Raw genomic sequence first — 54724 nt, forward strand, 5'->3', positions numbered from 1 at the left:
TCCGGCGCAGGTGCCGGCCGTGCTCCAAGAGCTCGCCTAGCGGGCGACGAGGTGCAGACCTTCCTGCCCTACCCCGACTTCGAGCGCTCGGCGCGCGTCCTGGACACCTCGCGGTTGGGCAAGCAGCGGGTCGAGACGATCCAGGTGGTGCGCGCCCTGACCCGGCCGGGCTACGGCTGGGCCCACCACCCCGCGGTGCTGATGTGGAAGGGCCACGAGGAGGCGCTGGGCCGCTACGGCCTGGTCTGCTGCGCCGCGTGGACCGAGCGCGGCTACGGCGACACGTGCGCCGCGACCATCGCGGCCGACCTGGCCGAGGCGGGGGTGACCACGCTGCGCACGCAGGCCGAGCTCGCGGCCGCCGGCGCCCTGCCCGGCTGGCTCGGCGACGACGCCGTCCACCTCAGCCACCGGTCGTCGCTGGTGCGCAAGGAGCCCGACCACTACCGGCCGCTCTTCCCCGACGTGCCCGACGACCTGCCCTACCACTGGCCGGTCCGCTCCGAGGCGGTGCTCGAGGCCGAGCGGCGCCGGGCCGACAACGCGGTCAGGCGCCGGGAGCGCGCGCTCGAGCTGCGGCTGCTCGAGGCCGAGCGGGCCCGCCGGCGTCGCAGCCGTGCGGCCAAGAAGGCGTGGCGCACCCGGCGGGCGAACGCCGCCGCCGTCCGACCGGCCGAGCCGCCGCCGGACCAGCGCCCGGACTAGGGAGCGTCGGCCCTGGGCCCGTGCGTCTCGCCGCGGTCGCCAGCGTCCACGGTCTCCCTGGCCGGCTCGATCGCCTCGTCGGCCGCGGGGCCGGGACGTCGCCGCTCCCAGGCCGCGGCGACCAGCATCACCGCCCCGGCGAGCGCGGCGCCGGCGATCTCGTCGATCACGTAGTGCTCGGCGAAGTAGACCAGGCCGACGCACATGGTCAGCGGGTAGACGAGCAGCACCCAGCGCCACTGCGAGCGGAGCCGCCAGATCCCGTACATCGCCACCAGGAACGCGGTGCCGGCGTGCAGGGAGGGCATCGCCGCGACCGGGTTGCCGACGCCGTTGAGCAGCACGTTGACCCGCTCGACACCGAGCTCGGACCATCCCCGCCCCGTGAGCCGCGGCAGCTCCTCGACGTAGCCCTTGTCGGAGGCCAGCCACGGCGGCGCCATCGGGTAGGCGATGTAGATGACGAGCCCGGCGAAGTTGAGGCCGATGTAGCGGCGCATCCACACCAGCCACTCGGCGCGGTTGCGCGCCCACAGCACCACCGCCAGGGTCAGGCCCACGATGAAGTGGGTGGCGTAGACGACGGCGAGCACGACGTCGTACCAGCGCGCCGGCCCGTCCCAGCGGCACGGGTCGCCGCACCAGGCCTGCTGGAGGGTCGTGGTCGGCAGCTCGCCGCCGAACAGCCACCGGTCGACGTCGACCGGCATCGTCCAGTGGACGTCGACGTCGAACTCGTCGATGAACCCGCGGCTGTAGAAGTAGATCGCGAGCAGCAGGGCCGGCACCGACCAGTCCCGGAGGAACCGGAGGTGGTGGCGCCACGGGGCCTCCACGTTCCAGGCGATGGTCAGCAGCCACAGGGTGGCGAGCCAGGACCAGGCGTCGGCCGGGATCCCGAAGCGGGACGACCAGGCGAGGAACGCCACCACCCAGGCGCCGACCGCGACCCAGCGCGCCGCCGGCCTGGTGACCGGCTGCTCCCGCTGCCGTCCTGGTTCGAGCGTGGCGGTCACCCGCACGCACCACACTCGGTCGCCACGATCAGGGTCCTCCAGCGAGCCCACCGGGCACCTCGCGTACCAGGTCTCGAACGGCAGGTTACGCGAAGATGAAAAATCACCCGGAGGGGCGGTACCCGCGCGCGTCCTCGTGTGGGCGCGGGCCTCGTGCGTGGGTGGACGCGCTAGTCGGTGCGGACCCGCGCGTACCCGTGCTGGAGGAAGTCGGCCGCGGCCGTGACGGTGCCCAGCGCGGCCCAGGCGCGGGCCGCCCGTGGCGCGAACGCCAGCGCGGCGACGTACGCCGTGCCGACCCAGACGCCCAGGCAGAACGGGCAGGTGAGCAGCTCGCCGATCGTGTGGCGCACGCCGGAGCCGTCGCGCGGGGTCTCGTCGTGCTCGGAGGACCCGGCCGGACCCTCGAAGGTGGTGAACGGGGCGCGCACGGGGCTGGTCACGGCGCCCTTGGACAGCAGCCGGGTGAACTTGTGGGTCGCCACGCCGCCGAGCACCAGGTCGACGGCCTCGAACCGCTCGGGCAGCCGGTCGGCGGCGCCGCCACGGGCCAGCGCGACCAGGGCGCCGCAGGCGACGGTGTAGACAGCCATGCTGCCGGTGAACCCGTGGAGGTTGACCTGGTCGTCGGGGTCGTAGTCGCTCATGTCCCCAGGTACCCCGCTGACGGCGGCCGAACGCCGTCCGCCGGGGTGGGCACCAGCGACAGGCGATGCCTTGCCCGGGAGGTTCAGAGCTCCCCGGTCCACCGGTGAGACCTCGCCCCCGCCCGGCACGCCCCGGACGTCACACCCGTCAGGCCATGACCCCCAGCGCCGCCGTCGGCGCCAGGCCGGGGAACACCGTGGCGCGCTGCCCCGAGATCGCCGGGAAGCGCTGGGCGAGCACCTCCCACAGCACGTCGCGGAAGTCGTGGCGCATCGCGAGGTCGCCGTCCTCGAGGTCGGCGGCCGCGAGGCCTGGCCACTGGCCGCGGACGGCGCCGCCGTCGACGCCGGCACCGAGCAGCATCATCGCGTTGCCGTACCCGTGGTCGACGCCGCCGCTGCCGTTCTCCTCGACACGGCGGCCGAACTCGCTGATGGTGACGACGGTGACCCGCGACGCGTCGGTCCCGAGGTCGGTGAAGAACGCCGCGAGCGCCTGGGCGAAGTGGGTGAGGTGGTCGTACATCCAGCCGCCGTCGACCTCGCCGAGGCCCTCGTGCATGTCCCAGTCGCCGTAGTCGATGGCGACCATCGAGGTGCCGAGGTCCTCGCGGATCAGCGCGGCGGTGTTGGCCAGCACGCCCTGCAGGGGGCCGGCGGGATAGCTGTCGACGTGGACCTTGGACTCCGCGCCGTCGACCAGCGGCGCGAACTTCTGCGCCGAGCCGACCGCCACCCGCACACCGCCGCCGAGCGGGCCGCCGGTGCGCTTCCACATCGTGGCCAGGGAGGCGCGCCGCAGCGCGCCGGAGGCACCGAGGTCAGCGACGCCGAAGTCGCTGACCTGGTAGGCGCCGAGCGAGGCGGCCGGGCCGACCATCGACGTCGGCAGCAGCGTGCCGCCGAGCGAGACCGCGGTCTCCGGTCCGCCGCGGAGCGCGTCGAGGCCGATCACCCGGTTGATCCAGCCGACCCGCGCCGAGGAGCCGGGGTCGGCGTCCTCGACCTCCTCCATGGCGTCGAAGTGGCTGCGGTTGGGTGCCGGCAGGCCGACGGCGTGCACGGCGCCCATCCGGCCGCCGTCCCACATCGGCAGCAGCGGCGACAGCGCCGGGTGCAGGCCGAAGCGCGGGTCGGCGCCGAGGAGGGTGGACTCGGGCACCACGATCCCGCGGCGGTACGCCGCCAGCCGGTCGTGGTCGTCACCGCGCGGCACCACGATCGACAGGCCGTCGGCGCCGCCGCGCAGGCTGAGCACGACCACGACGTTGCCGCCGGGCTCGGCGCCGTACGCGACCTGCCGGAAGGCGTCGCCGAACAGCTGTCCGGCGGCGAGCAGGCCGCCGCCGGCCATCGAGGTGCCGAGCATCCGGCGCCGGCTGAGCCGGTAGTCGGGGCAGCCGCAGGCGGAGGTGGGGGGATTCATCAGGGGGTCCTCAGCGGTGCAGGTGGATCGGGGAGTCGAGCAGGGACGCCTGGATGCGGCGCAGGAGCCAATAGTCGTCCAGCACGTCGCTGCGCGACAGCCGTCTGGAGCGACTCATCCCGAGCAGCTGCGCGATGCCGATGCTGACCTGGGCACCGGGCTTCTGGCCGAGCATCCGCAGGCCGACGTGGTCGATCACCTCCTGCAGGGTCGCCGGCATCGGCGGCAGCAGCGAGGCCTCGGCGGGGAAGGAGGCCTGTGCGGTGGGCCACCAGCGGGCGGCGAGGTCCTGGTGGTGCCCGAAGCTGGTCAGCACCCGGCCCGCACCGGCCCACGCGGCGCCCACCTCGGGGTAGCCGTTGGGCGCGGGCCACTCGTACGGCGCCTGGCCGTTGCTGGAGTACTGCCAGTAGTAGGCCCGGGCGAAGGAGTCGTCGGAGCTGGGGCGCTGCAGCTTGATGCCGAGCGCGCGGACCGAGGCGATGTAGTCCTCCATCGGCATCCGCACCTTGCTCATCGGCGCGGCGTCGAAGTCGGGGTGGTCGACCATCGCCCGCAGGGTCGGCTTGATGGCCGTCTTGTTCCGCAGGTACGCCGTCGCGACCGCCTTGACGATCCGCGGCGACGGGTTGTCGGAGACGAACTTGACGCACAGCCGCCGCGCCAGCCGCTGGGCGGTCTTGGGGTGGTTGGCCAGGTAGGTGAGGTACGCCGCGGTCGCGGCCCGGCCGTCGGCGGCGCTGTTGGCGTGCCGGAAGCCGAGCACCCGGACCGGCGACCGGTCGTGGTCCTCGGGGCTGTAGAACGCCCGGAACTCCGGCCACCACAGGTCGACGCGGTAGCCGGTGAGCATCCGCGCCGAGGCCTTGACGTCGGCCTCGGTGTAGCCGCCGTCGACGCCCACGGTGTGCAGCTCGAGCAGCTCGCGCCCGAGGTTCTCGTTGGGCGCCTCCTTGGTGGAGACGGCGTTGTCGAGGAAGAGGCCCATCGCGGGGTGGGTGGTCGCGGCGCGCAGCAGCAGGTCGAAGCTGCTCAGCGCGTGGCGGCGGATCACCCGGTCGTAGTCCATCCGCCAGAACACCGCGTCGTCGTGGAAGAGCGCGACGTTGAGCAGGTTGGACCAGAAGTCGGTCATCACCTCGTGCACCTGGCGCTTGCTGTGGATGCGCCGGGCGACGGTCCACCGGCTGAGGTCGACCGCGACCTCCCAGGAGCCCTGCACCTCGTCGACCTGGTTCTGGAAGATCCGCGCCGGGGCCTGGCGCACCGAGGGGTACCAGCCGTCGATGGCGGTGCCGGCGGGATCGGCCACCCGCGACGGCTCGAGCTGCTTCTCGAACCACGTGCGCGCACCGCCGGCCCGGCGGACGTCGGCGACCAGCTCGGGCGTGATGCCGTGGCTGAACCGGCGGGCCAGGTGGCGCTCGCGCGGCGGCAACGGAGTGGGAGCGGCTGCGGCCCGGTAGTCGGTGACCGTCCTGCCCCGTCGGCGTACGGGGGCGGCCTCGACTGGACTCTGGCTCACGCTGGCTCCGTGCCTCTCCGGGCGTCGGTGGGGGGATCGACGCGCTCCGCCCACCGTAGGCCCCGCAGGCCTCTGCCCTCTAGGGCATGTGACGAAATGTGACCGTTCGGGGCGTCCGTCCTGGTCACAACGAGCCATCCCGTCGCACACCCGAACTTTGAACATGTTCAAAAAGTGTCCTATCCTGGTCCGGTGAAGGTGGTGCTGCCCGGTGGGACCGGCCAGGTCGGATGCGTGCTCAGCCGCGCGCTCGTGGCCCACGGGCACGAGGTGGTGGTGCTCAGCAGGCGACCCCAGGCTGCGACGGCCGGCGTCCGGTACGTCGCGTGGGACGGCCGCACCCTCGGCCCGTGGGCGCAGGAGCTCGAGGGTGCCGACGTGGTGGTCAACCTCGCCGGCCGGAGCGTGAGCTGCCGCTACACCGAGGCCAACCTCCGCCAGATGATGGATTCCCGCGTCGAGTCGACCCGGGCCGTCGGCGAGGCGCTGTCGCGGGCCGAGCGGCCCCCGCGGGTGTGGCTGCAGATGAGCACCGCCACCATCTACGCCCACAGCCCGGGACCCGGCGGGCCCGCACACGACGAGGCGAGCGGGGTGCTCGGTGGCGACGAGCCGGACGTGCCGTCGTACTGGGAGTACAGCGTGCGGATCGCCCGGCACTGGGAGGCCGCCCAGGCCGAGGCCGACCTGCCACACACGCGTCGGGTAGCGCTGCGCACGGCCATGGTGATGAGCCCCGACCGCGGCGGCGTCCTCGACTACCTGCTGTGGCTCGCCCGGCTCGGCCTCGGCGGCCCCGTCGCCGGCGGTCGGCAGCACGTCTCGTGGATCCACGCCGACGACCTCGTGCGCGCCGTGCTGTTCCTGGTCGAGCGCGACGACCTCGACGGACCGGTCAACCTCGCCTCGCCCGGACCGCTCCCGCAGCAGGACCTGATGCGGGTCCTGCGCCGGGCCTGGGGCCGGCGACCCGGCCTGCCGGCGACGAGGTCGATGGCCGAGATCGGCGCGTGGGCCCTGCGCACCGACACCGAGCTCCTGCTCAAGAGCCGCCGGGTGGTGCCGGGGCGCCTGCTCGACGCCGGCTTCGTCTTCGCGCACCCCACGTGGGAGACGGCTGCCCGCGACCTGGTGGCGCAGGTGCGCCAGCGGCGGAACCGGTGGCGGTGGTCTCGAGACAGGCGCTAGCGCGTCTTCCTCGACCACCGTGGGTCACCGATGTGCGCAGGCTCGAGGCCTCCGACGCACCCGGCCGGTCCGTAGCCTCGAACCCATGGGCACCCCTGTCATCCTCGACCACCGGTTCGCCGACGCGCTGCCCGAGCTCGCCCTCCCGCGCCAGGCCGAGGAGGCGCCCGACCCCCGCCTGCTGGTGCTCAACGAGCCGCTCGCCGCCGAGCTCGGCCTCGACCCCGACTGGCTGCGCAGCGACGACGGCGTCCGGTTCCTGGTCGGCAACCTCGTGCCCGAGGGAGCCGAGCCGGTGGCCCAGGCCTACGCCGGCCACCAGTTCGGGGGCTACAGCCCGCGGCTCGGTGACGGCCGAGCCCTGCTGCTCGGCGAGCTCACCGACACCGACGGCGGGCTGCGCGACCTGCACCTGAAGGGCTCGGGCCGGACGCCGTTCGCCCGCGGGGGCGACGGCCGTGCGGTGGTCGGCCCGATGCTGCGCGAGTACGTCGTCAGCGAGGCCATGCACGCGCTCGGCATCCCCACCACCCGGTCGCTCGCCGTCGTCGCGACCGGCCGCACGGTCCAGCGCGAGGTGCCGCTGCCCGGCGCCGTGCTGTCCCGGGTCGCGTCGAGCCACCTGCGGGTCGGCAGCTTCCAGTACGCCCGCGCGCTGCACGCCCAGGAGCCGGGGGCCGACCTGCTGCGCCGCCTCACCGACCACGCGATCGCCCGGCACCACCCGCACGCCGCGCAGGCCGACGTCCCGGCGCTGGCGCTGTTCGAGTCCGTGGTCGCGGCGCAGGCCGAGCTGGTCTCGCGCTGGATGCTGGTCGGCTTCGTGCACGGCGTGATGAACACCGACAACATGACGATCTCGGGCGAGACCATCGACTACGGACCCTGCGCGTTCCTCGACGCCTACGACCTCTCGACCGTCTTCAGCTCGATCGACGAGGGCGGTCGCTACGCCTTCGGCAACCAGCCGCCGGTGGCGGAGTGGAACCTCGCGCGGCTCGCCGAGGCACTGCTGCCCCTGGTCGACGACGACCAGGACCGGGCGATCGAGATGGTCACCGAGGCGCTCGGTGGGTTCCGCGAGCAGTGGGCCCGCGCCCAGGGCGCCGGCTGGCGCACCAAGCTGGGCCTGTCCGGGGCGGCAGCCGACGACCCGGCGGCCGAGCAGGTGGTGGCCGACCTCCAGCAGCTCCTGCAGGCAGCCCGGGCCGACCTCACGTCGTTCCTGGTGGCCCTGGCCGGGGGCACCGCGCGCGACCACGTGCTCGACCTCGCCGCCTTCGACGACTGGCACCAGCGGTGGCAGGCGCTCGGGCCCGACGTCGAGCTGGTGCGGCGCACCAACCCGGTGCGGATCCCCCGCAACCACCGGGTCCAGGAGGCCCTGGACGCCGCCGACGCCGGCGACCTCGCGCTGCTCGGGCCGCTGCTGCAGGCCGTCACGACCCCGTACGGCGACCGGCCCGACCTGGCCGGCTACGCCGAGCCCGCCCCCGAGGGGGCCGGCCACTACACGACCTACTGCGGGACCTGACGTCCGAGCAGCACCGCCACCTCGTAGTGGTCGGTGTGCGGGAACATGTCGAGCACCCGCGCCTCGCGCGGGACCCACGACGGCAGGGCGGCGAGGTCGCGGGCCAGCGACCCGACGTGGCAGCTGGAGTAGACCAGCGTCGTCGCGGACGACGCGTCCAGGGCCGCGCACAGCTCGGGGCCGAGCCCGCGCCGGGGCGGGTTGACGACGACGAGGTCGGCGTCGAGGGCCCCGACGGCGGTGGCGTCGCCGACGGCGAAGGTGGCCTCGAGGCCGAGCTCGGCGGCCGTCGTCCGCGCGCTCGCCACGGCCTGCTCGCTCACCTCGACGCCGTGCACCCGGCGTCCGGGCGCGGCGAGGTGCAGCGCGAACCCGCCGACGCCGCAGTAGAGGTCGAGCACGCTGGCGGGCGCCACCCGGTCGGCCCACGTCCGCGCCTGGCCGTAGAGCGCAGCCGCGACCGCGGTGTTGGTCTGGAAGAAGCTGCGCGGGCCCAGGTGCAGCCCGACCCCGCCGACGTCGACCCGCAGCGTCGCCTGCTCGGTGAGCAGCACCTCGTCGGCGCCCTCGAGCACCGCCTTGTGCTCGGGCTGGAGGTTGGCGCTGACCACGACCACCTCGGGATGCTCGGCGAGCAGCGCGGGCAGGTGCTTGCGCAGCCGGGGCAGGCCCTCGGTCGTGCGCAGCACCCAGCGCACGAGCAGCTCGCCCGCCGGCGACTCGGTGACCAGCAGGTGCTTGAGCTCACCGCGCCGGGTCGGGACGTCGTACGGCGTGAGGCGGGCGGCGGTGACCAGCCGCGCGAGCGCCGGCAGCACGGCGTGCATCCGCGGGGAGTAGAGGGCGCAGCCACGCAGGTCGACGCCCCGGCCGTCGGTGTCGAGGATCCCCAGCGTCGGCGCCTCGACCGTGCCGCCGACGACCATCTTGGCCTTGTTGCGGAAGCCTGCCTCGGCGCTGGCGACGGGCGGCAGCCAGGCGAGGTCGGGCCGGTCGGCGAGCGCGGCGCGGGCGTGGGCGGCCTTGGCGGCGAGCTGGTCGCCGTACGGCATCAGCAGGTGGGTGCAGGAACGGCACAGACCCGCCTCGAAGTAGCCGCACCGCACCGACCCAGGCTAGCGACCGCCCGCACGGGTTGACGCGTGTCAAATTCGGCGTAGGGTCCGCGGCGTGACCTGGACCACAGCCACTCCCCCCACCGTCGCCGTCATCGGCGCCGGCATCAGCGGCCTCACCTCGGCCAAGATGCTCGCCGACTACGGCGTCCCGTTCACCGTCTTCGAGACCTCCGACCGGGTCGGGGGCAACTGGGCGTTCGGCAACCCCAACGGCCACAGCAGCGCCTACCGCTCGCTGCACATCGACACCTCCAAGCACCGGCTGTCGTTCAAGGACTTCCCGATGCCGGCCGACTACCCCGACTTCCCGCACCACACCCAGATCAAGGCCTACCTCGACTCCTACTGCGACGCCTTCGGGCTGCGTCAGCACATCGAGTTCGAGAACGGCGTGCAGCACGCGGCCAAGATCCCGGCGGCGGACGGCGGCGGCTGGGCGATCACCGACCAGCGCGGCGACGTACGCCGCTTCGACCTGCTCGTGGTCGCCAACGGCCACCACTGGGACCCGCGGACCGCCGAGTTCCCCGGGGAGTTCACCGGCGAGGCGATCCACTCCCACCACTACATCGACCCCCAGACGCCGCTCGCGCTCAGCGGCAAGCGCATCCTGGTCGTCGGGCTCGGCAACAGCGCCGCCGACATCTCGGTCGAGCTGTCCAGCAAGTCGCTGCAGAACGAGGTCACGCTCTCCACCCGCAGCAGCGCGTGGATCGTGCCCAAGTACGTCTACGGCCTGCCGGCCGACAAGTACTTCGTCACCTCGCCGCACGTCCCGCTGCACTGGCAGCGCTGGGTGATCCAGAAGATGCAGTTCATGACCGGGTCCAACCCCGAGCTCTACGGCCTGCCCCCGGCCAACCACAAGTTCTTCGAGGCCCACCCCACGCAGTCGGTCGAGCTGCCGCTGCGGCTCGGCTCGGGCGACATCACGCCGAAGGGCGACATCGCGCGGCTCGACGGCCGCACCGTGCACTTCGAGGACGGCACGTCGAGCGAGTTCGACGTGATCGTCTACGCCACCGGCTACAACATCACGTTCCCGTTCTTCGACCCCGAGCGGGTCAGCGCGCCCGGCAACCGCATCCGCCTGTTCAAGCGGATGTTCAAGCCCGGCACGGACGACCTGGTGTTCATGGGGTTCGCCCAGGCGACGCCGACGCTGTTCCCGTTCGTCGAGGCGCAGGCCCGGCTGCTGGCGGCGTACGCCGTCGGGGCCTACGTGCCGCCGGACCCCGAGGAGATGGAGCGGGTGATCGACTCCGACCAGCAGAAGTTCACCGGCCACGTGCTCGACCGGCCACGCCACACCCAGCAGCTCGACTACTTCGTCTACGAGCACGACCTGCGGGCCAAGGAGATCCCCGCGGGTCTGGCCCGGGCACGCCGATGACCAAGGGCGACGAGCGCCGTACGGCGCTGCTCGAGGCGCTCGACCTCGAGCTCCAGGAGTCGAGCCTGGAGTCGATCACCATCGCCGACATCTCGCGGCGCGCCGGCGTCACGCGCTCGGCGTTCTACTTCTACTTCGAGAACAAGGCGCTCGCGACCGCCGCCCTGATGGAGCAGCTGTACGACGACTCGATGGCCGCCGCCGCCCTCCTCACCGCCGGCGACGGCCCGCCGGCCGCGCGGGTGGAGGCGATGGTGCGTGCGCTGTTCGGGGCGTGGGACCGCCACCAGCACCTGTTCCGGGCGATGCTCGACGCCCGGGCCTCCAGCACCGCCGTCCGCGAGATGTGGGACGCCGACCGCACCTCGTTCGTGCCGACGGTCGCGGCGGTCGTCGCGGCCGAGCGCCCCGACCTCGACGAGGCCGGCGCCGCCGCGCTGGCCTCGGTGCTCCTCGAGCTCAACGACCGGATGCTCGAGCGGCTCGCGCTCGGCGGCGACCTCACCCACGAGCAGCTGGTCGACACGGTCGTGTCGATCTGGCTGCGCAGCATCTACGGAGACCGCGCATGAGCCCGACCACCGTCACCTTCCTCTCCGGCGGCGACACCCTCGACGCCTGGCACTTCCCGGGTGCCCCCGACCGTCCGGTCGTCGTGATGGCGCACGGGCTGGCCGGCACCAAGGACTCCGGGCTCGCCGCGTTCGCCGAGCCGCTCGCCGCCGCTGGCTACCACGTGCTCGCCTTCGACTACCGCGGGTTCGGCGCCTCCGGGGGCACCCCGCGGCAGACCGTGTCGATGAGCGCCCAGCAGGCCGACTACCGCGCGGCGGTCGACGCCGCCCGCAAGCTGGCGGGCGTCGACCCCGCCCGCGTGGTGCTGTGGGGCGTCTCCCTCGCCGGCGGGCACGTGCTCGCGGTCGCCGCCGGCCGCGACGACGTCGCCGCCGTCGTGTCGCTGACCCCGCTCGTCGACGGCCTCGCCGCCGGACGGCTGGCCCTGCAGCACCACTCGCTGGCGTCGATCGCGCGCAGTACCGCGCTCGGGCTGCGCAGCCGGGTGGGCAGCCGGGTGCGCGGGCCGCGGATGATGCCGGTCGTCGCCCGCCCCGGCGAGCTCGGCGCGCTCACGCTCGACGGCTGCCTCGAGGACTACCAGGCCATCGCCGGACCCACCTGGGTCAACGAGGTCGACGCCGCCGTCGGCCTCGAGCTCGGCCGGCACCGTCCGGCCAGGGTGGCCTCGAAGGTGACCGCCCCCACCCTCGTGCAGATCACCGACTTCGACCGCAGCGCTCCCCCGCACGCCGCGGCCAAGGCGGCCTTCGCCGCGCGGGCCCTGGTGCGCCACTACCCCGGCGACCACTTCGACGTGTACGCCGGCAAGCCCTGCCACGACGCGGTGGTGCGGCACCAGGTGGCCTTCCTCGACCGGACCTTCGCCTGACGGCGCGCCTGTAGATGGGCGGCGTCGCGCGCTACGGGGCACTGACCTCGGTCGTGACCCGGTCGGACCTCGACGCAGCGGTCGCGGCCGGCGAGGTGGTGCGGGACGCCCGCGGCGTCTACGCCCTGCCCGAGGCCGACGAGGCCGTCCGGATCGCGGCCCGGCTCGGCGGCGCGCTGTCCCTGACCAGTGCGGCCCTGCGCCACGGCTGGGGCGTCAAGATGGTGCCCCGGAAGCGCCACGTCGCCGTGCGGCGCGGGCGCAGGCCCGGCGCGCGGGCGAGGCTGGCCCACGTGCACTGGATCGACCTCGGACCTGCCGACGTCGTCGACGGGGTGACCGCGCCCGGCGTCACGCTGCTGCAGTGCTTGCGCACCCTCCCGGAGGCCGACTCCTTCGAGTGGCACGGCAGCCGTGCTGCCCTCGCGCGACTGCCGCCGCTACAACCGGGTGGTCGTCGGCGGGTGGATGGTCCTGCGGTTCACCTACGAGGACGTCATGTGCCACCCGGACGAGGTGCGCGAGGTGCTCCTCGAGGCGGTGGCCCTCGCCGAGCTCCTGGCGGGCGGACGGCCCGGCCGCGCGGCGTGAGTGCCTCCCGCACGACGACGACCAGAGGTCGGTGTCGCGACGCTGTCCAGGCGGGGCCGGCCGCCGCGCGCGGCACCTCTGGTCGTCGCTGTGCGGCCACCACCGGGACCGGACACCTGTCTTGACGGGTGTCAGGACACCGGCTCCAATGGGTCGGTGACCTACGACACCATCATCCGCGGCGGCCGCTGGTTCGACGGGACCGGCGCACCGTCCGCGGTGCGGCAACTCGGCGTCCGCGGCGGGGTCGTCGTCGCCGTCTCGACCGAGCCGCTCGAGCCGGGACCCGACACCCGCGTCGTCGACGCCGAGGGCCGCTGGGTGATGCCGGGCATGGTCGACATCCACACCCACTACGACGTCGAGGTGCTGGAGGGCCCGGGCCTGTCCGAGTCGGTGCGCCACGGCATGACCACGATCCTGCTCGGGTCGTGCTCGCTGTCGACGGTGCACGTGGGCGGCGTCGACGCCGGCGACCTCTTCGGCCGCGTGGAGGCGATCCCGCGCCAGCACGTCATCGCCGCGGTCGAGAAGCACCAGGACTGGTCGACCCCCACCGAGTACGTCGCCGCCCTCGAGCGGCTGCCGCTGGGCCCGCACCTGGCGGCGTTCCTGGGTCACTCCGACATCCGCACGGCGACCATGGGGCTCGACCGCGCGACCCGTCCCGAGGTCCGCCCGACCGCGGCCGAGCAGGCGCGGATGGAGCAGCTGCTCACCGACGCCCTCGATGCCGGGTTCGTCGGGATGTCGGCCCAGCAGCTGCTCTTCGACAAGCTCGACGGCGACACCTGCCGGTCCCGCACGCTGCCGTCGACGTACGCCAGGGGCAGGGAGATGCGGCGGCTCAACGGCATCCTGCGGCGCCGCGGTCGCGCCCTGCAGGCCGGGCCCGACGCGAGCCACCCGCACACGATCGTCACCCAGGCGCTCGGCTCCATCGGGCTGGGGCGCAAGCCGCTCAAGACCAGCCTGCTCTCGGCCGCCGACATCAAGGCGATCCCGTTCGTCATCCACCTGATGAACGGCCTGGCCGGCGCCGTCAACCGTGCCGGCGCCGACTTCCGGTGGCAGCACCTGCCGGTGCCGTTCGAGGTCTACGCCGACGGCATCGACCTGGTCATCTTCGAGGAGTTCGGCTCCGGCGCCGCGGCGCTGCACCTGAACGAGAAGATCGCCCGCGACGACCTGCTCCGCGATCCGGTCTACCGCGCCTGGTTCCGCAAGGACTACGAGAGCAAGTACGGCCCGCGGGTGTGGCACCGCGACCTCTTCGACGCCGAGATCGTGGCGTGCCCCGACGCGTCGATGATCGGGAAGTCGTTCGGTCAGGTCGGCCTGGAGCGGGGAGCCGCCGGTGGGTCGAGCCACCCCGTCGACGCCTTCCTCGACCTCGTGCTCGAGCACGGCACCGACGTCCGCTGGCGCACCACGATCAGCAACCACCGCCCCGCGGTGCTGCGGAAGATGGCGCAGAGCCCCCACGTGCAGATGGGGTTCTCCGACGCCGGCGCCCACCTGCGCAACATGGCCTTCTACAACTTCGGCCTGCGCCTGCTGCGCCACGTGCACGACGCCGAGGTCGCCGGCACGCCGTTCCTCTCCGTCGAGCAGGCCGTGCACCGCCTCACCGGCGAGCTCGCCGACTGGTACGGCCTCGACGCCGGCCACCTGCGCGAGGGCGACCGCGCCGACCTGGTCGTCGTCGACCCCGCGGCCCTCGACGACCGCCTCGACGGCTACCACGAGTCGCCGGTCGACCAGTACGACGGGCTGTCCCGCATGGTCAACCGCAACGACGCCGCCGTCCCGCTGGTGATGGTCTCCGGCCGCGTCGTCGTCGAGGACGGCATCCCCACCGACCTCCTCGGCACCGAGCGCACCGGCGCCTTCCTCCGGGCCGGCCAGAAGGTGGCCCCGGTGGTCCCGTCGGTGTCGCCGGCGACGACGGCGCTGGCGGCGGGATAGTCCCGGCGGGAAGCCGTGCGACGACGGTCACGGGACCGGCGCCTCGGGGTTGACCTCGATGAGGTTGACGTGGACGCCGCGCGGTGAGTCGACGACGTAGGCGATGGCGTCGGCGAGCGCCTGCGGCTTCAGGAAGTGCGGGTGCCGGGCCAACCCGAACCGCTCCCAGTGCGTCAGCACGGACGCCGCCTCGTCGACGTTCCAGTCGGCGCCCATCTCGCTCCAGGTCGGCCCGGGACGCACGATCGAGGCGCGGACGCCGGTGCCCTCCAGCTCCATCTGCATCGCGTGCACCATGCCCTCCAGGCCCCACTTGCCCGCGGCGTACGCCGACATGAACGGCCGCGCGCGCACCGCGACGTCGGACGACACGAAGACCACGTCGCCGCGGCGGCGCCCGACCATGGCGGGCACGAACGCGCGCACCAGCCGGTGGGCGCCGGTGATCGCGAGGTCGACCTCGCTCGCGAACCGGTCGCTGTCGACCTCGTGGATCGTGCCCGGGGCGACGGCGCCGGCGTTGGAGACGACGGTCTCGACGACGCCCAGCACGGCGGTGACCCCGGCGGCGAACGCCGTGACGGAGTCGGGGTCGGTGACGTCGAGGGGTCGGACGACGACCTCGCCGCCGCTCTCGCGGATGGAGGCGGCGAGGTCGTCGAGCCGGTCGACCCGGCGGGCGCCGAGCGCCACCGGGTGGCCGGCCGCGGCCAGGGTCAGCGCGGTCGCCGCACCGATGCCGGACGAGGCGCCGGTGACGACGGCGGGCCGGCGCGCGGGGCGGTCGTACCTGCCGCTCACGTGTTGCCGCGCAGGATCGTCGCGACGACCGTGTCGAGCCGGTCGCCCAGCTCGGCGTAGGTGAGCACGCCCATCCCGGCCTGCAGCAGGGCACCGGAGAACGCCAGGGTGAGTGCGTCCAGCAGCGCGGGCGTGCTGCGCGCCGCGAGCGCCTCGTCGAACCGACGCACGAACACCGCTCCGATCCGCACCCGCAGCTGCTCGACGTCGGGGTCGGAGCTCAGCAGGGCCGGGGTGACCGCGGCCGCGAGCGCGGGTGCGGCGGCGAGCCGCTCGGCCATCCGGCGGGTCACGCTCTGCACCCGGGCGGTGGGCGTGCGGCCGGTGGGCTCGAAGGCGTCGTCGTCGGTCAGGTAGCCGAGGAAGAGCTCGGCGAAGAGATGGTTCTTCGACGCCAGGTAGGTGTACGCCGTCGCCGGCGAGACCCCCGCGCGTGCGGCCACGGTGCGGACCGTGAGAGCCTCGTGCCCGACGGCCCGCAGCTCCTCGTCGCCGGCCACCAGCAGCTTGGTCAGGGTCTCGGCCTGGCGGCTGCGCAACCCGGAGCGCGACGACTTGAACACCTGACTGGACATGTGTCCAGAATAGGTCGCGGCCGCTGCCCGCGGCAAGCGCCGGAGCCGGGTGCCGACGCCGCTGCCTACGCTGGCTGCATGGCACCCCAGGACGAGACGCCGGTCGAGGTCGTCGACAACCCGGCCGAGCACCGGTTCGAGATCCGGTACGGCGACCGGACGGCCGGCTTCACCGTCTACCAGGAGCGCGCCGAGGGCTGGGCGTTCGTGCACACCGAGGTCGCCGACGACCTCGAGGGCCACGGCCTGGCGGCCCGCCTGGTCCGCGAGGCGATGGACGCCATGGCCGAGCGCGGCACGCGGGTGGTCCCGGTGTGCTCCTACGTGCGGTCCTGGCTGGACAGGCACCCCGACCACCCCGTCGCCCGCTAGCGCCGACCCGGTGACCGGCGTGTCGACCGGCGTGCCGTCCGGCCTCCGGGCCGCGGCGCTCGTGCTCGAGCGGGCCGCCCGGCGCCTGCCGGACGAGCTGGTCCACGTGGTCGCCGAGGTCGCCCGCGAGGTGTGGTCGGCCGGTGAGGTCGTGCTCCTCGTCGCCACGCACGAGCAGACCGAGCTGGTGCGGCTCGGGTCGTCGGTCCGCGCCGCCGTCCCCCTCGACGACGGCGCGGCCGCACGCTGCTGGTGCGACGGCGTGCCGGTGCTCGACGGGACGACGACCTGGGTGCCGGTCACGCACCGTGGCGACCGGCTCGGGGTGCTCGGTGTCGGGGCGGCGGCCGCGCCGCCCGTCGCCGACGTCGCGGCGTGCGCCGACGCGGTCGCCCTGCACCTGGCCGCGAGCCGCGGCTACAGCGACGGCGTCGAGGCCGCGCGGCGCACGCAGGAGATGACGACGGGCGCCGAGCTGCTCGCCTCGCTGGTGCCGCCGCTCGGCTACACCGACGAACGCGTCTCGCTCGCGGCGGCGCTGGAGCCGACGTACTCCTCCGGCGGCGACGCCCTCGACCACGCGGTCGACGGCGACGTGCTGCGCACGATGATCCTCGACGCCACCGGCCATGGCTTCCCGGCGGCGCTGGTCAGCGCGGTGGCGACGGCGGCCTACCGCAGCGCCCGCCGCGCCGGCGAGGACCTGATCGGCACCTGGACCGCGATGGACCGGTACGTCGGCGACAGCGGCCACGACGACGACCACGTCCGCTACGCCACCGCGCTCCTGGTCGAGCTGCACCTCGGCACCGGGCGGCTGGCGTGGGTCAGCGCCGGGCACCCGCCGCCGGTGGTGCTGCGCGCCGACGGCGAGGTCACGCTGCCCGAGGCCGACGTCGCACCCCCGCTCGGCACCGGCCTCGGCGGCGCGCCCGAGGTCGCCGAGGAGTACCTCGAGCCCGGCGACCTCCTGCTCCTGCACACCGACGGCATCACCGAGGCCCGCGCCCTCGACGGCACGATGCTCGGCCTCGACGGCCTGCTGGCGATGCTGCGCGCCGAGCGCGACCGCGGCGGACTGCTCGCCGAGCAGCTGCGCCGGATCCGCCTCGCCCTCCTCGCCCGCGACGACGCCTGGCTCAGCGACGACGCCACCGCCGTGCTGGTGCAGTGGCACGGCTGAGCGCGTACGCCGGTCGGGTGGTTTCGAGACGGTTGCTAGCGCAACCTCCTCAACCACCGGCGGTCGGTGACCCACGCTGGTCGAGGAGGCCGGCCACGGCCGTCTCGAGACCACTCCCCCACGCTGGTCGAGCCCCGCGGCACGACCGCCGTCAACCGGCGGCGTAGCGGCGGCCGCGCTCCTCGCGGGTCCACAGGACGCCGTTGCCGGGGGTGGGGCCCTGGGCGGCGAGCTCGCGCTTGATCACCTTGTTGGTGGCGGTGGAGGGCAGGGAGGGGGCGATGCGGACGAAGCGGGGCCAGGCCTTGGCCGGCAGGTCGGCCTGCTCGGCGAGGAACTGCTCGAGCTCTGCCGGCGTCAGCTCGGCGCCGTCGGCGAGGACGATCGCGGCCATCACCTGGTCGCCGACGTTGCCGTCGGGGACGGCGTACACCGCGACCTGCGAGACCACCGGGAGGCGCCCCAGGATGCGCTCGATCGGGGCGGCGGCGAGGTTCTCGCCGTCGACGCGCATCCAGTCGGCGGTGCGGCCGGCGAGGTAGATCCAGCCGTCGGCGTCGCGGTAGGCCAGGTCGCCCGACCAGTACATGCCGTGCCGCATCCGCTCCTCGTTGGCCGACTCGTCGTTGTAGTAGCCCTGGAAGTAGCCGGCGCCGTTGACGTTGACGAGCTGCCCGACCGCACGGTCGGCGTTGACCAGCCGGCCGCTCTCGTCGAACTCGGCCACCTCGCACTCGGTGACCGTCTCGGCGTCGTAGATCGCCACGCCCTCCATCCCCTGGCCGATCGAGCCGGGGGGCGTGCCGGGCGCGCGGGTCACGATGATCGCCAGCTCGGTCGAGCCGAAGCCGTCCATCACCTGGCAGTCGAAGCGACGCGAGAACTCCGCGATGTCGCGGTCGCTCGCCTCGTTGCCGAAGGCGACGCGCAGGGTGTTGTCGGCGTCGTCGGGCTGCTCGGGCGTGGCGAGCACGTAGGCCAGCGGCTTGCCGACGTAGTTCAGGTACGTCGCGCCGTAGCGCCGCACGTCGGCGAGGAACCCCGAGGCGGAGAACCGCGCCGGCACCATCGTCGCCGCGGCGCCGACCGCGACCGCCCACCCGGCGACGACCGCGTTGGAGTGGAACAGCGGCATCGAGATGTAGCAGACGTCGTCGGCGGTCACCGAGAACCGCTCGACCAGGTTGAGCCCCGAGAACAGCACCATCAGGTGGGCCACCTGGACCGCCTTGGGCTCCCCGCTGGTGCCCGAGGTGAAGATCATCATGAAGGTGTCCATCGCCTCGACCTCGCGGTAGGGGACGAGGTCGCCGACCGTGGTGGGCGCGGTGCGCAGCTCGTCGACGTCGAGCACGCGCACGCCCGCCAGGTCGAGGCCGTCGAGCAGCTCGCGGTGCTCGGCGTCGACGACGAGCAACCGGCAGTCGGAGCGGCGTACGTCGGCCAGCAGCGCGTCGCCACGGCGGGTGGTGTTGAGCCCGACGAGCACGTAGCCACCCAGGGCGGCCGCGGCCATCGCCCGCAGCATGTCGGGGGTGTTGCCGAGCAGGACGCCGACGTGCAGCGGCCGGTCGGGATCGGCGAGACGGGCCAGCGCGGCGGCCTCGGTGGCCGCCTCGTCGAGGTGCTCGCGCCAGGTCAGGGACAGGTCACCGGAGCGCACGGCGACCCGGTCGGCGTGCTCGCCGGCGGCGAGCTCGCGCAGCAGCTGCTGGACGTTGTCGGCCACCTCAGGCACCCAGCCCGAGTCGGCCCGCGAGCCGGTCGAGGTAGGCGACCACCTCGTCGGCGGGCTTGTCGGGCACGCCCCAGATCAGGTCGGTCGCCCCGGCCGCCGCCCACGACCCGAGGTCCTCCGGCGAGGGCCGGGTCGCGATCAGCACGTGGACCTGCGGCTCGCCGGTGCGCCCGGCGTCCTTCCACGCGGCCCGCAGGTCGTCGCACTTGGCGCCGATGTCGGACTCGACCGGGGTGGTCATCCAGCCGTCGGCGGTGCGCGCGATCCAGGCGAACGTCCGGGGCCCGCCTCCGGCCCCGATCACCAGCGGCACGTGCTCCTGCGTCGGCTTGGGGTAGGCCCACGACGGCCCGAACGAGACGAACTCGCCGTCGTAGGCCGCCTCCTCCTGCGTCCACAGGGCGCGCATCGCCTCGACGTACTCGCGCAGCACGGTGCGCCGCCGGTCCGCCGGGACGTGGTGGTCCTGCAGCTCGTCGGTGTTCCAGCCGAACCCGGCCCCGAGGGTGACCCGGCCGCCGGAGAGGTGGTCGAGGGTCGCGACCTGCTTGGCCAGGGTGATCGGGTCGGACTCGACCGGGAGCGCCACCGCGGTCGCGAGCCGGATCCGCGAGGTGACCGCGGCCGCCGTGGCCAGCGAGATCCACGGGTCGAGGGTGCGCGTGTAGCGGTCGTCGGGCAGCGTCTCGCCCCCGGTCGGGTGGGCGGCGTCGCGCCGCACCGGGATGTGGGTGTGCTCGGGCACGTAGATCGTGTCGAACCCCCGCTCCTCGGCGGCGACGGCGAGCGCGGCCGGGGTGATGCCGCGGTCGGAGGTGAAGAGGACGAGGCCGTTGCGCATGCCTGAATAGAACAGGTTCTACTTCCCGGCGTCCAGTGGTCCGTCCGGCAGGCTGCTACTCCTGCGGGTCGGCGGCGAACCCGTGCTGGAGGCACCAGACGACCGCCTGCGACCGGCTGGTCACGCCGATCCGGCGGTAGGCGCTGCGGATGTAGGTCTTGACCGAGTTGATCGACAGGTAGCTGCGCTCGGCGATCTCCTGGTTGCTCAGGCCCTGCGTGATCAGGGTGAGGACGTCGACCTCGCGCGGCGTGAGCCCGACGTCGTGGCCCAGGCGCAGCTCGACCTCCGCCTCGGACGCGAGGTGGTCGGCGTCGCCCGGCTCGAGGTGGCCCGCCGCGAGGACCGCCTTGAGCAGCTCCTCGTCGTCGACGCCGAGGGAGAAGTAGCCGTCGGCGCCACGGGCCAGGGCGCGCGAGGCGAGGTCGGGGCGCAGGTCCTGGGAGACGACGAGGACGGCGGCCTCGGTCTCCTTGACGAAGAACTCCAGGTCGGCGCCGTCGCGCTCGTGCAGCCCGATCGCGTCGTAGAGGATCACGTCGGGGTCGGTCGCACCGAACCCGGTCTCCATCTCCACCACCGCCACCTCCACCGGGTGGTGGCCGAGCATCGCCGAGAGGCCGGTGGCCACCACGTCGAGCGGACTGACCACGGCGACCCGGCACGGCCGGTCGACGGCGAGGGGTTCGGACATGCCCATTGTCTAGCGGAGGGGCCGTGCCCAAGCCAGAATGCTCACCCCTACGGGTGACGGACCCGTCCGTCGGCGCAGCACGGCGGCCTGCGGGGGTCTCGAGACGGCCGTGGCCGGCCTCCTCGACCGCCGTCGGTGACGGTGGTCGGCCGTCGTACGACGGCGACGGACGCTGGTCGAGCCGGGCGAGCGCCGGCGAGCCCGAGTCGAGACCCGGCGAGGTCGGGCACCCCGCGGGGTGGGCGGCACGCCTCTTAGGGGTGAAGGCGGTCACCCGTGCGGATGGACGGCTCCCTTGGGGCGCTGCGCCACGATCAAGCAGTGCTTCTTCCTCGTGCTCGCGGCGCCCTGAGCGCCTGGCTCATCGACGTGCTCCGGGGCCCTGCCGCCTCGTCGCTGTCGCCCGCGGTCCCGCCCGTCTCCGACGGTCGCGACGACGACGCGATCTCGTTGTGGCTGCTGCAGGAGCTGCACTACCGCGGCTTCGACGACGTCGACGACCGCTGGGAGTGGTCGCCGACGACGTTGCAGGTGCGGGCCCGGCTCGAACGGTCGCTCGAGGCCACGCTGCGCGAGCGGTACGACGCCGCCGGGCTCGACGCCACCACCGACGTCGTGGCCGACCTGCAGTCCATCGCGGCCGGTGACCACGGCCCGTCCCTGGCCCGCCACGTGCAGCAGCACAGCTCGCGCGAGCAGACCGAGTCGCTGCTGCGGCAGCGCTCGATCTACCACCTCAAGGAGGCCGACCCCACGAGCTGGGTGGTGCCGCGGCTCACGGCCCGGCCCAAGGCGGCGCTCCTCGAGGTGCAGTTCGACGAGTACGGCAACGGCGACCCCGCCCGGCTGCACCACGCGCTCTTCGAGCAGGGCCTGGAGTCGTGCGGCCTGTCGCCGGCGTACGGCGCGTACGTCGACGAGACCCTCCCCGAGGTGCTGGAGCAGAACAACGCGCTCTCGATGTTCGGCCTGCACCGGCGGCTCCGCGGCGCCGCCCTCGGCCACCTCGCGGCCTTCGAGGCGACGAGCTCGATCCCGTCGCGCCAGCTCGCCCAGGGTCTGCGCCGCCTGGACTTCCCGGACCCGATGGCGGCCTACTACGACGAGCACGTCGAGGCCGACGCCGTCCACGAGCAGGTGGCGCTGCGCGACATCTGCCTGGCGCTGGTCGAGGAGGAGCCCGAGATGGCCGACGAGGTGCGGTTCGGCGCCTGGTCGTGCATGGACCTCGAGGCCCGCACCGCTTCGGCGCTGTTCGGCCTGTGGGCGGTGGCGTGACCGAGGCGCCCGACGCCTTCCCCGGCGACCCGTACGACTACGAGGTCCGCACGGCCGACGGCATCCTCGTCGAGGGCGTCGTGTGCCCCGGCGGACCGGTGCTGGTGCGGGGAGACGTGGTCGTCGAGGACGAGGCCGGCACCCGCCACGCGAGCCACCGGCCGGTGTCCGCCGTCTGCCGGTGCGGCAAGTCGTCGCTCGCGCCGTGGTGCGACGGCACCCACAAGCTGTTGCCGGGCGGCCGCTGACTCAGGCGCGCACGAGCCTCAGCACCAGGCCGCGCGCCGACGTACGCCGCCCGCCGTCGTGCCACGAGGCGCCGTCGACGACCCGGGCCACCACCGCGTCGGCCTGCTCGTCGTCGCCGAGCTGCAGCAGCAGGCTGCCGTCGCGCACCAGGCACGACCGGGCCGCGTCGACGCAGGCGAAGGCGATGTCGAGCCCGTGCGGGCCGCCGTCGATCGCGATCGTGGGGTCGGCGGGGAAGCGGCCGATGTCGGCCGTCGGCACCCAGGGCGGGTCGGCCAGCACGAGCGCGAACTGCTCCCCGGCCTCCACCGCCGTCTCCAGCCGCGCCTCGCGCACGTCGACCCGGTGGTCGAGGCCGGCGCCGACGGCGTTGAGCCGCGCGAAGTCGCAGGCGGCCGGGTTGAGGTCGACGGCGACGAGCCGGCGATCGGTGGCGGCCACCACGAGCAGCCCGATGTGCCCCGCGCCGGTGCACAGCTCGAGCACCGGCCCCGGGGGCGCCTGGGCCAGCAGCTCGGCGGCCCACTCCGACTGCAGCGCCGTCCACGGGCGGGGCTCGAGCACCCGGTCGTCGTACTCGAACACGAGCCCGGAGATGCGCGTCGATCGGCGCTCGTAGGTGGTCACGGGCCCACCCTGCCCGCCGCGTCACCTGCAGGCTCCCTGCCGAGGGGTGAACGGGCGAAGCGTGCCCCTCACCCCCGTGGGCTCGGTACGATGCTCGAATGCCCGCCAAGCCTGTGCGCGTCGCCATCGTCAACGACTACGACATCGTGGTCGCGGGGACGGCGGCCGTGCTGGCGCCGTACGACGACCGGGTGCACGTGGTCGAGCTCGACACCAGCGTCCCGGTCGTGAGCGACGTCGACGTCGTCCTCTACGACTCCTTCGGGCAGGTGCAGGGCGACTCGATCGACATCAGCACGCTGATCGCCGGCTCGCCGGCCAAGCTCGTGGTGTTCAGCTGGAACACCGAGCCCGAGCTGGTCGCCCGGGCGATCAAGGGCGGCGCCGCGGGCTACGTCTCCAAGGGTCTCGAGGCCGCCGACCTCGTCGCGGCGATCGAGCGGGTCCACGCGGGTGAGCAGGTGATCACCGACGGCGACGGCGGCGAGGAGTTCGGCCGGTGGCCCGGTGACGAGCTCGGGCTGAGTGCCCGCGAGGCCGAGGTGCTGGCACTGATCTGCCAGGGGCTCAGCAACCACGACATCGCCCAGCGCGCCTTCATCGGCATCAACACCGTCAAGACCTACATCCGCACGCTCTACCGCAAGATCGGCGTCGCCAGCCGTACCCAGGCCGTGCTGTGGGGCATCGAGCACGGGTTCGAGCCCGACCGGTCCCGGATCATCGTCGACCGCCTCAACTGACCCAGCCCCAGCAGCTCAGCGCGGCAGCAGCGAGCCGGTCGTCCGGAGGTGCTCGGCCAGCGCCGCCGGGGTCTCGTGCACCGCGACGGCCCCGGCGTCGCGCAGGTCGGCCTCGGTGGTGCCACCGGTCAGCAGCCCGATGCAGGGCACGCCGGCGTCGCTCGCGGCGAGGACGTCCCACACGGCGTCGCCCACCATCACCGCACGGTCGGCCTCGACGGACTCCAGCGCCACCGACACCAGGTCGCCGGCCGGCTTGCTCGCGCCGGCGTCGGCGCCGCTCACCAGGTCGTCGAGGAGGTGCCGGGACCCCTCGAGCACGTCGAGCAGCCGGTCGGTCAGGTCGCGCTCGCTCGAGGTCGCGAGCACGATGTCGAGGTTCTTGTCGTGCAGTGTCTGCAGCAGGTCGGCCGCGCCCTCGGTGGGGACGATGCGCGGGAAGAGGTCGTCGAGCCGCCGCGGGTGGCGCGCCCGCAGCTCGTCGCCGAGGGCACGCTCGACCTGCTCGCCCGCTGCCTCGGCCACCAGGCGGTCGCCGCCCATGCCGATGAGGCGCTGCAGGCGGTGCGAGGGGACGCGCAGGCCGACGTCGCGGAACGCCGCCTGCCACGCGAGCACGTGCACGGGCACCGAGTCGACCAGGGTGCCGTCGAGGTCGAGGACGACGGTGTGCGGCTGGGCGGTCACTCCCGCACCTCCCGCAGCCTGGCCAGCGCGGCGACGAACCCGTCGACGTCCCGCAGGGTCAGCGTCGCCCCCGGGTGGCGCAGCCGGCCGGTGGGGTCGAGGACCCGGACGGGTTCGTGGAAGGTGAAGCACACGGCGTCGTCGGCGTTGGTGGCGAAGGTGACGCCCCGGTCGGAGAACGACAGGTGCGGTGGCCCGGCGGTCTTGAGGTAGGAGAAGCCGCCGGTCCGGTGCACCTGGTCGAGGTTGGCCAACGGTGTGCGGAGCCGCCACCAGCCGAACCGCACCCGGAGCCCGTCGGGGTCGACCTCGACCCAGGCCGTCGACCCGGTGACCCCGGCCAGGAGTGCCGGCGCCCGGTAGGACCGGGCGAACGCGAAGTCGAAGCGGGTGGTCCCGAGCGCCATGCGACGAACCTAGGCGCCCCGCTCCGCGGACGATCCCCCTGAGCGGGTGAGCGGCCGTCCTAGAAGCCGTGCTCGATGCCCCAGAGCACGGCCTGCGACCGGCTGGCGACGTTCATCTTGCGGTAGGCGGTCCGGACGTAGGTCTTGACCGAGTTGATCGACAAGAAGAGCTGGCCGGCGATCTCCTCGTTGCTCAGCCCCCGGCAGATGCCCCTGATCACGTCGGCCTCGCGGGGCGACAGGAGGTCGTCGGGTCCGTGCGGGCGCTGCCGGCTGCCGGCGCGCCCGCGGTCGCCCCGCCGGAGGAAGGCGTCGTCGATCGCCTCGAGGAGCACGCGCACCTCGACGCTGAGCGGGAGCACCCGCACCGCGCCGAGGTCACGGGCCCGGGTCTCCGTGCGGGGGCTGAGGTCCCAGGCGAGGGCGATCCGCGGGACGCCCGGCGCGGGCTGCGGCGGTCGCCGGTCCTCGAGGTCGAACACGTCGACGTGGGCACGGGAACGCTGGGTGTCGGGCAGCAGCTCGACGCGGTCGGCCTCGTCCCCCAGGAGGGCGTCGAGGCCGGCGCGCACGAGCACGGCGACGTGGAGGGACACGCGGACGGGCCGCGAGACCTCGACGGTGGGCACGGCACGCAGCCGCGTCGGCGGCTGCTCCGTGCGAGCAACCGGCGGGAACGGGGGGGAGACGGGACGGTAGGCGGTGGCCATGACGGACCCTTTTCATCACACCGACGAGAGAGGTCCGGGTTTGGGACCGACGTCGACGGACCCATGTTACTCCCCCGTCAGGCCGGCCCCGACCGCGTGCCGCGCCGCAGTCGTGCGTTGGCCTGGCGCAGCCGGACCACCTCGGCCTCGAGCGCCACCACCCGCGCGACGCCGGCCAGGTTGAGCCCCTCGGCCAGCAGCTCCCGCACCCGGTGCAACCGGTCGATGTCCGCCGCCGAGTAGAGCCGGGTGCCGCCTGGCGTGCGGTCGGGGTTGACCAGGCCGCGGCGCTCGTAGACCCGGAGGTTCTGGATCTCCATCGACACCATCTCGGCCGCGACCGAGATCGCGTAGACGCCCTGGGAGGTTGCTGGCACGAGGTTGACAATGCCTGATCCGAAGAATACAAACAACCTGTAACCGTTGATACAGATCGGAGCCCGGCGACGTGCCGGACCCGACTCGATCCAGTACAGGAGGACACCATGCTGCTGCGCAACACCGACCCGTTCCGCGACCTCGACCGCCTCACCCAGCAGCTGCTGGGCACCTCCGTCGGCACCTCGAGCCGCCCGGCTGTCATGCCCATGGACGCCTGGCGCGAGGGCGACCGCTTCGTCATCGAGTTCGACCTGCCGGGGGTCGCGCCCGAGACCATCGACCTCGACGTCGAGCGCAACGTGCTGACGGTGCGCGCCGAGCGGCTGGCCCTCGGCGGCGACTGGCAGCTGCTGGCCAACGAGCGCACGCGCGGCGCCTTCAGCCGTCAGCTCGTCCTCGGTGACAACCTCGACCTCGAGAAGATCGAGGCGTCCTACGACGCCGGCGTCCTGCGCCTCGTCGTCCCGGTCGCCGAGCGGGCCAAGCCCCGCAAGATCGAGGTGGCCACCGGCGGGCGCGAGCCGGCCGCCATCCGGGCCTGACCGACCGCTCGACGACGCAGGGCCGGGAGACACGCTCTCCCGGCCCTGCGGCACGTGTGGCCGGTCGCCGGCCGGCGGCTCAGGGAGCGGCGGCGCGGAGCTTGTCGAGGAGCGGCTCGGCCGCCTCGTCGAGGAACCGCTGCTGGTGCCGGTCGCCGACCTGCACCAGGGCGACGTCGGTGAAGCCGGCCTCCCAGAACGGCGCCACGGCCGCCACGATCGCGTCGAGGTCGGGCCCGCAGGGGATCTGGTCGGCCACGTCCTCGGGCCGCACGAACTGCGAGGCGCCGGCGAACCCGGCCGGCGTCGGCAGGTCGGCGTTGACCTTCCAACCGCCGGCGAACCAGCGGAACTGCTCGTGCGCCAACGCCGTCGCCTCCTCGACGTCCGGCGCCCAGCAGATCGGGATCTGCCCCACCGCGCGCGCACCGTCGCCGATCCGCGTCGTCCCGTCGGTCGCGTTCCACTGCTCCACGAGGTCGGCGCGCGGCTCGACGGCCACCAGGTGGTCGACCAGCGGCCCGAACGCCTCGATCGAGCGCTCGCCGGAGACGGCGACGCCGATCTCCACCGGCTGCTCGGGCAGGTCCCAGATGCGGGCCGACTCGACGTCGAAGTACTCCCCGCGGTGGTCGACGAGGTCGCCGCCGTGCAGGGCCCGGATGATCTCGATCGCCTCGACGAGCATCTCCTGCCGGGCGCCGACCGCCGGCCACCGCTCGCCGACGACGTGCTCGTTGAGGTTCTCACCGCTGCCCAGGCCGAGCGTGAACCGTCCCTCGGCCAGGATCTGCAGCGTCGCCGCCTTCTGCGCCACCACGGCCGGGTGGTAGCGCATCGTCGGGCAGGTCACGTAGGTCATCAGCCCCACGCGCTCGGTCGCCTGGGCCACCGCACCCAGCACCGTCCACGCGTACGACGCGTGGCCCTGCTCGACCAGCCACGGGGAGTAGTGGTCGCTCGACACCTCGAAGTCGAACCCCGCACGCTCGGCGTGCTGGGCGTAGGAGACGAGCTCCCGCGGGCCGCTCTGCTCGGTCATCAACGTGTAGCCGAAGCGCGTCATGGAGCGACGCTCGCAGGCGCCCCCGGCACCAACATCACCCCTTGGCGTGAGGGTGCCGACCCGACGACCTCACCGCGGTTCTGGGAGGCTTCCGCTCCGTGACCACCGCAGGACCGGACGCCGCGCGACCCCTGCGGATCGCCGTCGTCAACGACTACGAGATCGTCGTCGCCGGCATCGCCGCCGTGCTCGAGCCGTTCGCCGACCGGGTGCGCGTGGTCGAGCTGGCCGCCGGGCTCCCCGTGGTCAGCGAGGTCGACCTGGTCCTCCACGACACCTTTGCGCAGCGCCAGGGCGGCGGGACGACGCTGGCCGACGTGGCCGCCGGCGGCGCCCGCGTCGTGGTCTTCAGCTGGAGCGACGACCCCGACCAGGTCGCGTCGGCGCTGGCGGCGGGCGCCTGCGGCTTCGTCTCCAAGGGGACGACGGCGGCGGCCCTCGTCGAGGCGCTCGAACGGGTCCACGCCGGCGAGCGGGTCGTCCCCGACGACGTGGGGGCGGTGCAGGAGGTCGGCCGCTGGCCCGGCGACGACGACGGCCTCAGCGCGCGGGAGGCCGAGGTGCTCGCCCTCATCTGCCGCGGCCTGAGCAACGAGGAGATCTCGGCCCGCGCGTACATCGGGATCAACACCGTCAAGACCCACATCCGCACGCTCTACCGCAAGATCGGGGTCACCCGCCGCACCCAGGCCGTGCTCTGGGGCTACGCGCACGGGTTCGAGCCCGACCGCGCCCGCGACCTCGCCCCGTGACCGGGGTGAGCCGTCAGAGCTGCTCGAGCGAGTCCTGCAGGCTCTCGGCCGCGACGTCGCCGAGGGCCGTCAGCGAGGGGAGCTCGAAGTTCTCCTGGCGGGGCGTGAACCGCACCTCGTAGGTGACCCGGCTCCCCCCGGTCGGCGTCCGCTGGACCGTGAACGTGTCGACCAGCTCCAGCCCGGTGGCCGCCCCCCGCAGCTGCAGGCAGCTCCCCTCGACGTACTGGGTGACGACGTAGTCGACCTCGGTCCGGAGCCCGCGGTACTTGGCGACGTTGTGGTACGTCGTACCGACCCCGCCGTCGCCGCTCGTGCGCTCGGTGGACACGGTCGGCGGGTCCCACTCCTCGGTGGTGGTGAAGTCCGCGAGGAACTCCCACACCGCCTCGGGCGGTCGGTCGACCGTGATCGTGCGCGCCACGACAGGCACGACGGCTCCCCCTCCCCATGGCTGCGGTTGAGCTTCGGCTGTGGCCCCGACCATCACCCGCCGACCCGTCCGCCAACCACACTCGCAGGGGTGGGTCGGAAGCGGGCGCCGCTCACCATCGGGACGTCGTACGACGGCCGATCGCCGACGGTGGTCGAGGAGGTTGCGCTGGCAACCGTCTCGAGACCACCCGACGACGGGCACCTCGCCGGGCCTCGACCCGGTCGGCGCGGGGGTCGTCCCGAGACGGGTCGGCGACCCGCCTCGACCAACGTCGGTCACCGCCCGGTGCGAGCGGTGACCCCGCTGGTCGAGGAAGGCGCGCTGGCGCCTGTCTCGAGACCACCTCTTGGCGCGCAGCTCCTCAGGCGGCCGCCGTCGCGACCTCGGCGGCCGGCTCCAGGGCACCGCGGACGACGTCGAGGACGTCGCCGACGACGTGCACGGTGAGGGCCTCGAGCACCTCGGCCGGGACGTCGTCGAGGTCGGGCTCGTTGCGCAGCGGGACGAACACCTCGGTGAGGCCGGCGCGCTGGGCGGCGAGCAGCTTCTGCTTGAGCCCGCCGATCGGGAGGACCCGCCCGTTGAGGGTGACCTCGCCGGTCATGCCCACCACGGCGCGCACCGGGCGGCCGGTGGCCATGGAGGTGAGGGCGGTGACCATGGTGATGCCTGCCGAGGGGCCGTCCTTGGGCACCGCGCCGGCCGGGACGTGCAGGTGGATCGACCGGTCGAGCACGGCCGGGTCGACGCCCAGCTCGCTCGCGTGGGAGCGCACGAAGGTCAGCGCGATGCGGGCCGACTCCTTCATCACGTCGCCCAGCTGGCCGGTGATGGTCAGCTCGGCCGGACCATCGTGCGCGGTGGCCTCGATGAACAGCACGTCGCCGCCGAGGCCGGTGACGGCCAGCCCGGTCGCGACGCCGGGCACCGCCGTCCGCTCCGCCGACTCGGGGAGGAAGCGCGGCCGACCCACCAGGTCGCGGAGGTCGGCGACGTCGATGTCGACACGCTCGGCGCCGGTGGCGAGCCGGGTGGCGGCCTTGCGCAGCGCCTTGGCCAGCAGCCGCTCGACCTGGCGGACGCCGGCCTCGCGGGTGTGGTTGGCGGCGAGCTCGCGCAGCGCCTCGTCGGTGATCGTCAGCTCCTCGGGCGTCAGCGCCGCCCGCTCCAGCTGCCGCGGCAGCAGGAAGTCACGGGCGATCGCGACCTTGTCGTCCTCGGTGTAGCCGTCGATGGTGACCAGCTCCATCCGGTCGAGCAGCGGGCCCGGGATCTCCTCGACGACGTTGGCCGTGGCGATGAACAGCACGTCGGACAGGTCGAGGTCGAGCTCGAGGTAGTGGTCGCGGAAGGTGTGGTTCTGCGCCGGGTCGAGCACCTCGAGCAGCGCCGCCGACGGGTCGCCGCGGTAGTCGGAGCCGACCTTGTCGACCTCGTCGAGGAGGACGACGGGGTTCATCGAGCCGGCCTCCTTGATCGCCCGCACGATCCGGCCCGGGAGGGCGCCGACGTACGTGCGACGGTGGCCACGGATCTCGGCCTCGTCGCGGACGCCGCCGAGCGCGACCCGCACGAACTCGCGGCCGAGCGCCCGGGCCACGGACTCGCCCAGGGAGGTCTTGCCGACGCCGGGAGGCCCGGCGAGCAGCACGACCGCGCCGGAGCCGCGACCGCCGACGACCTGCATCCCGCGCTCGATCCGGCGCGAACGGACGGCCAGGTGCTCGACGATCCGGTCCTTGACCTCCTCGAGGCCGTGGTGGTCGGCGTCGAGCACGGCCCGGGCAGCGACGAGGTCGGTGCTGTCGTCGGTGGTCGTGCCCCACGGCAGGTCGAGGACGGTGTCGAGCCAGGTGCGGATCCAGCCGGCCTCGGGGTTCTGCTCGCTCGAGCGCTCGAGCTTGTCGACCTCGCGCAGCGCGGCCTCGCGGACGGCGTCGGGCAGGCCCGGGTGCTCCTCGACGCGGGCGCGGTAGTCGTCGGAGCCGTCGGGCTCCCCCTCGCCGAGCTCCTTGCGGATCGCGGCGAGCTGCTGGCGCAGCAGGTACTCGCGCTGCTGCTGCTCCATGCCCTCGCGCACGTCCTCGCCGATCTTGTCGGTGAGCTCGACCTCGGCGAGGTGCTCGCGGGTCCAGGCGGTCAGCAGCTCGAGCCGCTGCTCGACGTCGGGCGTCTCGAGCAGCTCGCGCTTGCGCTCGTCCGCGAGGTACGGCGCCCAGCCGGCCGTGTCGGCCAGCGCGCCGGGGTCGGTGAGCCGCTGCACGGTGTCGACGACCTGCCAGGCCTCGCGGCGCTGCAGCAGCGCGACGACGAGCCGGCGGTAGTCGTCGGCCAGCTCGCGGGCCCGCTCGGTGGCGGGCTCGTCGGCGACGGGCTCGACGTCGACCCACAGGGCGGCGCCCGGGCCCGTCGTACCGCTGCCGATGCGGGCGCGGCGACCCGCGCGGATCACGGCGGCCGGGCCGCCGGAGCTGAGGCGGCCGGTGCGCTCGACGGTGGCCAGCACGCCGTAGGAGGCGTAGCGGTCGTCCAGGCGCGGGGCCAGGAGCAGGGTGCCGTCGCTGCCGGCGGTGGCGGCGTCGATGGCGGCCTGTGCGGCGTCGTCCAGCTCGACCGGCACCACCATGCCGGGCAGGACGACGAGGTCGGTGACGAAGAGGACAGGAAGGGAACGACTCATGCCGGCACAACGGCGTACCCCCGTGGGGTGTTCCGGTGTTCGTCGTGGGCGAACGGGGGTGCCCGAGGAGACGTAGGGCCCCGTCACCGAGGCATGGTCTCGAGACGGTTGCCAGCGCAACCTCCTCGACCAGCGACGGTCCACGTGGCCTCAGGACCCCACGATCGCCCGACCCAGCGCCCGGCCGGAGAGCCAGGCCGCCTCGACCTTGGGCGTCGGGCCCCACCCGTCGCCGCAGGCCCCGACGCGGCGGCCGTCCGGCAGCTCCTCGAGCAGGAACGGCGCGGTGCGCTCGCCCGTCGGGCGTGCGACCGACCAGCGGTGCAGGTGGGTGTGGGTGGGGTCGGGGAGGCCGAGCAGGTCGCGCAGCGCCTCGGTCATCGGTCGCGCCGCCGCCTGCGGGTCGGCCAGGAAGGGGCGGGCGAAGGCGGGGGTGGAGTGGGCCACCAGCACCGGCGCCCCGTCGCCGCGACGACGGCCGTCGTCGGCCACCCAGCCGAGGACGTCGTGGCCGTTGACGAATGCGCCGTCGAGGTCCCAGGCCCGCTCGGGCCACCGGGCCGCGAGCGCGAGGACCGGGTCGAAGGCGCGGTCGAGCCCCGCCCGCACCCCGTCGTACGACGCGTCGTCCGGCAGCAGCCGAAGCGCTTGCGGGTCGGGCATCGCGAGCACCACCACCGGCGCGTCGGGCAGTGCCTCCACGTGCTCGCCGAGCCCGACGTCGAGCCCGGTGGCCAGGTCCTCGACCAGCGACCGCAGGCCGCCGGGGGCGCCCCACCGCACCGGGCCGCTGGTGGCGCGCGGGTCGGCGCCGGCCTCCAGCACGGTCAGGGTGTCGGTCCACGGCGTCGCGAGCCCGCGCCGCTCCCAGTCGTCGACGACCGCGGCGAAGTCGTCGTCCCCGACGGTCAGGTAGGACGCGCCCAGGTCGACCGGCCGTCCCTCGAGCCGCCGCGACGCCATCCGGCCGCCCACCCGGCGACCGCGGTCGACCAGGCGCACCGGCACCCCGGCCGCGACCAGCTCGCGCGCGCACGCCACCCCGGACAGTCCGGCACCCACGACCACGACCGGTTCCATGCCGTGATCCTGCCAGGGCCCGGACACCCCGGTGGGTGGTCAGGCCACGTCGCGCCGCGGCCCGAGCCAGGCCTCGAAGCCGTCGGTCGCGGCCGCCCACGGGCCCCGCTCGGCGGGCCGCAGCAGCATCTCCTCGAAGGCCGGCCCGAGGTGGGCGGGCGGCGTGCCGGTGCCGCTGAGGACGAGCCGCGTGAGCCGCCCGCGCCGTCCCCAGGACCCGCCGCGGCCGATGCTGAGCTGGCCGCCGGCGCCGTCCCAGACCAGGACGTCGTCGGGGCGCGTCGGCAGCCAGAAGCAACCGCGCGAGCGGTGCCGGCCGCCGCCGAGCCGCTCGAGCCGGTCGAGGAGCCGCTCGGGGTGCAGGGCCCGGTGGGAGCGCAGGTCGACGCGCCACGAGACCGCCGGGGCGGGCGGTAGGTCGAGGGTGCGCACGGGGTCGACCCAGGCGCGGGTGCGGGCGTGGTCGTGCAGCCCCTCGACCAGCCGGGCGCCGTCGAGGTCCGCGGTGGCGACGACGACGGCGTCGGGGCGCGCGAGGTCGGCGAGCAGCGACCGGGCCGCGTCGTCGGCGTCGCCGTGCACCGCGACCGCGTCGGCGGACTCGACGAGCCCGCAGCCGACCTCGCCGACGCCGCGGTGGTCGTCGAGCGCGGCGTGCACGCCGCGCTCGACCAGCAGGTCGTCACCGAGGAGGTCGTCGGCGACCGTCGGGCCGGCGACGGCGGCGACCACGGCCGCGACCCGCAGGTGCCGGGCCAGGCGCGGGTCGCCCGCGACGGCGGCACAGACCTGCTCGCCGCTCGCGCCGAACGGGAGGTGCGCGACGACGCTGGCCCAGCGGCCGTCGGTGGCCAGGCGGTCGAGGGTGGGCAGCACGTCCTCGCGGATCGCGCAGCTCACGCAGGCGTGGTCGAGCTCGACCTCGTGCCGCTCGAGCACCCCGGTGACGTCGCTGACGGTGCGCCGCAGCACCGACCGGTCGTCGTCGAGGTGTCGGACCCGGTGCCGCACGGCGACGGCGCGCGGCAGGTCGAACTGCAGCGAGACCATCGCCGTCGCCATCGCCTCGGGGTCGACGCCGGTGAGCAGGACGACGGGTGTCCGCATGTGCACCTCCACGTGCAGGTCGAGAACGGTGAGTTGAGAATCGTTCTCATCTTTGCACGACGGCCACCGCGGCCGCCACCGCGCCGGCGACCGCGAGACCGCAGCGCACCCGGTCGACGACGACCAGGCGGCGCCGGAGGTCGTCGGTGTCCGCACCGAGCCGGCCGTGCAGCGGCGCCGCGACGGCCGCCGTGACGCCGAGCGCCCCGGCCGTGGCGGCCAGCGCCACCCAGCCGACCGGGTCCGGGCCGGCCACGACGTACGCCGCGCCCGCGGCGAGCAGGACGGCGTACACGAACCCGACGAGCGGCACGATGCGGCGGGAGTGCCGGGCGTGGGCGGCCTCCCAGCCGGCCCGCGGCACCTCGACGAGCGCCGGGTAGACCAGCAGGGTCACCGTCACCTGGAAGCCGGCGTGCAGCGCCGCGGCCATCGCGAACGCGATCACGCACGCACTGTGGCAGCCGGAGGGCCGGCGGGGCTCACCCCCGGGCGAGGACCTTCTGGCAGGCAGGGCAGGTGCCGAACAGCTCGACGGTGTGGCTGACCTCGGAGTAGTCGTGCTCCTCGGCCTTGGCGCTCGCCCAGCGCTCGACGGCCGGACCGGCGATCTCGACGGTGCGACCGCAGTGGCGGCAGACCAGGTGGTGGTGGTGGGTGGGGCTGCAGCGGCGGTAGACGGCCTCGCCGCCGTCGGTCTTGACCATGTCGACCTCACCGCCGTCGGTGAGCGCCTGCAGCGTGCGGTAGACCGTGGCGAGCCCGACCGGGTCGCCAGCACGGCGCAGCGCCTCGTGGATCTCCTGGGCGGTGCGGAAGTCGTCGCTGGAGCTGAGCGCGGCCTCGACCGCGCGCTTCTGGCGGGTCGAGCGCGTGCCCACGGGCCGCGCGACGCTCTGGTCGTTCAAGGAGGTCCTCCGCGGTCGAGGGGGGCGGCAGTGCCACCACGTTACCGGTCCGTACCGCGACCCGCGCCGGTCGTCGTCCCCGGACGCGCCCCGGATGTATCGATAATGGTGTTCACTACCCCCAGCAGTCGTCCGCTCCCGTCGAGAGGCACCACCCGTGAGCATCCCTGCCCCGGCCGGAGGGACCGACGTACGCCGACGCCCCGTCGGCCAGGTCGAGGTCGTCGCCCTGGCGATCCTGGTGATCCTGGTCAGCGGCCGCTGGCTCGTCCCGCTGCTCGACCACCCGTCCCTGGCGACGTGGAGCACGATCTTCGTCGCGATCGTCATCCAGTCGACGCCGTTCCTCGTCGTCGGCGTGATCCTCTCGGCCGTCATCTCGGCGCTGCTGTCGGAGAAGGTGCTCGACCGGATCGTGCCCAAGAACGCGGCGCTCGGGGTGCCCGTGGCCGGCATCGCGGGCGTGGGCCTGCCCGGCTGTGAGTGCGCGGCCGTCCCGATCGCCGGCAGCCTCATCCGGCGCGGCATCGCGCCAGCCGTCGCCCTGACGTTCCTGCTCGCCGCGCCGGCCATCAACCCGGCCGTCATGGTCTCCACGGCCGTGGCGTTCCCCGGGCAGCCGAGCATGGTCGTGGCCCGCTTCCTCGCCTCGCTCGTGACCGCGGTGCTCGTCGGGTGGTGGGTGCTGTCCCGGGGCGCCCGGCTCCCGATCACCAAGCGCCTCGAGGCGTTCGACGAGGGCATGACCAAGCGCGAGAAGTTCGTCGAGACGGTGCGCCACGACTTCCTGCACGCCTCGGGCTTCCTGGTCATCGGCGCCATCCTGGCCGCCGGCATCAACACGTTCGTGCCGTCGTCGATCGTCGGCACCGTGGCCGGCCAGGCCGTCCTCGGCGTGCTCACGCTCGCCCTGTTCGCGTTCCTGGTGGCGCTGTGCTCGGAGTCCGACGCGTTCGTGGCCGCGAGCTTCACGGCGTTCTCCGACACCGCCAAGCTCGTCTTCCTCGTCGTCGGCCCCGCGATGGATGTCAAGCTGGCGGCCATGGAGGCCGGCACCTTCGGCGGGCCGTTCGCCCGGCAGTTCGTCCCGGTGGTGATCGGGACGGCGATCCTCTCGGCGGTCACGGTCGGGTGGTGGCTGCTGTGAGCCGCGCGAGCTCGGTGCGCGAGCGCCTGTCCCGCGGGACCATGTCCCGCCCGACCCAGGGCCTGCTGATGGCCTTCCTCGGCGCCGTGCTGGTGCGGCTGTCGCTCACCGACGCCTACCTCCGCTTCGTCACCTCGTGGATGAAGTGGCCGCTGCTGGCCAGCGGCGTCCTCCTGATCGGCCTCGCCGTCGGGCTCGTGGTCTCCGAGCGCGGCGCCCGCGACGAGCGCGACCACGACGAGCACGACGACGGGCACGGGCACGGCCCGGTCCCGCTGGTCACCTGGCTGCTGGTGCTGCCCGGCCTGGTCACCTTCGTGATCAGCCCGCCCCAGCTCGGCTCCTACCTGGCCGAGCGCCGCTCCGGCGAGGCCCAGACCGTGGCCGAGCCCGCCGCGCTCAGCGACCTCGGCGGCGGCGAGGTGGTCGCGGTCGACGTCACCGAGTTCATCTGGCGCGCCCAGGACGGCGGCACGACCCTCGAGGACCAGCCCGTCGAGCTGACGGGCTTCGTGTCCTACGACAAGGACGACCACTGGTACGTGACCCGGATGACGATCGGGTGCTGCGCCGCCGACGCGATCGGCTACCAGGTGCAGGTCGACGGCGCCGAGGCCCCGCCGCGCGACCAGTGGGTCACCGTGACCGGCACGTACGCCGCCGGCACCGGCACCGACGGCAAGGCTCCGCCGGTGATCACCGCGACCGGGGTCGAGGAGATCTCGGCCCCGGCCCAGACGTACGAGTGAGCAGGCTGCGACCGCTCGGCGGGGCCGCCCTCGTGGCAGCGGTGGTCGCGACGGCGTTCCTGGTGGGGGACGGCGACGACGCCCCGGCGACGCCCGACGAGCCCACGCCCACCGTCTCGGCCGAGGAGTTCTGCGCCGGGTTCGGCGACCTGGCCGCCGCCCGGGAGGCACAGCTGCAGTCGGCGTCGCCGATCGCGGTGGCCGAGCTGAGGTCGGCCGTCGCCCGGGTCGGCGAGCTGACCGCCGGGACGGAGATGTCCGAGACTGCACGCGCCGGCGTCGAGTTCCTGGTCGCGGCATTCGGGTCGCTGCCTGACGACGCCACCGTCGACGACGTCGCGGAGGCCGACGCCCGGTCGACGGTCGCGGACGACGTGCACGCCCAGGCGCTGGAGTCGTACATCGGCGAGAGCTGTGGCGAGGATGCCGCTCCCTAAATGCGAACGGTTCTCATTCTGATGTAGCCTCCTCGGCATGAAGGCCCACCTCTTCCTCCCCGTCTCCCTGCTCGCCCTCACGTCCGTCGCCGCGTGCGGTTCCGAGTCCGACTCCGCGGGCGACGGGCCCGACGGCGCCGACGGCGCCGTCACGGTCGTCGCCTCGACCAACGTGTGGGGCGACGTCGCCGCCGCGGTCGGCGGCGACCTGGTCGAGGTCACGTCGGTGATCACCGACAGCTCCCAGGACCCCCACGGGTTCGAGGCCGATGCCGACACGCTCCTCACCGTCTCGCGGGCCGACCTGGTGGTGGCCAACGGCGGCGGCTACGACGACTTCGTCGGCACGATGGTCTCCTCCAGCGAATCCGACGCGCCCGTGGTCGACGCCTTCGAGGTCTCCGGGCTCGATGACGACGCACCCGAGGGCGAGGAGGTCAACGAGCACGTCTGGTACGACGTCCCGAGCGTCGCCGAGGTGGCCGCGGAGATCGCGACCCGGCTCGGCGAGGTCGACCCCGACAACGCCGACGCCTACACGGCCAATGCCGAGACGTTCACCGCCGGCCTCGACGAGCTGACGACCGCGACCGAGGAGCTGCGGCCGAGCGTCGAGGGCACGCCCATCGCGATCACCGAGCCGTTGCCGGTCTACCTCGCCGAGGCACTCGGCCTGGAGGACCGCACGCCCGCCGAGCTGGCCGAGGCGATCGAGGAGGGCGAGGACGTGCCGGTCGCGGTGGTCCAGGAGACCCTCGCCCTGTTCGAGGACGGCGAGGTCGACGTGCTGCTCTACAACGACCAGACGACCAGCCCGGTCACCGACGAGGTGCGCACCGCGGCCGAGGACGCGGACGTGCCGGTCGTGCCGGTCACCGAGCTGCTGCCCGAGGGCACCGACTACCTGACCTGGATGCGCGGCAACATCGACGCCGTCGGCGCCGCGCTGAGCGGTCAGTGACGCGCCGCGGATGAGCACGGTCCTCTCGCTGCGCGGCGCCGGTCTCGAGCTCGGCGGTCGTGAGCTGTGGCGCGACCTCGACCTCGACGTCGCCCCCGGCACCTTCCTCACCGTCCTGGGCCCCAACGGCTCGGGCAAGTCGAGCCTGCTCAAGGTGGTGCTCGGGATGCGGGCGCTGACCCGGGGCGAGGCGCGCGTCGGTGGGCGCGTCGTACGTCGTGGTGACCGGCGGGTGGGTTACGTGCCGCAGCACCAGGGGTACGACGCCGACACCCCGCTGCGCGGTCGCGACCTCGTGCAGCTGGGGGTCGACGGGCACCGCTGGGGCCTGCCCGCGTGGCGGCGCTCCGACGTCGTCGCCGACCGGCTCCGCCAGGTCGAGGCCGAGCACCTCGGCGGCGTCCGGCTCGGCCGGATGTCGGGCGGTGAGCAGCAGCGGGTGCGGATCGCGCAGGCCCTGGCCACCGACCCCGACCTCCTCCTGTGCGACGAGCCGCTGATCTCGCTCGACCCGCGCCACCAGGCCCGCGTCGTCGACCTGCTCGACCGGCGGCGCCACGAGCACGGGACGGCGGTGGTCTTCGTGACCCACGAGATCAACCCGGTGCTCGGCGCCACCGACCTCGTCCTCTACCTGATGGCCGGCCGGTTCGTGCTGGGGCCGCCCGACGAGGTGCTGCGCAGCGACGTCCTGTCGTCGCTCTACGGCACCACCGTCGAGGTCGTGCGCCGGCACGACCGGGTCGCGGTCCTCTCGGACCTGTCGGCCTGATGGACCTCCACTTCTCCGACTTCGTCGACTTCTCGAACTACGGCGAGCTCGTCCCGCTCGTCCAGAACTCCCTGTACGCCGGCGCCGCACTGGGCCTGCTCGGCGGGCTGGTCGGGGTGTTCGTGATCGCGCGCGACCTGCCGTTCGCGGTGCACGGGATCAGCGAGATGTCGTTCGCCGGGGCCGCGGCGGCGCTGCTGCTCGGGGGCAGCGTCGTCGCCGGCTCCTTCGCCGGCTCGGTCGTGGCGGCCGGCCTGATCGCCGCGCTCGGCGCCCGGGCGCGCGAGCGCAGCTCGGTCATCGGGGTGCTGATGCCCTTCGGCCTGGGCCTCGGGATCCTGTTCCTCGCGCTCCACGACGGCCGCTCGGCCAACAAGTTCGGGCTGCTGACCGGCCAGATCGTCGCGGTCGACGACGACCGGCTGGCGCTGATGTCGACCACGGCGGCGGCGGTCGCGCTGGTGCTCGCGCTGATCTGGCGGCCGTTGATGTTCGCCAGCGTCGACCCCGACGTCGCCGCGGCCCGCGGCGTGCCGGTCGGGCTGCTGCACTGGACCTTCATGCTCCTGCTGGGCTGCACGATCGCCGTGGCGGTGCAGGTGGTCGGGGCCCTGCTCGTGCTGGCGCTGCTGTGCACCCCCACCGCCGCCGCGATCCGGCTGACGTCGTCGCCGGTGCTGCTGCCGCTGGTCTCGGCCGCGTTCGCGCTGACCGCGATGCTCGGCGGCACGTTCCTGGCCCTCGGCACCGCGATCCCGATCAGCCCCTACGTCACCACCATCTCGTTCCTGATCTACCTGGTCGCACGGCTGGTCGGCCGCCCCGACCGGCGCGGCGTACCGGCGCCACGCACCGTCGACGCGCACGGGTAGCCCGGGCGGCGGTGAGCCAGCGACCGTTCCCGGACCAGGACGGTCCCCAGGTCACCGCTCCCCGCGCCGACCCCCGGCGGCGGTGGGACAGAGGCCGTTCGACGACCAGGACGGTCCCTGGCTCACCACTCCTCCTGGGGCGTCGCCGAGATGCGCAGGCCGGCGGCGGCGGTCGTCCGGGTCCGCGCCGGCCCGACGTCGCCGCGGCCCAGGCGGGTCAGCTCGTAGTCCACCTCGAGCTGCATGCGGTGGACGTCGCGCGCTGCCGACACCTGCCACACCAGCCGCCGGCTGTCCGGACCCGTAGGCGCGCCCTTGGTCTCCAACCGGGTCAGCGGCGCGAGACCGTCGACCGTGACCTGCCAGTCCGTCTGGCGAGCGGTGTAGTGGACGACCGTGTCGTCGCCCGGCAGGTAGACCGGGGCGATGACCGACACGTCGACGTCGGCGACCAGCCAGGACTTCCCCTCGGGGGCCCAGCCGAGCCCCCAGACGTAGGGCACCGACCAGACCTGGCGCACCCCGCAGTAGAACGACAGGTCGAGGCCGCGCTCGACCCGCGGCTGCGGCGGGCAGGTGGCGTCGGTGGTGCCGTAGCCGAACTGGTCGCGCTCGAGGTCGGCGGCCAGGTCGTGGAGCGGGGCCGCGGCACCGGGGTCGGGCTCGCCGGCGCCGGTGTGGGCCAGCGGCACGGTCTGCGAGACACCGTCGAAGGTGACCTCCGCCGTCAACCGGGCGCCCTCGGGGACGACGACCCAGACGCTGCCGTCGTCGCCGATCACGCCGAGGTGGTCGGCGCCCAGGTCGAGCTCGCGGACCGCCTCGTCCGCACCGGACGCCCTGACCTGCAGGGCGAGCGAGGCCGGCAGCCGCTCCATGTCCTCGGGGAACTTCGCGAGCACGTCGCCCCGCATGATCTGGTCGAGGTCGAGGCTCCACGCGGGGACCCCCTCCCAGAGGACGCCGACGAACTCGAAGCCGTCGGGGGCGACCAAGTCGGCGATGCCGCGGTAGTCGTCGACGTCGAGGAAGTCGAGCCGAGACCGCGGCTGGGTCACGGCCAGCTCGACCCGGCCGTCGGGGACGTAGGCGACCTGCTCGGTGCCACCCGAGCCCGGGTCGCCCTCGAGCACGGCGTACTCGTCGGCGACCACGTCCTGCGGGTCGTCGTCACCCAGCGCGTCGCACCCGGTCAGGGCGAGCGCGACCGCGGCAGCCGTGGCGATCCGGAGCAGAGGACGTCGTCGGTTCATGTCGGCAGCCTTCCCCGTTCTCGCGCGACGTAGCCTCACGGCCGTGACGTCGTCCTCCTGGTCGCCCGGTGATCGCCGGCTGGTCACGGGGTTCCTGGCCGGACTGGTCGTCCTGGTGGTGCTCGTCGGCGACCCCCGGGCCGGCACCGACCGCGACGACGGCGGGACCGCCTCGGTGCCGGCCGGTCGGTTGTGCCGCTCACTGGACCGGATGGCGGTGCTCCGCGACGAAGTGGTCGAGGGCACCTACGAGACCACGATGACCGACCTGCGCGCGGCGGCGACCCGGACCCGGGAGGTGGGCGAGCGCACGACCGGCCTCGACGGACAGGCCCTGGCCGGGCTCGTCTTCTTCACCGACCTGTTCCTCGCCCTGCCCGACGAGCCGACGCCCCAGCAGCTGCTGAGCGCCGGCCGCCCGGCCTCGGTCACCGACCAGGCGCACGCCGACGCCCTCGTCTCCTGGCTCGACGACCACTGCGGACGGGACGCCAGGGGCGCTCGATAGCCTCGGGACGTGGCCAAGCTCCAGGGACGTGCCGTGGCGACCGTGCTGGTACCACTCGTCCTGGTCGCCGGGGTCGTCGTGGCCGTCCTGGCCCTCGGCACCGCCGACGACGGCCGGACGCCCACCGACGACGCGACGACCCCGAGCCTCGCCATCACGACCACCCCCTCCGTCCGGCCCGATCCCCAGACGTGGTGCCTGCAGTTCCGGGCGTTCGTCGAGGCCAACACCCAGTACGTCGCCGGGCCAGGCGACGCGACCGCCGACGTGCTGGTGCGCGAGGGGGTCGCGCTGCTCGAGCTGGGTCAGCCGCTCGGCCTCGACGACAGCGGCCTGACCAGCCTGCGGGAGCTCGTGTCGGGCGCCCTGGCCGGGGCCGGCGGGCCCACCGAGGTGCCCTCGGGCGCGCCGGGCGACCCGGCGGTGCTCGACGGCTACCTCGCGACCACCTGTCCCGCCTGAGGACGCGCGGCGGGTGCGCGCCGCCACGACCGGGTGCACGGCCGCAGCGGCGCGACGACCTATGTCTATCGGTCTAGGCGACTTGGCGCCACTCCCGGGTGCCCGGTGGCGCCTGCCACGTGGGAGGCGGGACCCCTCACCGGTCGGGGGCGCCCGTGGTGCCGGGATCCAGCCGGCCCCCCGCCGGTACGACGGCCCCCGCCGGCACCACGCAGGTGCGGCCGACCAGGGTGATCGCGTCGGAGTCGTCGAGGTCGGCGTCGGCCGACCCGACGACGGCGTCCGCCCCGATCTCGCAGTCGGTGTCGACCACGCTGCGGTGCACCTGCGCACCGGCCCGGACCACGGTGTCGGCGAAGACGACGCTGTCGACGACCTCGGCCCCGGCCTCGACCACGACCCCCGGCCCGAGCACGCTGCGCCGGACGGTGCCGGCGACGGTGGCGCCGGGGCTGACCAGGCTGTCGGCGACGACCGCGCCCTCGAGCACCCGCGCGGGCGCCCGCTGGGGCTGGTGGCTCAGGATCGGCCAGCCCTCGACACCGAGCACGTCCTGGCCGTCGAGCAGCATGTCGCGGTGGGCGCGCAGGTAGAGGTGCGGCTGGCCGAGGTCGCGCCAGTAGCCCGGCAGCGCGAAGGCGAGGGTGCGGCCACGCTCGATCATCCGTGGCACCAGGTGGTCACCGAAGTCACCGATCCCGGTGTCGCCCGCGTCGGCGTCGGGACCGAGCTCGCGGTGCAGGGTCTCGAGCACCTCGATCAGGGCGCCCGGGTCGTAGGCGAAGACCTCGGTCGCGACCACGCCGTGGTCGGGGTCCTCGGGCTTGTAGTCCAGCGCGGTCACCCGGCCGTCGTCGTCGGTGGTCACGACCGCGTGGTCGGAGGCGTCGGCGACCGGGACCGTCGTGGTGACGACCGTGCACTCGGCCTCGCCTGCGAGGTGGGCCTCCACGACGTCGGCGAGGTCGAGCCGGTAGACGTGGTCGGCGCTGAGCACCAGCAGCACGTCGGGATCGAACTGCTTGACCTGGTCGCGCACCCGGTAGAGCTCGTCGGCGTTGCCGAGGGCGAAGCCGTCCTCGTCCATGCTGCCGGTGCCCTGCTGCGGCATCAGCAGCCGGAGGCCACCGTCGTTGCGGTCGAGGTTCCACGGCCGGCCGTTGGCGACCTGCTCGGCCATGGTCGCGGCCTGGAACTGCACCGAGAGCCACACGTGCTCGACGCCGCTGTGCGCGAGGTTGGACAGCGGGAAGTCGACGAGTTGGAAGACGCCGGCGAACGGCAGGGCCGGCTTGGCCCGCTCCCTGGTCAGCACGTCCATCCGCGACCCCGCGCCTCCGGCCTGGATGATGGCGAGCACCTTGGGGCGGCGGAGGCTGAGGGGCGCGGCTGGCGTCATGCTGGATCTTGGCACGCACCGCGCGACGCCGGCCTCGCCCCCAGGGGTTGGGGTCGAGGCCGGCGTCGGGTGCGGTCGGGTGCGGTCAGCCTGCGGTCAGGGCTTGAAGACCACCTTGACCATGCCGTCCTCCTTGTCCCGGAACTTCCGGTACGCCTCGGGGGCGTCGTCGAGCGGGAGCTGGTGGGTGGCGAAGCCCTCGACGCCGAGAACGTCCTCGTCGCGCTGGAGGAGATCAAGGATGTCGTCGCTCCAGCGGTGCACGTTGGCCTGGCCCATGCGCAGCTGCAGCTGCTTGTCGAAGAGCTGGAGCATCGGCATCGGCGACGCGGCGCCGCCGTACACGCCCGAGATCGAGACGGTGCCGCCGCGGCGGACGGCCTCGAAGGCGGTGTAGAGCGCGTCGAGACGGTCGGAGCCGGTGTTGCGCATCGCCACCTCCTGCAGCTTCTTGGGCAGGAACCGCAGCGACTTCTGCGCGGCCTCCGCGACGGGCGACCCGTGGGCCTCCATGCCGACGGCGTCGATCACCGCGTCGGCACCGCGGCCGTCGGTGAGCTCGCGCACGCGGTCGGGCACGTCGTCGGCGTCGACCTCGTTGGTGTCGATCGTCTCGCCGCCGCGGGCGGTGACCCGGGCGAGGCGCTCACGCACGGAGTCGACGGCGATGACCCGCAGGCCGCGGTGCTTGGCGATCCGCGCGCACATGTCGCCGATCGGCCCGGCGCCCATCACCAGCAGCGTGCCGCCCTCGGGGGTGTCGGCGTACTCGACGGCCTGCCACGCGGTCGGCAGCACGTCGGAGAGGTAGAGGAACCGCTCGTCGGGCCGGCCGTCCGGCACCTTGATCGGCAGCGTGTCGCCGAACGGCACCCGCAGCGCCTCGGCCTGGCCGCCGGGCACCTGGCCGTAGAGCTTGGAGTAGCCGAACAGCGAGGCGCCGGTGCCCTGGTCGCGGTTCTGGGTGGTCTCGCACTGGCTGTGGAGCCCGCGCGAGCAGGTCCAGCAGGTGCCGCACGAGACGTTGAACGGGACGACGACCCGGTCGCCGGGCTTGAGGCTCTGCACCTCGGGACCGACCTCCTCGATGACGCCCATCGGCTCGTGGCCGACGACGTCGCCGGGAGTCATGAACGGGGTGAGCGGGTCGTACAGGTGCAGGTCCGAGCCGCACAGACCGGTCGAGGTGATCCGGACGACCACGTCGGTCGGCTCCTCGATCCGGGCGTCCGGTACGTCGGTGACCTGCATGTCGTTGCGGCCCTGCCAGGTGACGGCTCTCATCGGCTCTCCTTCTCGTCGGTCGTGCTGAGGTCTACCTCCCCGGTGCCCAGCGAGGACGGGGCGGCGTTCACCCCTCTGGGCGCGTGGGGGCCCACCGGTACCCGCGGCGCGAGTGGGCACCGGGGGCGCATGACGACGTACGGCTGGTTCCTGTCCTGCGAGGAGTTCACCCCCGCCGAGCTGGTCGAGCAGGCCGTCGCGGCCGAGCGGGCCGGCTTCGAGGCGCTGTGGGTCAGCGACCACTTCCACCCCTGGAACGACGAGCAGGGGCAGTCGGCCTTCGTGTGGGGCGTCATCGGTGCGCTGAGCCAGGCGTGCTCGCTGCCGGTGACCACGGCGGTCACCTGCCCGACCACCCGCATCCACCCGGCCATCGTGGCCCAGGCCGCGGCGACGGCGGCGGTGCAGCTCGGCGGACGGTTCCGGCTCGGCGTCGGCACCGGCGAAGCGCTCAACGAGCACGTGCTCGGCGACGCGTGGCCGTCGTTCGACGTGCGGATGGAGCGGCTCGAGGAGTCGGTCGCGCTGATGCGGCGGCTGTGGGAGGGCGACTTCGTCACCGAGGCCGGCCCCCACTACGAGGTCCAGAACGCCCGCATCTACACGCTCCCCGACGAGCCGGTCCCGGTCTACGTCAGCGCGTTCGCGCCCAAGGCCCTCGAGGTGGCCGCCCGCATCGGCGACGGCTACTGCGGCACGGCGCCCGACGCCGACGTGGTGAGCCGGTTCAAGGAGGCCTCCGGCGGCAAGCCGACGCAGGCCGGGTGCAAGGCGGCGTACGCCCCGACGAAGGAGGAGGGCATCGACCACGCCGACCGGCTGTGGCGCCAGCAGTTCCTCCCCGGCGAGCTCAACCAGGTGCTGCCGTCGGTGCGCCACATCGAGCAGGCCAGCGAGCTCGTCACCCGCGAGCAGGTCGCCGAGGGCGTCGTCGCCGGCCCCGACCCCGAGGAGCACACCGCGCTGCTCCGCTCCTACGTCGACGCCGGCTACGACGAGGTCTACGTCGCCCCCATGGGCCCGCACGCCCTCCCGATGATCGAGGCCTACGCCCGCGACGTCCTCCCCGCCCTGCGCTGAGCGTCCGACCGTCGCGGCGGGTGGGTGGGTGGGTGGGTGTGGCTCTCGGCGTCGGGTGGGCGACCTGTCGTTCCCGCGCGATCGAACGGCAACGACACATCCACCGCCCCCCGAACTGCCATTCCCGCGCGATCGAACGGCAACGACACATCCACCGCCCCCCGAACTGCCATTCCCGCGCGATCGAACGGCAACGACACATCCACCGCCCCCCCGATCTGCCGTTCCCGCGCGATCGCGCGGCAACGACACCAGCCTCGAGGCCGGCCGCCAGCACGTCAGTCCCGCGCCACCAGCACCCAGTCGTCGCCGGACCGGCGGACCAGCCCGCGCTCCTCGAACGCCGCCAGCCACCCGGCCATCGGCCACTCGCCCCAGCGGCGGTGGTAGAGCCGGCCGTTGCGCAGGATGGCGTCGAGGTGCTCGACCGGCGGTGAGCTGACCGGGTGGTGCTGGTGGTAGGCGCGGGCCGAGCCGAGCCACCACGACTCGACGCCGGCCGCCCCGGCCTGGCGTGCGAGGTCGGTGTCCTCGCCGCCGTAGCCGACGTAGCCCTCGTGGAAGCCGCCGATCCGCTCCCAGGTGGCCGGGGTGGTCGCGAACGAGAGCGACCAGAACAGCTCGGGCCGGGTCGAGACGACGGCCTCCCCCGGACCGGGGGCAGGCCGGGCCGGGTGCGGGGCGTCGAGGGCGGCCAGCTCGGCCGGGTGGTCGACGGTCACGCCGGGCTCCAGGTAGGTGACCGGACCGGACCACAGCCGGTCGGGGTGGGCGGCGGCCGCGTCGGCGTACGCCGCCACGAGCGAGAAGCCCGCGAGGCAGTCGACGTCGAGGAGCACCACCACCTCGGCACCGCGCTCGACGAGGTGCTCGACACCGCGGTTGCGGGCGGCCGCGAGCGGCAGCCCCTCGGCCGGTACGTCGACCCGGACGACGTCACGGCGCAGCCCGTGGTCGTCGGCGACGTCGATCTCGCGGTCGCCCATCGCCACGCACGCGTAGAGGTCGGGCCGGCGCCGGCCCAGCGCCAGCGTCCGGTGCTGACCGGCCAGGTGGTGCCGCCGGCCGCGCGCGATGGTGACGACGCCGACGCGGGGCACCGCGCTCACCGGCCGCGGCCCACGTCGTCGACGACGGCCGCGAACCGCTCGACCGCTCTCCCGTCGCACCAGTCGGCCCACCGCGACCCGTCGAGCAGCGCGGCCTTGTCGAGGGCCTCGTCGTCGGTCGGCCAGGCGTCGAGCACCACGACCGGCCAGCCGCCGTCGCGCAGCTCGGTGGCGGTGGTGCGTTGCTCCTCGTGCGGCCGCTCCTGCGGTACGACGACCGCGGGCCGCCGCGCCGCGGCGACCTCGGCGATCGCGTTCTGCCCGGCGTGCGTGACCACCACGTGGGCCCCGCGGAGCAGCCGCGAGGGGTCCTCGACCCAGTGGTCGCCGCCGATGGAGGTCCACTCCCAGGCACCGGTCGCGGCCGGCGGCTCGTCGTGCCCGCCGGCGCCGGTCATCAGCAGCGCGCGGCGTCCGGGCGTCGCGGGCGGGCCACCGGTGACGACCTGGAACCGCGACAGCCCACCGACGCAGACCAGGCGTTCGCGGACCTCCTGGGCGACGCCGCGCAGCATGCCGCGTGCCTCGGCCGGCCAGAACGCGACGAGCGCGTCGGCGACCTCGAGGCCGAGCCCGTGGGCGTCGTCGTCGCGCACCCCCGGCAGCACCACCGAGACGACCGGGACGCCGTGCAGGCGCGCCAGCAGCACCATCTCGACCGAGACGTCGACCACCACCACGTCGGGACGCGCGGCCTCGATCCACGCCGAGAACGCCGCCGTGCGCGACCGCAGCCCGTCGTTCCGGAGCGGCGCCCAGTGCAGCCGTCCCCCGGCGGTCGGGCTCGTCGTCGGACCCGTCGCCGGGCCGTCGTCGTCGCGGGCCAGCCCGACCCACTCCCCCACCCAGTCGGCGGGTCGCGGCAGCGACGACAGCCCGGTCACCGAGGCACCACCGGACGCCGCCAGGTGGGCCGCGAGCGCGGTCGCCCGGTGCAGGTGGCCGCGACCCACGTGGTGCACGTAGTAGCCGACGACTGGTCCGGTCACGCCGCCACCACGCCGTCGACGACGGCGGCGTAGCAGCGCTCGTAGTCGTCGACCATGCGCTCGATCGAGCAGGTCAGCTCGGCGTGCCGTCGTACGGCGACGCGGTCGAGACGGCGTGCGGTGCGCACGGCCTGCGCCAGCGCGTCGACGTCGCCGGGCGGCACCAGCACCCCGCCCTCGGGGCCGACCACCTCGGGGAGCGCGCCCCGTGCGTAGCCGGCGACGGGCGTGCCGGAGGCCATCGCCTCGGACGCCACCAGTCCGTAGGGCTCGTCCCACGCGGGCGTCACCACCGCCACCGACGCGGCCCGCAGCAGGTGGGCGAGCTCGCGGTGGTCGAGGTGGCCGCGGTACTCGATGCCGCTGCCGAGCCGGGGCTCGATCGTGCGGGCGTAGTACTCCCGGTCGTGCGCCGGCCCGACGAGCACGAGCGGCACCCCCGCGCGACGGCAGGCGTCGATCGCCTCGTGCGGCGCCTTCTCCGGCACCAGCCGGCCCGACCACACCGCGGGTCCGCCGCCGTGGCCGAACCGCCAGCGGTCGAGGTCGATGCCGTTGCGCACGACGTCGCTGCTGACCACGTGGGCCCAGGCGCCGGCGGTGAAGTCGCTGACCGCGACGAACGTCGACGCCTCGGGGCCCAGGTGGATCGCCGACTCCACGAAGGGCAGCGGCGGGGTGTGCAGCGTCGTCAGCACCGGTACGGCGAGCGCCGAGGCCATCGCGACCGGCAGGTGGTGCAGGCTGTTGTTGTGCACGACGTCGAAGTGGTCGGCACCCGTGCGCGCCAGGCGCAGCATCAGGTCGAGGTAGGCGTGGTGCTCGGCGAGCCAGGTGGTCGACGGCGCGCTCTGGTCGGTCATCGCCGACTCGCTCACCACGAACGACGCCGGGGTGAACAGGTCGACCGGCAGGGTCGGGTCGGAGCCGACGGCCGCGAACAGGGTGACGTCGTGGCCCCGCCGGACGAGCTCGCTCGCCAGGCCGTGCGTCATCGCCTCCAGGCCCCCCGCGAACGGCTCGATGATCGGGTACCTGCTCGACGCGACCAGGCAGATCCTCACCTGGCGTCCTCGCGCGCACCGACGGCCGCACGGTAGACGCGGTCGTGGCCCTCGGCCACGACCTGCCGCTGCCGGCGCCGTTCCTCCACGCTCGCGGAGAGGTCGGGGCGCTCGGACCAGGCACGTCGTACGGCGTGGGTCAGCGTCGCGGCGTCGTAGTCGTCCTCGTCGTGGACGTAGGTCAGCACCGGCCCCTGCTCGGCGAAGTAGCCGCAGGTCGGTGCCACGACGGTGGTGCCGAGGTCGCGGCACATCTCCAGCCACCCCGAGTGGGTGCCGAACCTGTAGGGCAGCACCGAGACGTCGAGCGAGCCGAGGTAGGTGTGCAGGTCGCGGTCGGAGAGGTAGTCGTGGACCCGCAGGTCGATCCTCCCGGCGTCGGCGTGGTCGCGCAGCAGCCCGGCCAGCGCGGCGTCGTACCGGTCGCCGCGGGGGTCCAGCACGTCCCGGTGGGCGTTCACCTGCAGCACCGCGTCCGGGAGGTCGGCGACGGCCTCCACCAGCGTGGGCACCACGCGCTCGGGCGCCATCGACGGCCGCAGGCTCTTCAGGTGCAGCCCGACCCGGAACGGTCGCTCGCCCCCCGCCCGGACGCTCCGCACCTCCTCCAGGGGTACGACGTGCGGGTGCGGCAGCACGACCGCCTCCCGGCCCCACCGGGCGGCGATCTCGGCCGCGGCCCCGGGCGTGAGGGTGACGACCTGGTCAGCGGCCGGGACCAGGACGTCGAGCTGGGCGTCGTGCGCCGCACGGTCGGGGTGGTGGGGGTTGCGCAGGTCGTGGACGGTGTAGACGAGCGGCACGTCGTGGCGCCGCAGCGCGGCCACGATCCGGCGCAGGTCGGCGGGGTCGAGGGCGTCGAAGCCGAAGTGCAGGTGGAAGAGGTCGAACTCACCGGCGTGGCCGTCGATCCAGCCCGGGTCGAGCATCGCCGGCGGCCACCACTGCGCGGCGACCGGGCGGACGCCGACGGGCGGCGGGTCCGGCAGCCGCACCGGGCCGCTGCCGTCCTCGGGCGAGAGGTGGCGGACGTACACGTGGCCAGCGGGTACCGAGGCCACGGTGAGCGTGCGCGGGCGCGCGAACGAGGTGACGATCACGGATGTCAGTACCCACGGTGGAGTCCCCGGTTTCTCACCCTTCCGGGTGGGTCACCGAGATCGGTCCCGACCATCGCCGGCGACGCACGCTGGTCGAGCCCGGGTCGAGACCCGGCGAGGGAAGGCACCCTCGGGTGGTGGTTTCGAGACGGTTGCCAGCGCAACCTCCTCAACTACCGGCGGTCACCGACCCACGCTGGTCGAGCCGGGCGAGCGCCAGCGAGCCCGAGTCGAGACCCGGCGAGGGAAGGCACCCTGCTCGACCACCGACGACCCACGCTGGTCGAGGAGGGCCGCCAGGCCCGTCTCGAGACCCCGCGAGGTGCGCACCCTCGGGCGGTGGTTTCGAGACGGTTGCCAGCGCAACCTCCTCAACCACCGTCGGTCACCGACCCACGCTGGTCGAGCCGGTCGACCCTCAGCGGTCGACGGGGCGGCCGAGCAGGGGGCCGACCAGGCGGCGGATCGCGGGGGACGGCGGGAGGCCGAGCTCGGTGGCGATCAGCTGGCGGTAGCTGTGGAACTGCCGCAGCGCCTCGGCGTGGTTGCCCTCGAGCAGGTGCACCTCGATCACGCTGCGGTGGGCGCTCTCGCGCAGCGGCTCGCTCTGCACGGCCGCGAGCGCGACGCTCAGCGCGTCGTTGTAGCGGCCGTGGCTGCGCAGCGCGGTCGCGGCGCGCTCCAGCGCGTGCAGCCGGCGCTGGCGGAACGCCTCCTGCTCCACGGTGACCCACGGGTCGTGCCAGGTCGGGAGCAGGTCGCGGCCGAGCAGCGCCAGCTCGTCGGCGCCGGGGACGTCGTCGTCCTCGCCGAACGGGCGGCCCGCGGTCTCCTCGGCCTCCCACAGGTCGGCCGAGACGTCGTCGGAGAGCCGCACCGACGTCGCGTCGGCGACGACGAACGACCGTCCGCGGGGGCGCGGCAGGCGCCACAGCACCGAGCGCAGCTGGGCGGCCGCCCGCTCGCTCGCCTGGTCGGGCCACAGCCGCTCGGCCAGCGCCTGGCGGGGGGCCCGGCCACGGCGGTGCAGCACGGCCAGCACCGCGAGCAACCGCTGTCCGGCAGCCGCCGTGACCAACGGCTCGCCGTCGAAGCAGACCTCGAACCCGCCGAGGAGCACGATCCGACAGCTGGGTGCGGGCGATGTCGTCATGGCGCCTCTCGGCTCGGTGGTGATGACGTCCGGTGACCAGCCGTTGACCGCTTATGCAGGTTGCGCGACGGCGTTGCGACGCCACCGTCACGGGTGAGGTGACGACCCCGGGACACGCCGGCCACGGCGGCGCCCTCCCGCCCGCCACGGCCCGACGCACGCGGGGGCGATTTGCGCGCCCACGGCCGGGCGACGACGTACCGCCACGGTGGCGGAGTCCACGCAGCAACCGTCCTCAGGAGGACCCATGTACCGGCACACCAAGGAGCTCCAGTGGAGCGCCAAGCCCGAGCGCCCCGACGCCCTGTACGCCGCCAAGCTGCAGGAGGTGATCGGCGGCCAGTTCGGCGAGATGACCGTGATGATGCAGTACCTGTGGCAGGGCTGGGCCTGCCGCACGCCCGGCAAGTACAAGGACATGATCCTCGACATCGGCACCGAGGAGATCGGCCACGTCGAGATGCTCACGACGCTGCTGGCCCGGCTCCTCGAGGGCGCGCCGTCGGAGACCCAGGCCGAGGCCGCCGCCGCCAACCCCGCGCTGGCCGCCATCCTCGGCGGGATGAACCCGCAGCAGGCGATCGTCAGCGGCGGGTTCGCGATGCCGACCAACAGCATGGGCGTGCCGTGGAACGCCGGCTACATCGTGGCCAGCGGCAACCTGCTCGCCGACTTCCGCCACAACGTCGCGGCCGAGGCCCAGGGCCGGCTGCAGGTCGCCCGGCTGATCGGGATGACCGACGACCCGGGCGTCAAGGAGACGCTGTCGTTCGCCCTGGCGCGCGACACCTTCCACCAGCAGCAGTGGCTCCTCGGCATCGAGCAGCTCATCGAGGACGGCCACACCGACGGCTTCGAGGACTCGCGCAAGGACGAGGAGGCCTCCGAGCAGGCCTCGGTCTTCTACTCCTTCCACGAGGGCAGCACCGCCAACGAGGGTCGCTGGGCCCAGGGCGCCTCGCTGACCGGCGACGGCGACATCCGCTTCGAGCAGGGCCGGGCGCTCACCGACGACGTCCAGGAGCTGCCGGCCCCCGACCCGCTGCTGTTCGCGACGTACGACGGCTCGCACGGTCCCGGCAAGCCGGGCACCGCCGCGGGCGGCATGCTGCAGGGCGCGCAGAACCTGGCCTCCAAGGCCAAGGAGGCCATCACCCCCGGCAAGGACGACTGACCCCGCCATGGTCGAGGTGCTGATCCGTCCGGTCGCCGACGCGTTCATGCAGGTCGGCGTGTTCGTCGCCCTGCTCGTCGCCCCGTTCGGCTGGGCCCGCTGGAGGTACGGCGACCGGCTGGACGCCTTCCTCGTGCGGCACCAGCGCCTCGCCCCCCTCGCGGCAGCTGCGTTGACCGTGCCTCCCGGGTGCGGGGGCGCCATCATCGTGATGGCCCTCTACGCCCGGGGGGCGGTCAGCTTCGGCGCCGCCATCGCCGCCCTGGTGGCCACCATGGGCGACGCGTCCTGGGTGCTGCTGGCCGGCGACCCCCTGCTCACGGTGCAGCTCAAGGGGCTGCTCCTGCTCACCGGCGCGGCCACCGGCTACGCCGTCGACGCACTCGGCATCGCCCCGCGGCGACGCGTCGACCTGGTCGCCGCGCAGCGCGTCCCGGCGCTCGTGATGGCCGGCTCGGCCGGTGCCCCGGGCCCGGCGGCACCCGGCGGCGGTGCCGCCGTCGCCGACGTACCCACTCCCCCGCCGGACGGCGCGATCAGCGCCATCGGGGCCGTCCCGCTCGCGCTGTGGCTGGCGCTGGTCGCCGGCGCCTGCGTCAGCGTGCCGGTCACCTTCCAGCTGATGGCCCCCGACGTCGCCTACCTCGTGCTCGGCGCGATCGGGGCGACCGCCTGCGTCGTGGTGTTCGCCCACGGGCGCGGCAAGCTCGCCGACGACACCGGGGCGCCGCCGGTCTCGATGCGCGAGGTGCTGCGCGACGGCGCCCACGAGATCGCGTTCGTGACCGTGTGGGTGGGCGTCGCCTACGTCGCCTGGTCGGTGCTCAGCACCCTGACCGGCTTCGACGGCTCCCAGCTCCCGCTCCTCGGGTTCGCCGGCGTCGTGGTCGGCGCCCTCGTGGGACTCATCCCGGGCTGCGCGATCCAGATCGTCTTCGCGGGGATCTTCCTGGCCGGCGGCATGCCGCTGCCCACGCTGGTGGCCAACACGATCAGCCAGGACGGCGACGCGCTGCTGCCGCTGCTCGCGCTCGAGCACCGCTCGGCGCTGCTCGCCACCGTCATCACCACCGTGCCGGCCATCGTCGTCGGCTCGGCCCTGCTCGTCCTGACCTAGGAGACCCCATGACCACCGCCCCGCTCCAGCTCGCGCTCGCCGCGGGCAGCCTCGGCACCGGCGTCGCCACGGCCGAGCCGGCGGCGTACGCCGTGGCCGGCCTGGTGCTGGCCGCGACCGCGGCCCGAGCCGTCGTACGGCGACGGCTCGACGCCCTAGGGGCGGTGGGTGCTGGCGCGCTCACCGCGCCGCAGCACGCCCACCTGCTCCACGCGTCCGGCGAGACCGGCCGCACCGCGGCTGAGCGCGACGGCGGCGCCGGCACCGGGGCCGCCGCGCTGCGCCCAGGCGTCGAGGCGGTCACGGCTGCGGTCGAGCACGGTCAGCGGCAGGGCCGCCAGCGCGTTGCCTGGCGGGCGGCGTGACACCACGGGGTGCGGCCGGGTCGGCGCGGCGTGCCGCACCAGCCACCACGCCACGCCGTAGCGGCGCAGGTCCGCCGGGCTGACGGTCGCCTGGAGACGCAGGAACAGCTCGTCCTCCTCGTCGCGGACGTCCTCGCGCAGCACCTCGAACAGCCGGTCGAGCAGCCGGGACCGCCGGGGCTCGTCGGGGCCGTCGGAGGCCAGGTCCTCGAGCTCGGTGACGATCTCGTTGACCTCCTGGTGCTCCTCCTCGACCTGCAGGGTCAGCTGCTCACCGTCGGGCAGGTGCCGGCGCAGCATCGGCCACAGCACCGTCTCCTCGGCGAACGCGTGCGGGAAGACGAGGCGGTGCACCGCGCGCAGCGCGGTGTCCTGGTCGGCGCCGCTGGTGGCGGCCACGGCGTGCAGGAGCAGGTCGAGCTGCACGTGCTCGCGCTTCTGCATCGTCAGGACGCTCAGGCGGCCACCGAGGTCGTCGAGGTCCTGGTCGCTCAGCGAGGTCATCCGACGGGGTACCCGCTGGCCCGGTCGGGCACCGCGGACTTCTCGGGCGCGGGCGCAGGATTACCCGGTGCACCGGGTAACCCTGCACCGGGCCGCCAGACCGACGCGCGTCAGTGGCCGCGCAACGCCTCGACCAGCTCACCCTTGTTCATCGTCGACCGGCCCCCGATGCCGAGCTCGCCGGCTGGTCGGCTGGTCGGCGCGGGCACGCCGTCGGGCCGCCGTCCTGGGTCAACCGCTGCCGCGGTCTTCGAACACATGTTCTAACGTGCACCCATGCACCCTCGCGCCGAGCACGTCTGGGTGAGCGACGTGCAGGTGTGGGGCGATCGCCGGGCGCCCGGGCTGCTGCTCGGCTGGGAGCAGGACCGGACCGGCCGCTGGGTCGGCTGGGTCGTGGTCGCGCACCTCGGCGCGCAGGAGGGCGGTCCCTACGTGCAGCAGCGCTGGGTGCCGGCGCAGGCGATCGTGCGCCGCACCGACCTCGACCGCCCGTCCCCGTAGCCGGGCTCAGCCCGCGTCGGTCTCGTACGGCGACACGGCGCCCCGCGCCCGCCGCGCGGCGGCGTACGACGGACCGCGCAGCAGCCGGTGCCACTCGTAGACCTCGAGACCCGGCGGGCCGCCGGCGACGGCGTCAAAGGTCAGGTCGAGGTCGCGCCCGGGTACGTCGCCCAGCTCGAGGTCGGCGAACGCCGTCCAGCCCGACCGCGGCCGGGCCCACAGCAGCGCGTGCCGGCCGCCGTCGAGCGGCCGGACCCCGAGGTGCACCGGACCGCTCGGCGAGCGGAAGGGCAGCAGCGTGCAGAG

At 74.1% G+C, this 54724-nt stretch carries 60 protein-coding genes (2 of these 60 only partly in view); 28 read left to right on the plus strand and 32 right to left on the minus strand.

The window, feature by feature from the left end:
* Both AC4MBH_RS22575 and AC4MBH_RS22580 read left to right on the plus strand, forming a co-directional pair.
* A protein-coding gene (locus AC4MBH_RS22575; RefSeq protein ID WP_491797659.1) for an NAD(P)H-hydrate dehydratase crosses the window boundary here: on the plus strand, positions 1-40 show its 3' end. The gene continues 875 nt to the left of window position 1, outside the view; the window shows 40 of its 915 coding nt (coding positions 876-915); the start codon falls outside the window, past its left edge; the stop codon is at positions 38-40.
* Positions 41-51: 11 nt separating this feature from the next.
* On the plus strand, positions 52-705 hold the full coding sequence (locus tag AC4MBH_RS22580) for an MSMEG_6728 family protein (protein WP_491797660.1): 654 nt from the start codon (positions 52-54) through the stop codon (positions 703-705).
* Here the strand turns inward: AC4MBH_RS22580 and AC4MBH_RS22585 are convergent.
* From AC4MBH_RS22585 to AC4MBH_RS22600, 4 genes are all read right to left on the minus strand, one after another.
* The gene (locus AC4MBH_RS22585; RefSeq protein WP_491797661.1) at positions 702-1721 is read right to left on the minus strand and encodes a phosphatase PAP2 family protein; all 1020 of its coding nucleotides are present in this window, start codon (positions 1719-1721) and stop codon (positions 702-704) included. The genes AC4MBH_RS22580 and AC4MBH_RS22585 overlap by 4 nt on opposite strands.
* Positions 1722-1891: 170 nt before the next feature.
* Positions 1892-2368, minus strand: coding sequence for a DUF1360 domain-containing protein (locus tag AC4MBH_RS22590; RefSeq protein ID WP_491797662.1), 477 nt, complete (start codon positions 2366-2368; stop codon positions 1892-1894).
* 148 nt (positions 2369-2516) lie between these two features.
* On the minus strand, positions 2517-3794 hold the full coding sequence (locus AC4MBH_RS22595) for a DUF1501 domain-containing protein (RefSeq protein ID WP_491797663.1): 1278 nt from the start codon (positions 3792-3794) through the stop codon (positions 2517-2519).
* A gap of 10 nt (positions 3795-3804) precedes the next feature.
* Positions 3805-5319: a DUF1800 domain-containing protein gene (locus AC4MBH_RS22600; RefSeq protein WP_491797664.1), complete on the minus strand. Its 1515-nt coding sequence runs from the start codon at positions 5317-5319 to the stop codon at positions 3805-3807.
* 192 nt (positions 5320-5511) lie between these two features.
* Here AC4MBH_RS22600 and AC4MBH_RS22605 point away from each other — a divergent pair, with 192 nt between their 5' ends.
* The gene (locus AC4MBH_RS22605; RefSeq protein WP_491797665.1) at positions 5512-6507 is read left to right on the plus strand and encodes a TIGR01777 family oxidoreductase; all 996 of its coding nucleotides are present in this window, start codon (positions 5512-5514) and stop codon (positions 6505-6507) included.
* 85 nt (positions 6508-6592) lie between these two features.
* Complete coding sequence (locus AC4MBH_RS22610) at positions 6593-8041, plus strand: protein adenylyltransferase SelO (RefSeq protein WP_491797666.1); 1449 nt, start codon at positions 6593-6595, stop codon at positions 8039-8041.
* Here AC4MBH_RS22610 and rlmC read toward each other — a convergent pair.
* On the minus strand, positions 8026-9147 hold the full coding sequence (gene rlmC / locus AC4MBH_RS22615) for a 23S rRNA (uracil(747)-C(5))-methyltransferase RlmC (protein WP_491797667.1): 1122 nt from the start codon (positions 9145-9147) through the stop codon (positions 8026-8028). The two genes, AC4MBH_RS22610 and rlmC, sit on opposite strands and share 16 nt — an antisense overlap.
* A 64-nt stretch (positions 9148-9211) precedes the next feature.
* Between rlmC and AC4MBH_RS22620 the strand changes: the two genes are divergently transcribed.
* From AC4MBH_RS22620 to AC4MBH_RS22640, 5 genes are all read left to right on the plus strand, one after another.
* On the plus strand, positions 9212-10552 hold the full coding sequence (locus AC4MBH_RS22620; RefSeq protein ID WP_491797668.1) for a flavin-containing monooxygenase: 1341 nt from the start codon (positions 9212-9214) through the stop codon (positions 10550-10552).
* Positions 10549-11124, plus strand: a complete 576-nt coding sequence (locus AC4MBH_RS22625; RefSeq protein WP_491797669.1) for a TetR/AcrR family transcriptional regulator — start codon at positions 10549-10551, stop codon at positions 11122-11124. Before AC4MBH_RS22620 ends, AC4MBH_RS22625 begins: the two co-directional genes overlap by 4 nt.
* Positions 11121-11999, plus strand: a complete 879-nt coding sequence (locus AC4MBH_RS22630) for an alpha/beta hydrolase (RefSeq protein ID WP_491797670.1) — start codon at positions 11121-11123, stop codon at positions 11997-11999. Before AC4MBH_RS22625 ends, AC4MBH_RS22630 begins: the two co-directional genes overlap by 4 nt.
* Positions 12000-12413: 414 nt before the next feature.
* The gene (locus AC4MBH_RS22635) at positions 12414-12590 is read left to right on the plus strand and encodes a putative endonuclease domain-containing protein (RefSeq protein ID WP_491797671.1); all 177 of its coding nucleotides are present in this window, start codon (positions 12414-12416) and stop codon (positions 12588-12590) included.
* A gap of 156 nt (positions 12591-12746) precedes the next feature.
* The gene (locus AC4MBH_RS22640; protein ID WP_491797672.1) at positions 12747-14558 is read left to right on the plus strand and encodes an N-acyl-D-amino-acid deacylase family protein; all 1812 of its coding nucleotides are present in this window, start codon (positions 12747-12749) and stop codon (positions 14556-14558) included.
* Between the two features lie 27 nt (positions 14559-14585).
* On the opposite strand, the gene AC4MBH_RS22645 is transcribed toward AC4MBH_RS22640, so the two are convergent.
* Positions 14586-15359, minus strand: a complete 774-nt coding sequence (locus tag AC4MBH_RS22645) for an SDR family oxidoreductase (protein WP_491797673.1) — start codon at positions 15357-15359, stop codon at positions 14586-14588.
* Entirely contained in the window at positions 15356-15934 is a 579-nt protein-coding gene (locus AC4MBH_RS22650; RefSeq protein ID WP_491797674.1) for a TetR/AcrR family transcriptional regulator, read from the minus strand. Before AC4MBH_RS22650 ends, AC4MBH_RS22645 begins: the two co-directional genes overlap by 4 nt.
* Before the next feature lie 78 nt (positions 15935-16012).
* Between AC4MBH_RS22650 and AC4MBH_RS22655 the strand changes: the two genes are divergently transcribed.
* Both AC4MBH_RS22655 and AC4MBH_RS22660 read left to right on the plus strand, forming a co-directional pair.
* Positions 16013-16306: a GNAT family N-acetyltransferase gene (locus AC4MBH_RS22655; protein WP_491797675.1), complete on the plus strand. Its 294-nt coding sequence runs from the start codon at positions 16013-16015 to the stop codon at positions 16304-16306.
* 10 nt (positions 16307-16316) lie between these two features.
* Positions 16317-17489: a PP2C family protein-serine/threonine phosphatase gene (locus AC4MBH_RS22660; RefSeq protein WP_491797676.1), complete on the plus strand. Its 1173-nt coding sequence runs from the start codon at positions 16317-16319 to the stop codon at positions 17487-17489.
* Between the two features lie 151 nt (positions 17490-17640).
* On the opposite strand, the gene fadD1 is transcribed toward AC4MBH_RS22660, so the two are convergent.
* Genes fadD1 through AC4MBH_RS22675 form a run of 3 tightly spaced genes read right to left on the minus strand, consistent with a single transcriptional unit; the run spans position 17641 to position 20762 of the window.
* Positions 17641-19218: a fatty-acid--CoA ligase FadD1 gene (fadD1, locus tag AC4MBH_RS22665; protein WP_491797677.1), complete on the minus strand. Its 1578-nt coding sequence runs from the start codon at positions 19216-19218 to the stop codon at positions 17641-17643.
* Position 19219: 1 nt separating this feature from the next.
* The gene (locus AC4MBH_RS22670) at positions 19220-20068 is read right to left on the minus strand and encodes an LLM class F420-dependent oxidoreductase (RefSeq protein WP_491797678.1); all 849 of its coding nucleotides are present in this window, start codon (positions 20066-20068) and stop codon (positions 19220-19222) included.
* Positions 20069-20123: 55 nt separating this feature from the next.
* On the minus strand, positions 20124-20762 hold the full coding sequence (locus tag AC4MBH_RS22675; protein WP_491797679.1) for a LuxR C-terminal-related transcriptional regulator: 639 nt from the start codon (positions 20760-20762) through the stop codon (positions 20124-20126).
* Positions 20763-21083: 321 nt separating this feature from the next.
* On the opposite strand from AC4MBH_RS22675, the gene AC4MBH_RS22680 reads away from it, so the two are divergent.
* The gene (locus tag AC4MBH_RS22680; protein ID WP_491797680.1) at positions 21084-22040 is read left to right on the plus strand and encodes an iron-containing redox enzyme family protein; all 957 of its coding nucleotides are present in this window, start codon (positions 21084-21086) and stop codon (positions 22038-22040) included.
* Positions 22037-22288, plus strand: a complete 252-nt coding sequence (locus tag AC4MBH_RS22685; protein ID WP_491797681.1) for a CDGSH iron-sulfur domain-containing protein — start codon at positions 22037-22039, stop codon at positions 22286-22288. Before AC4MBH_RS22680 ends, AC4MBH_RS22685 begins: the two co-directional genes overlap by 4 nt.
* Before the next feature lies 1 nt (position 22289).
* Here the strand turns inward: AC4MBH_RS22685 and AC4MBH_RS22690 are convergent, their stop codons facing one another.
* Positions 22290-22916 (minus strand): methyltransferase, encoded by a 627-nt coding sequence (locus AC4MBH_RS22690; RefSeq protein ID WP_491797682.1) that lies wholly within the window; start codon positions 22914-22916, stop codon positions 22290-22292.
* A 98-nt stretch (positions 22917-23014) separates the two neighbouring features.
* On the opposite strand from AC4MBH_RS22690, the gene AC4MBH_RS22695 reads away from it, so the two are divergent.
* A complete protein-coding gene (locus AC4MBH_RS22695; protein WP_491797683.1) occupies positions 23015-23659 on the plus strand; it encodes a response regulator transcription factor in 645 nt (214 codons plus the stop codon).
* A gap of 15 nt (positions 23660-23674) precedes the next feature.
* Here AC4MBH_RS22695 and AC4MBH_RS22700 read toward each other — a convergent pair whose 3' ends face one another.
* From AC4MBH_RS22700 to AC4MBH_RS22715, 4 genes are all read right to left on the minus strand, one after another.
* The gene (locus AC4MBH_RS22700) at positions 23675-24346 is read right to left on the minus strand and encodes an HAD family hydrolase (protein ID WP_491797684.1); all 672 of its coding nucleotides are present in this window, start codon (positions 24344-24346) and stop codon (positions 23675-23677) included.
* Positions 24343-24753: a hypothetical protein gene (locus AC4MBH_RS22705; RefSeq protein WP_491797685.1), complete on the minus strand. Its 411-nt coding sequence runs from the start codon at positions 24751-24753 to the stop codon at positions 24343-24345. Before AC4MBH_RS22705 ends, AC4MBH_RS22700 begins: the two co-directional genes overlap by 4 nt.
* A 59-nt stretch (positions 24754-24812) precedes the next feature.
* Positions 24813-25463, minus strand: coding sequence for a helix-turn-helix transcriptional regulator (locus AC4MBH_RS22710; RefSeq protein ID WP_491797686.1), 651 nt, complete (start codon positions 25461-25463; stop codon positions 24813-24815).
* A gap of 77 nt (positions 25464-25540) precedes the next feature.
* Positions 25541-25840: a MerR family transcriptional regulator gene (locus AC4MBH_RS22715; RefSeq protein ID WP_491797687.1), complete on the minus strand. Its 300-nt coding sequence runs from the start codon at positions 25838-25840 to the stop codon at positions 25541-25543.
* Between the two features lie 108 nt (positions 25841-25948).
* Here AC4MBH_RS22715 and AC4MBH_RS22720 point away from each other — a divergent pair, with 108 nt between their 5' ends.
* Positions 25949-26386: an Hsp20/alpha crystallin family protein gene (locus AC4MBH_RS22720; protein ID WP_491797688.1), complete on the plus strand. Its 438-nt coding sequence runs from the start codon at positions 25949-25951 to the stop codon at positions 26384-26386.
* Between the two features lie 79 nt (positions 26387-26465).
* Here the strand turns inward: AC4MBH_RS22720 and AC4MBH_RS22725 are convergent, their stop codons facing one another.
* Complete coding sequence (locus AC4MBH_RS22725; protein WP_491797689.1) at positions 26466-27452, minus strand: LLM class F420-dependent oxidoreductase; 987 nt, start codon at positions 27450-27452, stop codon at positions 26466-26468.
* Positions 27453-27550: 98 nt separating this feature from the next.
* Here AC4MBH_RS22725 and AC4MBH_RS22730 point away from each other — a divergent pair, with 98 nt between their 5' ends.
* The gene (locus tag AC4MBH_RS22730) at positions 27551-28204 is read left to right on the plus strand and encodes a LuxR C-terminal-related transcriptional regulator (protein WP_491797690.1); all 654 of its coding nucleotides are present in this window, start codon (positions 27551-27553) and stop codon (positions 28202-28204) included.
* A gap of 13 nt (positions 28205-28217) precedes the next feature.
* Here the strand turns inward: AC4MBH_RS22730 and AC4MBH_RS22735 are convergent, their stop codons facing one another.
* The 6 genes from AC4MBH_RS22735 to AC4MBH_RS22760 form a co-directional block, all read right to left on the minus strand.
* Positions 28218-28637 (minus strand): SRPBCC family protein, encoded by a 420-nt coding sequence (locus AC4MBH_RS22735; RefSeq protein WP_491797691.1) that lies wholly within the window; start codon positions 28635-28637, stop codon positions 28218-28220.
* A 364-nt stretch (positions 28638-29001) separates the two neighbouring features.
* A complete protein-coding gene (gene lon / locus AC4MBH_RS22740) occupies positions 29002-31320 on the minus strand; it encodes an endopeptidase La (protein WP_491797692.1) in 2319 nt (772 codons plus the stop codon).
* A 150-nt stretch (positions 31321-31470) separates the two neighbouring features.
* Entirely contained in the window at positions 31471-32400 is a 930-nt protein-coding gene (locus AC4MBH_RS22745; RefSeq protein ID WP_491797693.1) for an NAD(P)/FAD-dependent oxidoreductase, read from the minus strand.
* Positions 32401-32439: 39 nt separating this feature from the next.
* Complete coding sequence (locus tag AC4MBH_RS22750; protein WP_491797694.1) at positions 32440-33507, minus strand: GTP-binding protein; 1068 nt, start codon at positions 33505-33507, stop codon at positions 32440-32442.
* Positions 33508-33553: 46 nt separating this feature from the next.
* Positions 33554-33955 carry a hypothetical protein gene (locus AC4MBH_RS22755; protein WP_491797695.1) on the minus strand — a complete coding sequence of 134 codons (402 nt, stop codon included), beginning with the start codon at positions 33953-33955 and terminating at the stop codon, positions 33554-33556.
* 34 nt (positions 33956-33989) lie between these two features.
* On the minus strand, positions 33990-34415 hold the full coding sequence (locus AC4MBH_RS22760; RefSeq protein ID WP_491797696.1) for a Fur family transcriptional regulator: 426 nt from the start codon (positions 34413-34415) through the stop codon (positions 33990-33992).
* 157 nt (positions 34416-34572) lie between these two features.
* Here AC4MBH_RS22760 and AC4MBH_RS22765 point away from each other — a divergent pair, with 157 nt between their 5' ends.
* From AC4MBH_RS22765 to AC4MBH_RS22790, 6 genes are read left to right on the plus strand one after another with little or no spacing between them, the layout of a single operon-like run.
* Complete coding sequence (locus AC4MBH_RS22765; RefSeq protein ID WP_491797697.1) at positions 34573-35562, plus strand: permease; 990 nt, start codon at positions 34573-34575, stop codon at positions 35560-35562.
* Positions 35550-36311 (plus strand): TIGR03943 family putative permease subunit, encoded by a 762-nt coding sequence (locus AC4MBH_RS22770; protein WP_491797698.1) that lies wholly within the window; start codon positions 35550-35552, stop codon positions 36309-36311. The genes AC4MBH_RS22765 and AC4MBH_RS22770 overlap by 13 nt, the downstream gene beginning before the upstream one ends.
* Complete coding sequence (locus tag AC4MBH_RS22775) at positions 36308-36748, plus strand: hypothetical protein (protein ID WP_491797699.1); 441 nt, start codon at positions 36308-36310, stop codon at positions 36746-36748. Before AC4MBH_RS22770 ends, AC4MBH_RS22775 begins: the two co-directional genes overlap by 4 nt.
* A 37-nt stretch (positions 36749-36785) precedes the next feature.
* Positions 36786-37709, plus strand: a complete 924-nt coding sequence (locus AC4MBH_RS22780; protein WP_491797700.1) for a metal ABC transporter solute-binding protein, Zn/Mn family — start codon at positions 36786-36788, stop codon at positions 37707-37709.
* Between the two features lie 10 nt (positions 37710-37719).
* Positions 37720-38481 carry a metal ABC transporter ATP-binding protein gene (locus AC4MBH_RS22785; RefSeq protein WP_491797701.1) on the plus strand — a complete coding sequence of 254 codons (762 nt, stop codon included), beginning with the start codon at positions 37720-37722 and terminating at the stop codon, positions 38479-38481.
* Positions 38481-39353: a metal ABC transporter permease gene (locus AC4MBH_RS22790; protein ID WP_491797702.1), complete on the plus strand. Its 873-nt coding sequence runs from the start codon at positions 38481-38483 to the stop codon at positions 39351-39353. The genes AC4MBH_RS22785 and AC4MBH_RS22790 overlap by 1 nt, the downstream gene beginning before the upstream one ends.
* A 122-nt stretch (positions 39354-39475) precedes the next feature.
* Here the strand turns inward: AC4MBH_RS22790 and AC4MBH_RS22795 are convergent, their stop codons facing one another.
* Entirely contained in the window at positions 39476-40606 is a 1131-nt protein-coding gene (locus tag AC4MBH_RS22795; protein WP_491797703.1) for a hypothetical protein, read from the minus strand.
* A 43-nt stretch (positions 40607-40649) separates the two neighbouring features.
* Here AC4MBH_RS22795 and AC4MBH_RS22800 point away from each other — a divergent pair, with 43 nt between their 5' ends.
* Both AC4MBH_RS22800 and AC4MBH_RS22805 read left to right on the plus strand, forming a co-directional pair.
* Positions 40650-41114, plus strand: coding sequence for a hypothetical protein (locus AC4MBH_RS22800; protein ID WP_491797704.1), 465 nt, complete (start codon positions 40650-40652; stop codon positions 41112-41114).
* A gap of 9 nt (positions 41115-41123) precedes the next feature.
* On the plus strand, positions 41124-41576 hold the full coding sequence (locus tag AC4MBH_RS22805) for a hypothetical protein (protein WP_491797705.1): 453 nt from the start codon (positions 41124-41126) through the stop codon (positions 41574-41576).
* Between the two features lie 136 nt (positions 41577-41712).
* Here the strand turns inward: AC4MBH_RS22805 and AC4MBH_RS22810 are convergent, their stop codons facing one another.
* Positions 41713-42975 carry a glucose-1-phosphate adenylyltransferase family protein gene (locus AC4MBH_RS22810; protein ID WP_491797706.1) on the minus strand — a complete coding sequence of 421 codons (1263 nt, stop codon included), beginning with the start codon at positions 42973-42975 and terminating at the stop codon, positions 41713-41715.
* 96 nt (positions 42976-43071) lie between these two features.
* Positions 43072-44259, minus strand: coding sequence for a zinc-dependent alcohol dehydrogenase (locus AC4MBH_RS22815; RefSeq protein ID WP_491797707.1), 1188 nt, complete (start codon positions 44257-44259; stop codon positions 43072-43074).
* Positions 44260-44388: 129 nt separating this feature from the next.
* On the opposite strand from AC4MBH_RS22815, the gene AC4MBH_RS22820 reads away from it, so the two are divergent.
* Positions 44389-45339, plus strand: a complete 951-nt coding sequence (locus AC4MBH_RS22820) for a TIGR03557 family F420-dependent LLM class oxidoreductase (RefSeq protein WP_491797708.1) — start codon at positions 44389-44391, stop codon at positions 45337-45339.
* Between the two features lie 278 nt (positions 45340-45617).
* Here AC4MBH_RS22820 and AC4MBH_RS22825 read toward each other — a convergent pair whose 3' ends face one another.
* The 5 genes from AC4MBH_RS22825 to AC4MBH_RS22845 form a co-directional block, all read right to left on the minus strand.
* A complete protein-coding gene (locus tag AC4MBH_RS22825) occupies positions 45618-46448 on the minus strand; it encodes a glycosyltransferase family 2 protein (protein ID WP_491797709.1) in 831 nt (276 codons plus the stop codon).
* A complete protein-coding gene (locus AC4MBH_RS22830; protein WP_491797710.1) occupies positions 46445-47437 on the minus strand; it encodes a glycosyltransferase in 993 nt (330 codons plus the stop codon). Before AC4MBH_RS22830 ends, AC4MBH_RS22825 begins: the two co-directional genes overlap by 4 nt.
* Positions 47434-48501 carry a glycosyltransferase family 4 protein gene (locus AC4MBH_RS22835; protein WP_491797711.1) on the minus strand — a complete coding sequence of 356 codons (1068 nt, stop codon included), beginning with the start codon at positions 48499-48501 and terminating at the stop codon, positions 47434-47436. The genes AC4MBH_RS22830 and AC4MBH_RS22835 overlap by 4 nt, the downstream gene beginning before the upstream one ends.
* Positions 48498-49601: a glycosyltransferase family protein gene (locus AC4MBH_RS22840; protein WP_491797712.1), complete on the minus strand. Its 1104-nt coding sequence runs from the start codon at positions 49599-49601 to the stop codon at positions 48498-48500. The genes AC4MBH_RS22835 and AC4MBH_RS22840 overlap by 4 nt, the downstream gene beginning before the upstream one ends.
* A gap of 418 nt (positions 49602-50019) precedes the next feature.
* Entirely contained in the window at positions 50020-50754 is a 735-nt protein-coding gene (locus AC4MBH_RS22845; RefSeq protein WP_491797713.1) for an AfsR/SARP family transcriptional regulator, read from the minus strand.
* 247 nt (positions 50755-51001) lie between these two features.
* Between AC4MBH_RS22845 and AC4MBH_RS22850 the strand changes: the two genes are divergently transcribed.
* Both AC4MBH_RS22850 and AC4MBH_RS22855 read left to right on the plus strand, forming a co-directional pair.
* Positions 51002-51928 (plus strand): manganese catalase, encoded by a 927-nt coding sequence (locus AC4MBH_RS22850; protein WP_491797714.1) that lies wholly within the window; start codon positions 51002-51004, stop codon positions 51926-51928.
* 7 nt (positions 51929-51935) lie between these two features.
* On the plus strand, positions 51936-53045 hold the full coding sequence (locus AC4MBH_RS22855) for a putative manganese transporter (RefSeq protein WP_491797715.1): 1110 nt from the start codon (positions 51936-51938) through the stop codon (positions 53043-53045).
* Between the two features lie 155 nt (positions 53046-53200).
* On the opposite strand, the gene AC4MBH_RS22860 is transcribed toward AC4MBH_RS22855, so the two are convergent.
* Positions 53201-53914, minus strand: a complete 714-nt coding sequence (locus AC4MBH_RS22860) for a hemerythrin domain-containing protein (RefSeq protein WP_491797716.1) — start codon at positions 53912-53914, stop codon at positions 53201-53203.
* A gap of 276 nt (positions 53915-54190) precedes the next feature.
* On the opposite strand from AC4MBH_RS22860, the gene AC4MBH_RS22865 reads away from it, so the two are divergent.
* On the plus strand, positions 54191-54418 hold the full coding sequence (locus AC4MBH_RS22865) for a hypothetical protein (protein WP_491797717.1): 228 nt from the start codon (positions 54191-54193) through the stop codon (positions 54416-54418).
* A 6-nt stretch (positions 54419-54424) separates the two neighbouring features.
* Here AC4MBH_RS22865 and AC4MBH_RS22870 read toward each other — a convergent pair whose 3' ends face one another.
* Positions 54425-54724, minus strand: the final stretch of a protein-coding gene (locus AC4MBH_RS22870; RefSeq protein ID WP_491797718.1) for a hypothetical protein. Its footprint extends 399 nt past the window's final position; the window shows 300 of its 699 coding nt (coding positions 400-699); its start codon lies beyond the right edge, outside the window; the stop codon is at positions 54425-54427.

The organism is Nocardioides sp. WJ219 (genome assembly GCF_058559815.1).

Coding starts and splice junctions, on each gene's coding strand:
- AC4MBH_RS22590 (WP_491797662.1), bottom strand. CDS start 2,368: ATGAGCGACTACGACCCCGACGACCAGGTCAACCTCCACGGGTTCACC.
- AC4MBH_RS22595 (WP_491797663.1), bottom strand. CDS start 3,794: ATGAATCCCCCCACCTCCGCCTGCGGCTGCCCCGACTACCGGCTCAGC.
- AC4MBH_RS22610 (WP_491797666.1), top strand. CDS start 6,593: ATGGGCACCCCTGTCATCCTCGACCACCGGTTCGCCGACGCGCTGCCC.
- AC4MBH_RS22625 (WP_491797669.1), top strand. CDS start 10,549: ATGACCAAGGGCGACGAGCGCCGTACGGCGCTGCTCGAGGCGCTCGAC.
- AC4MBH_RS22630 (WP_491797670.1), top strand. CDS start 11,121: ATGAGCCCGACCACCGTCACCTTCCTCTCCGGCGGCGACACCCTCGAC.
- AC4MBH_RS22650 (WP_491797674.1), bottom strand. CDS start 15,934: ATGTCCAGTCAGGTGTTCAAGTCGTCGCGCTCCGGGTTGCGCAGCCGC.
- AC4MBH_RS22655 (WP_491797675.1), top strand. CDS start 16,013: ATGGCACCCCAGGACGAGACGCCGGTCGAGGTCGTCGACAACCCGGCC.
- AC4MBH_RS22670 (WP_491797678.1), bottom strand. CDS start 20,068: ATGCGCAACGGCCTCGTCCTCTTCACCTCCGACCGCGGCATCACCCCG.
- AC4MBH_RS22675 (WP_491797679.1), bottom strand. CDS start 20,762: ATGTCCGAACCCCTCGCCGTCGACCGGCCGTGCCGGGTCGCCGTGGTC.
- AC4MBH_RS22695 (WP_491797683.1), top strand. CDS start 23,015: ATGCCCGCCAAGCCTGTGCGCGTCGCCATCGTCAACGACTACGACATC.
- AC4MBH_RS22705 (WP_491797685.1), bottom strand. CDS start 24,753: ATGGCGCTCGGGACCACCCGCTTCGACTTCGCGTTCGCCCGGTCCTAC.
- AC4MBH_RS22710 (WP_491797686.1), bottom strand. CDS start 25,463: ATGGCCACCGCCTACCGTCCCGTCTCCCCCCCGTTCCCGCCGGTTGCT.
- AC4MBH_RS22720 (WP_491797688.1), top strand. CDS start 25,949: ATGCTGCTGCGCAACACCGACCCGTTCCGCGACCTCGACCGCCTCACC.
- AC4MBH_RS22725 (WP_491797689.1), bottom strand. CDS start 27,452: ATGACGCGCTTCGGCTACACGTTGATGACCGAGCAGAGCGGCCCGCGG.
- lon (WP_491797692.1), bottom strand. CDS start 31,320: ATGAGTCGTTCCCTTCCTGTCCTCTTCGTCACCGACCTCGTCGTCCTG.
- AC4MBH_RS22745 (WP_491797693.1), bottom strand. CDS start 32,400: ATGGAACCGGTCGTGGTCGTGGGTGCCGGACTGTCCGGGGTGGCGTGC.
- AC4MBH_RS22750 (WP_491797694.1), bottom strand. CDS start 33,507: ATGCGGACACCCGTCGTCCTGCTCACCGGCGTCGACCCCGAGGCGATG.
- AC4MBH_RS22780 (WP_491797700.1), top strand. CDS start 36,786: ATGAAGGCCCACCTCTTCCTCCCCGTCTCCCTGCTCGCCCTCACGTCC.
- AC4MBH_RS22785 (WP_491797701.1), top strand. CDS start 37,720: ATGAGCACGGTCCTCTCGCTGCGCGGCGCCGGTCTCGAGCTCGGCGGT.
- AC4MBH_RS22790 (WP_491797702.1), top strand. CDS start 38,481: ATGGACCTCCACTTCTCCGACTTCGTCGACTTCTCGAACTACGGCGAG.
- AC4MBH_RS22795 (WP_491797703.1), bottom strand. CDS start 40,606: ATGAACCGACGACGTCCTCTGCTCCGGATCGCCACGGCTGCCGCGGTC.
- AC4MBH_RS22810 (WP_491797706.1), bottom strand. CDS start 42,975: ATGACGCCAGCCGCGCCCCTCAGCCTCCGCCGCCCCAAGGTGCTCGCC.
- AC4MBH_RS22815 (WP_491797707.1), bottom strand. CDS start 44,259: ATGAGAGCCGTCACCTGGCAGGGCCGCAACGACATGCAGGTCACCGAC.
- AC4MBH_RS22820 (WP_491797708.1), top strand. CDS start 44,389: ATGACGACGTACGGCTGGTTCCTGTCCTGCGAGGAGTTCACCCCCGCC.
- AC4MBH_RS22845 (WP_491797713.1), bottom strand. CDS start 50,754: ATGACGACATCGCCCGCACCCAGCTGTCGGATCGTGCTCCTCGGCGGG.
- AC4MBH_RS22850 (WP_491797714.1), top strand. CDS start 51,002: ATGTACCGGCACACCAAGGAGCTCCAGTGGAGCGCCAAGCCCGAGCGC.
- AC4MBH_RS22855 (WP_491797715.1), top strand. CDS start 51,936: ATGGTCGAGGTGCTGATCCGTCCGGTCGCCGACGCGTTCATGCAGGTC.
- AC4MBH_RS22860 (WP_491797716.1), bottom strand. CDS start 53,914: ATGACCTCGCTGAGCGACCAGGACCTCGACGACCTCGGTGGCCGCCTG.
- AC4MBH_RS22865 (WP_491797717.1), top strand. CDS start 54,191: ATGCACCCTCGCGCCGAGCACGTCTGGGTGAGCGACGTGCAGGTGTGG.